We start from the raw sequence: 57,671 nt of genomic DNA, 5'->3' as shown, positions 1-57,671 counted from the left end.
TATCCTCTTCCTCTGGCGTCTGGCAAGCGTTGTTCAAGGCTGTTTCCGTTTCCTGCGTCGCGGATCATGCCACCCTGTGCGGGTTGGCCGGTCTTGATACCTTGGGATGGGCGTGCGGTCTACTCGTTAAAGCCGACTTCATCAATCAGACGGATCGCCGCCCCACGATTGGCCGCAACCGTATTGAGCGGCAAATCATCATGAACGAACGTGCCCCAGGCCCGAACCCTTTCGGACCAGGCGACCCCCGGTTTGACCGGATATTCGAAATTGATATCGGCATACATGTGCTGGGCTTCGGCACTTGAAAGGAATTCCACCAGCTTGATGGCGTTTTCCTTGTTCGGCGCATATTTCATCAGCGCCACACCGGAAATATTCACATGCGTGCCGCGATCCCCCTGATTGGGGAAGACGATGCGCACCTGCTTGGCGGCATCGGCCTTGTTCGGATCATCCAGCATCTTGCCGTAATAGTATGAATTGCCGATCGCCACATCACAGACGCCCTGTGACACCGCCTCGATCTGGTCGGTATCCCCGCCTTGCGGCTTGCGCGCCAGATTGTCCTTAACCGCACTCAGCCAGGTTTTGGTCTCTTCTTCGCCATGGTGGGCAATCATCGAGGCGATCAGGGCAATGTTATAAACATGCATGGCCGAACGCACACAAATGCGCCCCTTCCATTTCGGATCAGCAAGCTCTTCATAGGTGGTGATGGCGTCCGGCTCCACCCGATCAAGCGAGGTATAAAGCACGCGTGCACGCGTGGTCATCCCGACCCAAAGCTTTTCTTCATCGCGGAACTGATCGGGGATATTGGCGTCCAGAACGGCACTTTCGATCGGCTGGGCGATGTCGGCATCGACTGCATCCTGAATGCGGCCGACATCAACGGTCAACAGCAGATCGGCCGGGGTATTGCGCCCTTCGTGCTTGATGCGCTCCACCAGTCCACTTTGCGAGAAAAGCGTATTGACGCGAATTCCTGTTTCCTCGGTGAAGCGTTTGAACATCGGTTCGATCAGAAAGGGCTGTCGAAGCGAATAGACATTAACTTCCTCTGCGGCATGGGCGGTGGGGAACATGGACAACCCCATCGCGGAAACAACAAGACCAAGAACGGTTTTGCGCAGAGAAATCATAAATGCCTCGTTTGGATCAGCTGCAGGTCGCACAGCAATTAGGAATGATTTGTATTTGCTGTGGCCGAAATTAAAGGGCCCGCCCCGCCTTTTGCAAGCAAGAAAACCACATAAGAGCCATACCCGAAGTCACGAATGCGCGACCGCATCCGGCCGGCGATGGCGTACCCAAACTGAAAAAAGGGGTGGCATTACACCACCCCTTTCAAAAAGCTCATCAAACTCAGTCGGTTTGACTATTCGTTATAACCGATCTCATCGACCATCTTGATCGCATCCGGGCTCAGGCGGGCAATCTCGGCCAGCGATACTTCATCGGCCTTGAAAGTGCCCCAGGACTTCACATTTTCGGCCCACTCGACGCCCGGTTTGACCGGATATTCGTAATTGACCTCAGCATAGATGCCCTGCGCAACATCACCGGCCAGGAATTCCATCAGCTTGATGGCGTTTTCGCGGTTCGGCGCATCGGCAATCAGGCTCATGCCCGAAATGTTCATCGACATGCCACGACCATCCTGATTCGGGAAGACAAGGTTCACGGCCTCGGCCCAAGGACGCTGTTCTTCATTGTCGAGCATCTTGCCGTAGTAATAGGTGTTGCCGATCGAAAGATCGCAAACGCCTTCCTTGATCGCCTTGACCTGTGCGCGGTCATTGCCCTGCGGCTTGCGCGCCAGATTATTCTTAAGACCCTGCAACCATTCCTTGGCTTTTTCCTCGCCATGAACGGCGATCATCGAGGCAAACAGCGCAACGTTATAAACATGCGTGCCGGAACGGGTGCAGATGCGCCCTTCCCATTTCGGGTCGGCAAGGTCTTCGTAAGACGTGATCTCGCCTTCTGCCACGCGCTCCTTGGAGGCATAGATCGCGCGACCACGCTGGGTCAGGGCAAACCAATGGCCTTCCGGATCGCGCAGATGGGCCGGGATATTGGAGGCCAAGGTATCGTTTGAAACCGCTTCGGTCACACCGGCGTCAACGGCCTGCTGGATACGACTGATATCGACGGTCATCAGGATATCGGCCGGGCTGTTCGCGCCTTCCTGCTTGATACGTTCAACCAAACCTTTTTCAGCAAAGATCACATTGACGTCGATGCCGGTTTCAGCGGTGAACTTTTCAAAAAGCGGTTCGACCAGAAATTCCTGACGCAGGGAATAGACATTAACTTCCTGTGCCATCGCGGTTGTCGCAGCCATCGCTGTTGCGCCGAATACCGCACCACCGACGAGTTTCTTGATATCCATTTGAACGATCCCTGTTGAATTTGACCCTGTTGGATTTGGGTACACGTTGAAACGTACTGACGTTGCAACTCACTTGCATATTCAATGCAATTAAGATCAACTCGCATTTAATTCAACACAAATTTGCTAGACAGGGTGTCAAAATGTGACGGACTTCACTTCTGATGTCATGCTTGGGCTCAACGTTGGGCCATATCAAAGCACATTAAACGACCCGCCACTCGATTGCTTCCAGGCATCGAGGAATTCCTGATAGGCGGGAATGTCGCCTGCCCGTTCTTCAAGCCAGCCCACGGTCAGATTGATCGCATGGTTATAGCCATCATGATCGGTCATCCCGGTATGAAGCGCATGGCGCAGATACAGCAAATAGGTATTCAGAACATCCGTCTCGCAATAGCGGCGAATGCCATCAATCTCGCCATTGTCAAACATGTCTGAAACCTTGCTGCCATCCACCCCGGTCTTGCCCGGCAGATCAAGGGCGGCACAGACCTCGTTCATCTTGGTGCGGGCCGAAGCCCCATAATCCGAAAGAACTTCGGCCAGATCACAATGCCAATGCGGCGCATAGCGTGCCGTATAGTTTTCCCACTTGTTTGACGCCTGATGCAGCCAGCGGGCCGACACCCCGTGCTTCATCGCGCGGTATTTCAAAACCGGCAGATCAAACCCGCGCCCATTGAAACTGACCAAGCGCGGATACAGCTTGCCGCAATAGGCAAAGAAGCCATTCACAAGGTCTTTTTCCTCGGATGCGAGCTCCCCGCCCGATCGCAGTTCTTCGATCTCATACATTTCAAGATCGCCGTCGCGCTGAATGGTCGCGCGCAGAAAACTGATCGCCACCACCTTGTGAAACGGCTGACGCGGGAAGCCATTACGCCCATTGGTGATTTCAAGATGATAGTCTTCCAGCATCTTGCGCCCGGTTTCCGGATCGGGTGCGGTTTCACCGGTCAATTGCGGCAAAACATCAATATCGGGCACGGTTTCGATATCAAAGACGAACAGGCTGGAATGCATCATGGCGGCCCTCAATTCAAAATGCCCGGTAATGTGTTTTGCCCAACATAACGACAAAGCCAGACAAATTAAACCAATCCCCGCGACAACCGTAAATCACACCACCTGACATCTCCTGCCATCTCTGTCAGGAGCATTGTGCAATGATTTCAACATCACGTCGACGTGACATCTCATACCGGGGGTTGCGCGCATTTGACAGCCAAGTCTAGAATTGCAGCACCTGTATCAGGGGCACGGTCATATTCAAGTCGGGACCAGAGGGATTCCCGACGATTGCGGACATCCCGCACCGACCATGCATTTGATGCGATTCCGGACCGCAACCACGAAGGGACAGAAGGATGAAAACCCTGCCTACCGGAGCCGCAATGCTTTTGGCCGCTGGCCTTGCATTTACTTCTCATTCAAGCGCAAACGCGCAAGATGCCACATGCGAGATTGATCGACCGGTGATGTTTGCCGGTCTCAATTACGACAGTGCGCTTTTCCATAACGCTGTTGCCCGCTTCATCATTGAAAAGGGCTATGGCTGTCAGACTGATGCCCTGCCCGGCGATGTCATCCCGCTTTTGACAGGCGCCGGCAAAGGGGACGTTGATATCGTCATGGAAATCTGGCGCGACAACGTTGCCGAAGCCTGGACCAAGGCCGAAGAAGCCGGCAATGTCAGCCAGATCGGGGTGAACTTCGATGACGCCGTCGAAGGCTGGTTCGTACCAAGCTATGTCATCGAAGGCGATGCCGAACGCGGCATTGAACCGATGGCGCCGGACCTGAAATCAGTCGATGATCTGGCGAAATACACCGAACTGTTCGAAGACCCGGAAGAACCCGGCAAGGGGCGTTTTTATAACTGCCCGTCGGGCTGGGTCTGTGAAAAGGTCAATTCGGCCAAGCTTGGTGCCTATGACCTTGATGACAGCTTCACCAACTTCCGCCCGGGCACCGGTGCGGCCCTTTCGGCTGCCATCGCATCGGCGCATAAACGCGGTAAACCGGCCCTTTATTACTATTGGGGTCCAACCTGGGTGATGGGTCTTTATGACAGCACGCGTCTTGAAGAACCGGCTTATGACAAGTCGATCTTTGATGCGCTGAAAACAGAAGAAAACCCGACCAAGGCAACCGCCTACCCGCAAAGCACAATCACGATTGGTGTGAACAACGACTTCAAAGCCGCTGCACCAACCCTGATCACCTTCCTGACCAACTACGAAACCAGCAACGCGCTGGTCTCGGAAATGCTGGCCTACATGCAGGAAAATGACGAAAAGCCCGATGGGGCAGCGATGCATTTCCTGAAATCCAAGCCGGACGTCTGGAAAGCTTGGGTGCCAGCGGATGTTGCAGCACGTGTTGAAAGCGCGATGTAAGTAACACCACCAATAAATCACTCGAATACCCCACAGGAGAAATCCTGTGGGGTGTTTTGTTTAGCAAGAAAAATACGACGATAATTGAATAAACTAGGTCGGCCGGGATCCATCCTCAAAAGCCGCCAACTGGCAGTGTGTAAGGCGCTTGAAGCGCCATGCGGCCCATAGGCGATAAACAAGATTTGCGATCTGCCGAATAACAGGCAGAGCAATAACCGCTGCCAAAACACGCCATCTGTCTAGCTGACGCCAGATCAAAATGAACGCATCAGCACCTGCATGCCATCGCCCATCTGAATCTAGGGCACGCATTTGCTTTAGCCCTTCGACAAGTGAGATGCCGTGCTTTTCAAGATCGCCTGCGTGTTCCGTGACGTCGCGCCATTCGAAAACGCCTTTTGGTGCGATATTGCGGTAGTAATTGATTTCGCGCGAACACAAACCGCATTTTCCATCAAAGAACACAGTGATCATCGCAACCTCTCAGGAAAACAATATTGTCTATGATTTACGGCTTTGGCTGGCCTCTGGATTATCAATCACATTAACAGGCTACCAAAAGAAGTCAGGAGATGTCAGTCATAGTTCGATTTACTGTCGCGCGGTCCACGTGATCTTGTTAGGCTCTTACGCTCATTGATTTTTTGAGCAGATCGGGCCAATTGCGCCATGTTTCCAGAACAGTTGAATGTGCCTTTGGGCAAGTGGGTCAATCAGTTTGTTGATTGGCTGGTGGTCAATTACGGCGCGGCGTTTGAGGCCTTTGCCGACAGTTTGCTGACCGTTCTGGTGGCACTCGAGCAGGTCTTGCGTGGTGCACCCTGGTGGGTGGTCTTGATCGCCATTGCCGCGATCACCTGGCATGCCAGCAAGAACTGGAAGCTGGTTGTCGGGCTGGTCATCGCCATGTTTGCCATTGGCATGCTGGGTCTTTGGGACAAGGCAATGCAAACCCTTGCCCTGATGATTGTCGCGACATCGCTATCGGTTCTGATTGGCATTCCGGTCGGCATTGCCATGGCAATGTCCAATCGTTTGCGGGCCGTCATGTTGCCGATCCTTGATACCATGCAGACCATGCCGAGTTTCGTCTATCTGATCCCTGCCCTGATGTTGTTTGGATTGGGCAAGGTTCCGGCCATTCTGGCGACGGTGATCTATGCCGCCCCGCCCGTCATGCGCCTGACCGATCTTGGTATCCGGCTTGTTGATCAGGAAGTGCTTGAAGCGTCGCGATCCTTTGGCGCCAGCCGCAAGCAGATCCTGTTTGGTGTGCAGTTGCCGCTCGCACTTCCCAACATCATGGCCGGGATCAACCAGACGACGATGATGTCAATTTCGATGGTCGTCATTGCCTCGATGATTGGCGCACGCGGATTGGGGGAACAGGTCCTGATGGGTATTCAGCGTCTGGACGTTGGTGCGGGGATGGAAGCCGGGGTTGCGATTGTGCTTCTGGCCGTGGTGTTTGACCGGATCGGTCAGGCCTATGGCAAGCGATCACAACGATCGCACGATGCGGAGGACGCGTGATGAGTTACATCGAGATCCGCAATATTTTCAAAATCTTCGGGCCTGATCCGCAATCCGCACTTGAACTGGTAAAGGGCGGTGCAGACAAGGATGAAATCCTTGCCAAAACCGGTCATACGGTTGGTCTTCACGATGTCTCCCTGTCGATTGAACAAGGGGAAACCTTCGTCGTCATGGGCTTGTCTGGATCGGGGAAATCAACGCTTATTCGCCATCTTAATCGCCTGATTGATCCGACAGCGGGCGAAGTATCATTTGGTGGCGAAGATATCCTTGCGATGGATATTCCGACCCTGAATGCCTTTCGCCGCAAGCGGCTTGGCATGGTGTTTCAGCGCTTTGGCCTGCTTCCCCATCGCAACGTGATGGATAACGTTGCCTATGGGCTCGAAATCCAGGGTACTGCGCGCAAGGAACGCGAAGCCGCCGCATCTAAATGGATCGAACGTGTGGGTCTGGCGGGGTATGAGGCCAAATATCCTGATCAACTATCGGGCGGCATGCAGCAACGTGTCGGCCTTGCCCGGGCACTTGCCACCGATCCGGAAGTCTTGCTGATGGATGAGGCTTTCTCCGCCCTTGATCCATTGATACGGTCTGACATGCAGGATGAGCTGATGAAGCTTCAGGCGGAGCTTCACAAGACCATCGTGTTCATTACCCATGATCTGGACGAGGCGCTTAAGATCGGCGACCGGATCGCGATCCTGAAAGACGGCAAGCTTGTGCAGGCCGGACGGCCGGAAGAGATCGTGCTTAAGCCCGCAGATGACTATGTCCAGGCCTTTACGCGCGATGTGAACAGATCACGCGTCTTGCGCGCAAAGTCGATTATGGAGCCGATCACGTCTGGAGAAAGCCAAGCGGTAAATGAAGACTGGCCGAGCATTGCGGCAAATGCACGTCTTGCCGATATCCTGCCTGTTGCGCTTGCCAATGGCACGTCAATGACGGTGCGTGATGCCAAAGACACTGCGATTGGGACACTGTCGCCAAAGCAGATTGTCGAAGCACTGGAAGGGTAAACCAAGGCGCATTACCAAACCTTAGCCACCAATAATCTGGCAGCGCCGGAAATAGCGCAGTTCAGATTGCTCTGCCGCGTCGGCGGTTGATTGGTGAATGATGCGATAAAGGCCGCTGTCGCCTGCACGATTATGTTCGGTGGCAATGATCAGCCACAAAAAACCATTTTCATCAGCGCGTGCGCGATCTGTCGGCGATGGCAGGGCCTTGCCATTGGGATGGGAATGAAAACATCCCACAACGCGCTCCCGCTTTTGCCGCGCAGTACGATGCGCATCAATCAGGGTTTGCGGATCAATTTCAAACGTGGTTAGCGGATCTTCCGCGACGTTGCGCGCAAACACAACACGATCGATCCGGTTCGGGGTATCGATGGCCGCAATCAGAAGTCCACAGGCTTCCTCCGGCCATCTAACAGCGGCAAAATCGCGTATTTCTTCATGCAGGGCTTTGCCAAGCGCGATGTGGGTCTGATCATCGCCACCTGACGAGTTGTTGTTTGCGATCCCCTGCCCGTTTGCCATCGCTGCACACGCCCTTGTGGTTTCAGACTACTGCGCGTCCTGTTGTAAAAGGATACGGCCAAGGACCTTCTTTTCGCTTAAGGAAACGATAACAAGACGTGCTCTATCCCCGTTCCGACCTTCGATATGGAGCGTTGCCTGCGCACCATCGACAGAATAGCCAACAAGACGTTCACCTTCTTCAAGGTCGATAACGACATCACCGAACGTGCCAAGAGCACCTTGCGCGGCCGCATTATCGCCACCTGCAAATGGCACGGACGGCGTCACCGTTGGTGCATTTTGCTCGACACTTGTGTCTGGGGCGTTCTTTTCAAGCGACAGGCCATAGACGACAAGTCCGATACCCACCACGATCAGAATGCCCATGAACGCGACCAGAGCCTTAACTACACGCATCGTATTTCCAACTGACAAAGTTTGATGAAACCTGCATGCTCGCCACAAGCGCGATCATACGTACCCTGTTTCAAGGCCATAGCGACAAGCACGATCAATTGCAAGGCAACAACGCCAAATGAAGCAAGTTGTCGCAATTCGTTGCAATCGCCGGACAAAGCGCTAAAAGCGGCGAACACATGCATCATTACAGTCACCAAATCAAACCATGCCAATAGCAAACGATGTCTGAAAACCTGACCTATACCGCGACAGACCAGGACGAAGGTGCCCGCCTTGATAAGGTGTTGGCGACCGCCTGGCCCAATCAGTCACGTTCGCGGATCAAGGCCTTGATCGAAGACGGTCAGCTTTGCGTCAATGGCACGCCTGCAGCCAAGATGTCTGCCAAGGTCAAGGCTGGTGATGTTTTTGATCTGAGTGTTCCCGAACCGGAAATGGCCGAACCCACACCCGAAGACATCAAACTTGATGTGCTTTTTGAAGATGAAGACCTGCTCGTGATCAACAAGCCCGCCGGCATGGTTGTTCATCCTGCGGCCGGCAATGAAAGTGGAACGCTTGTGAATGCGCTTCTGGCCCACTGCGGGGACAGTCTTTCGGGTATTGGCGGGGTTAAACGCCCGGGGATCGTGCACAGGCTGGACAAGGACACAAGCGGTGCAATGGTGGTCGCCAAGAACGATGCCGCCCATCGCGCCCTTTCAAACCTGTTTGCCGAGGACAAGGAAAACATTGAGCGTGCCTACCTTGCGGTCGTGTGGGGTGTTCCCCGCCCCCGTTCAGGTGATATCGAAGGCAATATTGGCCGCAGCCCGCGCAATCGGAAAAAGATGGCAGTGGTCAAAAAAGGGGGAAAATATGCCCTCACACACTACAAGACTCTGCAAACTCGCGACGACTCGTTGGCGTCCCTTGTTGAATGCCGCCTTGCAACCGGACGGACGCATCAAATTCGTGTTCATATGAACCATATTGGGCACGCACTTGTATGTGATCCGGTTTACAGCCGAAACAGACCAGCTGGTAAACTCAACCTAGAAGCGCAACAGATTTTGAACGCATTCAACAAACAGGCGCTGCATGCCCGAACGTTAGGATTTCTGCACCCTCGCACCGGTGCCTATATATCCACAGAGGCACCTATACCTAGTGACCTTTTGGCACTGATGAAGGCCCTAGAACTATACCTTTGAATAGTTGATACTAGCCTTACTGTCTAATTTTCCATTGACGGTTTCTAATACTCCCGTATAAGCTCCTAAAAAGTGCAAGGGGTAAAATGCACTTTTCGAAAGCAATACGGGAGGCTTTGATGAAGCAAGGAAACGCTCTTCCAACTATCTCTCAAGATGGTCTCACGGCATACCTTCAACGTATACGCCGCTACCCGATGCTTACCCCGGAACAGGAGACGACCTATGCCTGTAATTTCCGGGACAAGGATTGCGATAAATCTGCTGAAAAACTGATTACCAGCCACTTGCGCCTGGTCGCCAAGATCGCGATGAGTTACCGCGGTTATGGCCTTCCGATCAATGAACTCATTTCCGAGGGCAATGTCGGCCTGCTGCAGTCGGTAAAACGCTTCGACCCGGACAAGGGCTTCCGCCTTGCGACATATGCAATGTGGTGGATCCGTGCCGCCATCCAGGAATACATCCTGCATTCATGGTCGCTTGTAAAAATGGGTACGACTGCGGCACAGAAAAAGCTGTTCTTCAACCTGCGCAAACTCAAAAGCCAGATGCAGGCAATTGATGAAGGCGACCTTCAACCTGAACAGGTCGAACTGATCGCAACCAAACTCAATGTGTCCGAAGATGACGTTGTGATGATGAACCGCCGCCTGGCCGGACCGGATCACTCACTGAATGCGCCGGTCCGTATTGAGGGTGACGGTGAATGGGTCGACTGGATCGAAAGCGATGACGAAGATCAGGAAACCCTTTATGGCAAACGCGAAGAATTCCTGCAGCGCATGAGCATGCTCAAAAACGCGATGTCGCATCTCAATGATCGTGAACGCGATATTCTGACGCAGCGCCGCCTGCTTGAAAGCCCGGTTACACTTGAAAACCTGAGCCTTGCCTATGGCATCTCACGCGAGCGCATCCGCCAAATCGAAGTACGCGCCTTTGAAAAGGTCCGCAAATCGATCCATACGGACCTGCCCCACTAATACTGCCTGCTTTGCGTCCCTTCTGAAACAACTTGCGGCGGACAATGTCCGCCGCTTTCTTTTTTGAATGGGCTTTTTCCATCAGGTCACGCAGAGATCAGTTCCCGGACCGATCCACTTCCTTGATCAGACTATCGCCCCAGGTTTTGATAAGTCCGCGCTGCTTCTTGCGCAATTCACTGACACGACGCTGGGCTGCTAGGTTCAGAACATTGGCAACAATTGGCGGCATGGCGAGGTATAGAAGCCAACCAAGGCCTGCTGCCCCATACATGATCGACAGCGCCAGCGGCTGGAAAACGGCCTGCGTTGCGCCGCCAACCGTTTGCGATGGCTGCATCCAGACTTCCAGAATGTAGGGCGCAACCCCTGAAAAGTTCAGACCGAAGACACACCGCGCCATTGTCCTGCCCGCGCTGCGATCAAAGATAAAGGCCACAAGTGACGGTAAAAGCCCGACCGTCAACGTGATAAATGTGGGAAGTGCGACCATGAACAGCAGCACGGCGGATGCAATAACCGACAAGCCGGAAAATGCGCTGCGACCGCCTTTTTTTGTGCCTGCTCGTTTACCCTTTGCCATGGCGATCCCTTAAAAGATATGCATCAAGAACAGCGCGGACACTGTCAGTAGTGCGATCATGGTAGACGCGAAAGCAGCCGCCTGTTGCCCGACCTTTTCGGCCAGCTCCATACGGGCCGGCCCCGACGATTCAAGATCAAACACTTCGCTTTCCGCTTCGGAATATTCCGCGACGGCTTCGACAAACTCTGACTGATCCTTGCGACGTTCTTGTTCGTCATTGATCAGGTTATACAGTTCGACAAGATTGCCGCGTTTGGCCAGTTTGGGAATCTCGGTCTCGACCCGTTCACGACGTGCCTTGCTATGGAACACCTTGATCGCCGGTTCCATCAAACGCGCAACCCAATGCGACAGGTTCTGCAAATTGTCCGGTCCATGACGCCATTGTACAATCGCCAGCATGCTGATGATTGCGCGGCTATATTCGACCTCGTCAGATGGGTTTTGCATCGCCAACAACTGCCCCTCAACATCGTCCTCCAGTCGGGCGGCAATGAAGGCGGCGATATGACGATCCACCGGCCAGCTTTCTTCGGATGCGGTTTCGGCTGCCTTTTCAAGGGCTGGCAGCAGATCTGCGATCTCGACGACATATTCCTCTTCGACCAGCGGGCTCAGGCAATGCTGGTTGCGCACGGTCGCATAGAGGCAGCGCTCATACCCGTAACCGGCACTTTGCTGCTGAATGTAATAGCGCAGGTTCTTGTAGAGCTGCTGTTGCCTCTGGACTTCGGGGCTGTATCCCATCTGACGGCCAAACCAGAAAGATGGAATATCGCGCACGATCACGTCTGCAAAACGTTGTGGCCCCTTTCCATGTTGGACATCATAGGACAGCATGAAACCAAGCCCATCGACCATCGACGAAAAACCCTTGAACCGGATCGGGCCAGCCGGATCCAGAATCAGGATGGACCGCGCAACCAACACGTCCTCTGCCGACCGTTTATCCGTCCCGGCCCACTGCAGTTGTCGCATGGCATCCGATAACGCCTTGGCGCGATCATTATCGCCAAGGCCACGCCGCAACCAGACTTCGACAGTGCTGTCGCGCAACGGGCCAAGCGCGGTTACCCAATTCTTGGCGATCCCCTGCGCCAATGAGCGCACGGTATAATAATCTCGACCAGCCAGGTTTTGAGACCGTGCTGCCCGCTTTTCCGTATTGGCCTGAACCGGCTTGGTCCGTCTTCCGTCCAGCCAGGCGTTCAATTCGGCCAAGCCCCAGCGTTCTTCGGGGTCATCACACAACAGGCCACGAACAGGTTCAATCAGAACAAGCGGCAGCTTTTCGTGTGATGCGATCGCCTGAAACGACCCTTTGGCCAGTTTAAGTTCGATAATTTCCTGGTCATTCAGCTTTTTGAGTGGCTGGCGACCGATGCCAAGCTCGGCCAAAGTCATGCCAAGCGCATAGAAATCGTCGGTCGCATTGCCTGAACCACGACCGGCAGGATCAGCGCTCATACGTGCTGTGGTCTCATAAACCGCTGGCTGATCATAACCGGGCGGGCCACTGGCACAATCGCCAAGCACGACCTTTTCACGCATGGGATCGGCAAAGAACAGGTTATCGGCGCGAATATTGCGGTGTGCCAGCCCCTTCTCGCTGAATGCCTGCATGGCATTCATCAGCGGCTCGACCACAACCGTGGCAATATCATGCTCATCGATGGCGAGTTTCTTGTGTTCGCGCGCAACGACCTTTCCGCCTGCCGGCTTTTCATAGAAAAGCACCATCGTCTTGCGACCAATTGGCGGCCAGTAGGCGGTTTCATAATCGATAAGGTCAATCTGACCGGCCATATGCATACCGGCCAGGAAGGTCAGATGGTCATGGCGGGTCGGAAGAACCGGATCGGTTACCAGCGCAAAGGCGCTGCCCTCTTCGCGGCGGAGATTGTCAGCCGAATAGGCCTTGCAATGGCCCATATCGAATTCGGGCATCCGCAAATCCAGAAAGACGCGAAAATTGCCGATCTCGACACTTTTGCCGCCTGCATTGATTGCGACACCATCAAGTTCTGGGGATTCTTCGGGTTCCTCAGGCGCAGGTGCACCGCCGCCCGGTGCATCCATCACCGGCCCTGTCGCAGCACCATTCGAAACGTCCTGTTCCTGATCTTCTGCTTGCTCTGCCATGGTCCCGATATTTCTTTACAGGTTATCATTCCCTGAGTGACGCACTTACTTGGGCCAAAAGTCTTCCTGACCTAACCCTCAGAACGCTATCCTCAAAAGGTTGATAAAACGATACTTGTGATCCCCCCTGTCGGCAAGCTGTTATCCCGCGGCCGCAGTCACGGATGAACAGTAAGACCCGCAACTGCAAACAAAAAAGCCACCAGTCATAAACTGGTGGCTTTTGGAGTTCGTAAATTCAGGCAATCAGGCGCTGAACGGGTCGTGCACCAGAATGGTGTCATCGCGCTCCGGGCTGGTTGACAGAAGCGCAACCGGTGCTTCAATCAGCTCTTCGATGCGACGAACATATTTGATCGCTGTTGCCGGAAGGTCGGCCCAGCTACGCGCGCCCATGGTCGTTTCCGACCAGCCGTCAATGGTTTCGTAAACCGGCTTGGCTTTTGCCTGCAGACGCTGGTTGGCCGGCAGATGATCATAGATTTTGCCATCAATATCGTAACCGGTGCAGATCTTGATTTCATCAAAGCCATCAAGAACATCCAGCTTGGTAAGCGCAATACCGGTGATGCCGTTGACCTTGACCGACTGACGGACAAGGGCCGCATCAAACCAGCCACAACGACGCTTACGACCGGTGACAACACCGAACTCGTGACCGCGCTGACCAAGACGTTCGCCGTCTTCATCAAACAGTTCGGACGGGAACGGACCTTCACCAACACGGGTGGTGTATGCCTTGGTGATACCCAGAACATAACCAACACCCGACGGCCCCATACCGGAACCGGCAGCAGCCTGACCGGAAACAGTGTTCGACGACGTCACAAACGGATACGTGCCGTGATCAACGTCAAGCATCGTGCCCTGTGCGCCTTCGAACAGGATGCGTTTGCCCGCTTCCTTGAACTGATTAAGCGACTTCCAGACAGTGTCGGAGAACGGCAGGATTTTCGGCGCGATTTCCTTAAGCTGCGCAAGCAGTTCCGCACCATCAACTTCCGGCTGGCCCAGGCCACGCAGAAGCGCGTTATGGTGCGTCAGAAGGTTTTCGACCTTGGCTTCAAGCAGATCAGTGTCTGCAAGATCACCTACGCGGATCGCACGGCGGCCAACGCGGTCTTCATATGCCGGGCCAATGCCACGACCGGTGGTGCCGATCTTGTTGTCGCCCGAAGCAGCAGCTTCGCGTGCACGATCAAGATTGCCATGCAGCGGCAGGATCAGGCAGGCATTTTCCGCCAGACGCAGGTTTTCCGGGGTGATATCCACGCCCTGCTCTTTCAGGCGGCCGATTTCAGCAAGCAACGCCCACGGATCAACAACAACGCCGTTGCCGATCACCGAAAGTTTGTTTTCACGGACGATACCTGACGGCAGCAGGCTCAGCTTATAGGTGGTTCCGTCGATCACCAAAGTATGACCGGCGTTGTGACCACCCTGGAAACGCACAACAACGTCTGCCCGTTCGGACAGCCAGTCGACGATCTTGCCTTTACCTTCGTCCCCCCACTGGGAACCGATCACGGCAACATTGGTCATCGCAAAACTCCTTGCGCGATAAAAAGTTCGTTCGATTAGGCGTTCAGCGGCACAACCTGGCCACCGATATAAATATGATTGCAGCCCATGCCTTGCGCTTCAATGCGTGCGGCGGCTTCGGTTTTGGCCTCGGCCGCACCTTCAAGGGCGGCAACGGTGTAATGGCCTTCTGCACGCAATTTGCGCGCTTCACGCTGTGGCGTACCAAGCGGCAGATAGACACGATCAATCGGCTCTGCATCTGGAAGACCGCGCAGAATGCTGTCCATATAAAGCGACATACCCGTTGCAGCTTCGCCCGAGGCCCCCCCGGCACGATAACGGCCACCGCGCCCGATTTCACCGCGGACGTTACGCGCAAACAGTGTGAAGCTGACGCCGGTCTGATAGCGGAAACCAGCCATCTCGACCGGATCAATGGTAAGGGCAGCATCAAGCCCGGACGCCAGAACGCGTTCTGCGACATCGATCAGACGATAAAGTTCCTCAGACGCACCAAGCGGCAGTTCTAGTTTTTTGAGTTTCGGCAAAGCTGACTGTGCCGGGCCAGCGGCCTCAAGCAAGGCAACCAGTACGCCTGTAACTTTGCCATCAGCAGCACGAAGGGCTGCGACATCACGACGTTCAAGCGCCTCGGTCAATACTTCACGGTCATCGCGCGACACACCAAATGCATCAAAAAGACGCACCGGCAGTGTTGGCAAATTAAGGTCAACCGAGACATCCGCCAAACCGATGCTTTCCAAAGCTTCGAGTGCAAGCAGAACAATCTCGGTATCAGCAGCAGCACTCGACACACCGATCAACTCGGCACCGACCTGTGCAAACTGGCGTTCCGGGCGCAGATGCGATCCCTTGATCCGCAAGACATCGCCGGAATAGGAAAGACGCAGAGGACGCGGCGCATCGACCAGACGGGTTGCTGCAATGCGTCCGACCTGGGGTGTCATATCGGAACGAACGCCCATCATGCGGCGGGACTCAGGGTCCATCAAACGGAACGTCTGGGTCGACAATTCCGGTGCAGCACCTTCAAGCAGGCTTTCTTCGAACTCGACCAGTGGCGTTTTCACGCGGTCATAGCCTGCATGCGCCAGACTGGCCATCAGCTTTTCACGGATTTCAGCTTCTCGTGCAGCGGTTCCTGGCAGGACATCCTGCAGGCCGGCGGGCAAAAGAGCTTTCCTGGCAAGTTCGGTCATTTTGTGTGCTTTCCCGGACGAGGCGCGCAGATTTAAATTGATAACATCCCGAGCAACGCTCAGGGCTCACTATCCGGTAGCGGTTACTACCGCGTTGTGCCGGACAGAGCAACGGGGAAAAACCCTTTAACGCAAATAATACGTACGAATTATTTCCTAGCTGGCCGCAAATTCGGCTTTTACCACCGCATATGCCCAATCCAGCCAAGGCAGCAAAGCCTTGATATCGCTGGGCTCAACGGTTGCACCACCCCAAATACGCAGTCCCGGAGGTGCATCACGATACCCGTTGATATCAAGTGCGACATTTTCCGCTTCAAGAAGCTGCGAAATCTTTTTCGGCAGCAAAGCCTGCTGATCGGCAGAAAGACCAAGCGCCCATGGATCGACAATCTTGATACACATCGAGGTGTTTGAGCCGGTTGCCGGATCCTCGGCAAGGTCGGCCGCCCAGTCGCTGCTGGCAAGCCACGCATCAAGATGCGCCCGGCTTGCGCGGGTACGTTTCAAAAGCCCTTCAAGGCCACCAATCTCTTCGGCCCATTTCAAGGCATCAATGGCATCTTCGACAACCAACATCGATGGCGTGTTGATGGTTTCGCCGCGGAAAATGCCGTCAATCAGTTTGCCACCCTTGGTCATGCGGAAGATTTTCGGCATTGGCCATGATGGCGTATAGCTTTCAAGGCGTTCAACGGCACGCGGGCTCAGGATAATGATCCCGTGACCACCCTCGCCGCCCAGAACCTTCTGCCAGCTATAGGTCACGACATCGAGCTTGTCCCAAGGCAGTTCCATGGCAAAGATGGCCGAGGTCGCATCGCAAATGGTCAACCCCTTGCGGTCATCAGCAATCCAGTCGCCATTGGGCACGCGAACACCGGCCGTCGTGCCGTTCCAGGTAAAGACAACATCGCGAGCAAAATCAACCGATGCCAGATCCGGCAGTTTGCCATAATCGGCTTCAAGGGTGCGTACATCATCAAGCTTGAGCTGCTTGATCACATCGGTGACCCAGGTCGCCCCGAAGCTCTCCCACGCCAGCATATCAACACCACGTGCGCCCAGCATCGACCACAGCGCCATCTCAACGGCACCGGTATCGGATGCCGGAACCACACCCAACAGATAATCTTCTGGCAGGTTCAAAATTTCCCGCGAACGGTCAATCACCTCTTCAAGGCGCTGCTTGCCCAGCTTGGATCGATGTGAACGGCCAAGGATCTCCGTCTGCAATGCGTCTGCGGACCAACCCGGGCGTTTTTTGCACGGACCCGAAGAAAAATTCGGGCTGGTCGGACGAGTGATCGGCTTTGCAAGTACGGCAGTCTGGGCCATCTGTAAGTTCCTGAGAAAGAAGGATAACCAATGCAGGTTGGTCTAGAATATTCAAGCGACCCGATCCTATTGCCCCAAAGGCAAAAGTCAAACGCCTTCCACACAGACATGACAGCCATTTTTGCATGGCTGAAACGAACCGCCGCAAACATTCATTCTTTAGTTTATGCCCCTTAGAACGGGATGTCGTAATACCAAGGCGCAAACAGGCTGAACGCAATCCAAAGAATGATGATCAGCGGCGTCCCTGCCTTCAGGAAGTCGATAAACCGATAGTGGCCCGGCCCCATGACAAGAAGGTTGGTTTGATACCCCACCGGCGATGCAAACGAACAGTTGGCCGCCATCACCACCGCAATCGCGAACACATGTGGCTCCACGCCCAGTTGCTGGGCCATGCCAATTCCGATGGGCGTAAACAGAACCGCACAGGCATTGTTGGACAGAACGTTGGTAAAGCCCGCCACAATCAGGAAGAACAGTGACAGAATAACCGGTGCGGGTGCGCCGCGGGTTGCCGCCAGCAACTGATCAGCAACGAATTCCGCGCCGCCGGTCAACTGCAACGCATTGCCAAGCGCTAGTGCAGCGGCAACGAGCAAAACAATCTTGCGATCAATTGCACGCGATGCCTGACGCAAATTAAGCGCGCCGGATGCGATCATCAAACCGGCACCAATAAAGCTTGAAACCATGATCGGCACGACACCGGTCGCAGCAAGCGCAATCACGCCAAGGAAAATGGCTGCAGCCCGACGGGCGTGGAATGGACGGGGCAAGGTTCTGGTCGACCATTCCAGCAACACAACGTCGCGGATGGTACGAAGGGCCTCGACATCCTCTGATCGTCCCTGCACCAGCAAAACGTCCCCGGCCTCAAGCCGGATCTCGGTCATCTGGCTTCTGATCATGCGCGAACGACGCTGGATCCCAAGTACAAGGCACTTGTACTGATAGCGGAAACCGATCTGCTCAAGGTTAAAGCCAATCAGGCGCGAACCCGGCGGCAACATGACTTCGGCCAACAGCTGCGTGGATTTCTGCGGGGTTTCGTCACCGTCTGCACCAACGGCGGCGGCATCTGAATGCAACAATCCCGGGTCCTTTTGCAGGGCCTCGGTCAATGCCTTGCGGGTGGCGGCAACCACTAGAACGTCGCCCGCCTGAATTTCCATATCATCTTCAAACGGCGGCAGTTCAGCATGTTCGCGCCGCACGATCATCTGAACGGTGATATTGGGCAGGTTCTTGAAGAACCCGGCAACCGGCTTGGTGCCAATCATGTTGGCCGCTGGTCCAACGGTGATCTGGGCGATGAATTGCTTGCCGCTGCTATCGGGATTGGCAAGTTTGCTGCGCATGGATGCCAGCGCCGGAAGCAGGCGCGGCGCGATCAACAGGACATAGACAAAGCCGGTCAGTGCAAGCACGCTGCCAATCGTTGTGAATTCAAAGAATTCAAGACCCGGCATACCGAGTTCGATCAGGGAACTGGATACCAGAAGGTTGGTCGATGAACCGATAAGGGTCGTCATGCCACCGAGGATCGCGGCATAGGAAAGCGGGATCATCAATGCCGACGGGGAACGTTCAATACGCTCGGCGAGTGCCTGAATAATCGGGATAAAGATAACAACAACCGGCGTATTGTTCAGGAAGGCCGACAATACCATCACCACGAACAACCCGACGAAAATCGCGATCGAGGCATTCTTGCCGCCATGTTCGGTAATCAGACCAGCGATGTAACTGACACCCCCGGTCAGAACCATTCCCTGCCCGACAACCAGCAAGGACAACACCGTCAGCAAGGCCGGGTTGGCAAAGCCCGACATGACCGTGGCAGGCCCCATCAGGTTTTCACCATCCGCATCAAGCAGCGGGAAAAAATCGAAGAAAAGCAAAAGCGTTGCGATAAGGGCAATACTGGTCAGTTCGAGCGAGATGCGCTCCAACCCATACAGAACAAGCGATCCGGCAACGAGTGCAAGGACCACCCACATCTGCATCGGCGTTGCAGAACTGGCAACAACACTTTCGAGCACGATAAACTTTCCCCTGTAAAGCCTGCATTCTTGCGGTTATCGCGCACCTTTGCACCGGCGAGATATGTCCACAATCGTTTCATTTCGCCTTTTACTTAGACGAAAGCCCTATAGCGCGGTCAATAAAAAAACAAAGCAAATCAGTTCGAATGCGGATTAGTCGGTAGAATACCTCTGACAGAATGCGGGCCCCTTGAACAAGGAAAGGCGGGCAAATACCAGATTGCCCGCCCTTTTGAATTCATTGCCCGACACCGCCAGGCCAATCACGCCGGAACCGTGATTTCCCCTTTGAGGTACTGAACGGCTTCTCCCTTGAGATGCACACGGTCACCGTCGATTTTGCAGGCAACCACACCACCACGCGCGGACGCCTGATATCCGACAACATCGACCTGCCCCAGTTTTTCTGCCCAATAAGGCCCAACCACGCAGTGCATATAACCGGTGACCGGATCTTCATTGATGCCAAGTGCTGGCAGGAAGTAACGTGAAATCATATCAAGTCCGGTTTTATCGCCGGGTGCCGTAACAATCACACCGCGCCCCGCCAATTTGCCCAACGCCGACATATCCGGGCGCATATTTCGAACAATGGCAGCGTCATCATAGACAATCACAATATCCGTATCGCGGCTTACCACGCCGAATGTCTCGGCGGGCTTAACTCCGCCAAGGGCGACAAGCACCTCCTCGGAAACAGTTTCACGCTTGATCGGCTGTTTCGGGAAGTTCAGGACAATCGCACCACCTTCGCGTCGGGCGGTCAAAACGCCGCTTTGGCTTTGCAACTTGATCAGATCGCCCTCAAAACCAAACCGATTGAAAATCACAAATGCACTTGCAAGCGTCGCGTGGCCACACAGCGGCACCTCGACGGTCGGCGTAAACCAACGAATATGAAAATCGGCCTCATCACCGGCATTTGGTACGAAAAAGGCCGTTTCCGAGAGATTGTTTTCCATCGCGATTTTTTGCAGCACGTCATCAGGCAACCAGTCCGATAACGGCACAACCGCCGCCGGGTTGCCGGCAAACAAAACATCGGTGAAGGCGTCGATCTGATAGATCGGCAGGGTTTGGGTCGTCATCGTCTTATCCTGAACTCGGCATATGTATGATGTACAAGTCGATACATCGTGTGGGTTATTGATGATTTGGGTTCGCCTTTACAAGGCCGTTTGAATAGCTTGCTTGACGACCACAAGATCTTCATCGCGGGTCCTCCAGTTGCTGAATGCCGCGCGGAACCCGAAACGACCGCCATAAACCGTCGGTGTCAGGAAAACCTTGCCGGTCCCATTGATACGCTGGAGCAATGCCCGATTCTCTTCATCAGTTCCACGCGATGCGAACATTGTCACATTGAGTTTGGGCTCACACAGTAGTTCGAGCTTCTCATGGGTTCGAATCCACGCAGCCAGGTTTGCCGCCTGATCACAGTTTGCCCGGATGATGGATGCAATTCCGTCGCGACCATAGGCCGTCATCGCCACCCAAAGCGGCAACGCGCGGAAGCGTCTGGAGTTTTCGACGCCGCGATTGATATAGCTATTCCCGTCCGCCTTGGTATCGAGATACGGCGCGAAAGCCCGACAGCATGTCTCCAGCACCGAAATATGACGGGTCAGGAAAATCCCGCAATCATACGGGACATTGAGCCACTTATGCCCGTCTGATGTGATGGAGTCCGCGCGCGCTATTCCCCTAGTAAGGTGGGCACGACGATCATCCAGGGCAGCGAAAAAGCCAAACGCGGCATCGATATGAAGCCATGCGCCGAATTCACGACACAAATCGGCAATCGCATCAAGGTTATCGAAATCGGTCGCGTTCACCGTCCCGGCCGACGCAATAACGATCTTGGCGCGCGCGTCACTGGCCACAAGCTTGGCCTTGAGGTCGGCAATATCGGTTTCTTCCGATCCCGGCGTGGTTGCGACCTTGGTAAAGCTGTTACGACCAATGCCGGCAATCGACAAATCCTTGATCATGCTGGCGTGCGGACTCGCGGCAAAAATCTCAAGATCTGGCAGAACGCTTGCACCATCGGCATCGACATTCACACCAATCTGTTCACCACACCACTGGCGGGCCGCAACCAGGCCCAAAAGGTTTGATACCGTTGCACCGGTCGTCAAAACACCATCAAACGTATCTGACGGCACACCACCCAGTTCACACAACCAGTTGATGACCTGTTCTTCAACCGCGGCATTGACCGATCCTTCCGGTCCGGTGGCATTCTGATCAATTGCACTGACAAGCCAATCGCCGACAAGGGCGGCTGGCGTCGTGCCGCCGGTAACAAATCCAAGATAACGAGGACCAATTGATGCGGCGAGCAGCGGCAGAATTTCTTCCTTCGCTGCCCGCAACGCATCAAGCGCACCGCGTCCCTGCCCCGGCATGGGGCGCGAGGGGTCAAAGGCAGAGAAATCGCGGCAGGTTACATCCATGTTATCCGCACCCTGAATAAAGCTGTGCGCGACATCACCTGTTTCCACAAGAATGCGGCCAAGTTTTTCAAGGTCATCAAACATGAGATGACGTTCATCAACAGTGGGGCTGTCATCTGAACGATTTGAAATGCTGTTCATTTGTTTTCTCCTGAAAGGATGCGCGCAAAGTCGGCGCGATCAATGTTCGCCCCGGTCAACACAACGGCGACCTTCTTGCCGATATTGCTTTCGCGCTGTGCAATTGCAGCCGCCAGCGGCACGGCACCTGCCCCCTCGGCAATGGTGTGGCACGAACTGAAATAAAGGCGCATGGCATCCGCGATCTGTTCATCATCGACAGCAACAATGTCCGCAGCACCGCTTTTAATGATCTCAAACGCGCTGGGGTCCGGGCTACGACAGGCAACCCCGTCGGCGAATGTATTGGCCGTTGGTGTCTGGATGATTTCACCGGCCATGAATGACTGACGTATGGCATCCGCACCCGTTGCAACCACACCAATAATTTCGGTCTTAAGGCCCAGCGCATCACGCACCGTGATCATCGAACAAATCCCGGATCCCATGCCAACCGGCACATAGATACGATCCAGACCGGAAATAGCGTCAAAAAGCTCCAACCCATAGGACGCGACACCACGCACAAGTTCCCGATGGAACGGCGGGACCATTACAAGGTCTTCCTTGGTGGCAAGTGCCTTGGCGTATTCCGCTGCCTCCTGGAAGTCATGACCATGTTCAATCACCTCTGCCCCCCAGGCCCGCATGGCGGCGTTCTTTTCAACGGAATTGCCATGCGGGACAATAATGGTCGCAGGCATACCAAAACGGCTGGCCGCATGGGCAAGGCTTTGACCATGGTTGCCCCGTGTCGCCGAGATAATCCCGCGGTTCACATCAACCGACTTTCCGAGATAACGACAAAAGGTCAGTCCACCCCGGATTTTGAACGCACCAAGTCGGGTATGATTTTCGTGTTTCACATACAGGGACAATCCGGTCGCGCGATCAAGCAGCGGCCACTGAATTGTCGGCGTCGGCGCAACATATTGATGCACAAAATCCGCGGCCTCGCGCAACTCACCTGTATTAAACATTGTATTGTATCCCTGATAGATCAAAATCGTGACAATTTGCGTTTACAGCCGCTTCCCGCCGAACGGAGGCACAATGGGAGCAAAGTGCCTCCGTCAAACGCGGCGGTGGCGAGCCGCGCCGGGGGAAACCTTACAGGAACGGCTTTGACAGTTCCTGTTCGATATCTGATCGGGTCAGCCCGACATCCTTAAGCATATGATCATCAAGCCTTTGCAAAGCGTGACGATCGCGCGAATGCGCCTGCAGACGGGCAAGATATTCAGCCGCAGAGATCATCACACCAATGATCGCGGCACGCCAGGTCACAGGCTGCTTGGCCTGTTTAGAGGTGCTTACTGTGCGCTCAGTGACATTGATGCCAGGAATCTGGATTGTATCGTTACAATTTACCATTTCCATCTCCTTTCGGTGAATTGTCTCGATATTGTTTTGTCATTGACATTATTATTGTGTCAATTTAAACATTGTCACCATGACAATATGGTTCCCGAAACTTGATGAGGCTGGCGGTCCTGTTTATCGACAGATCGCGCAAGCCATCCGCAAAGCAGTCAAAGACGGCTCTCTGAAACCCGGAGACCGACTGCCCACCCACCGCGACCTCGCCTATCAACTTGGCGTCACGGTTGGCACAATTACCCGCTCCTACCGCGAGGCGGAAAGATTGGGGCTGGTGGCCGGTGAAGTTGGCCGTGGAACCTATGTGCTCGACAATATCCAGTCGGAACTTGATATGGCGGCCACCGCCCCGATTCCGATGGCATTTACCAACAACCTCACCCAGCTCGCACGATCTACCGGTACTGCGCCATCGACGAATTCCCAGTCAAACGAGACCGAAGATACCGGACCGATCAATTTCAGGATGAACTGCCCTCTCCCGCCAAGGGAAGGGCGCATTCGCGAGACCCTGATTGAGGTTGCGACCACCATGTCGACGGACGATATGGTGTCGTACAAATCGGAATATGGCGTTGCCCATCAGCGTGAAGCATTGGCTTTTTCCGCCGGAAGACTGGGGCTGGATGACAATCCGGAACGCGTTTTACCAACGGCTGGTGTTCAACATGGCATGACAGTCTCGCTGCTGGCGACAGTGCGCCCCGGCGATCTTGTCCTGTGCGAGGAACTCACCTATCCCAACCTGCGCAGCCTTGCCAATTTGTTGCAGTTCCGTCTGCGCGGTGTGGCCATGGACGACGACGGCATCATGCCTGACGCACTGGAAAACATGTGCCGCACACAAAGCCCGCGTGCGATTTATCTGATGCCGACGCTGCACAACCCGCTATGCAGCACCATGAGCCAGAAACGCCGCATCGAAATTGCGGAAATCCTGCGTAAATATGATCTGACATTGATCGAAGACGGCATTTACCACTTCCTTGATCCGGATGCCCCACCCCCGCTGTCTTGCTTTGCACCGGAACGCAGCATTTATCTTGATGGCGTATCAAAAAGCATCGGTGGTGGTTTGCGTGTCGGTTATATCCATGCACCGGGCGAAATGATCGGAAAACTTGCCAGTGCAATCCGGTCCACCTGCTGGATGGTTTCAACCATCAACCTTGAACTTGTCACACGCATGATCATGGATGGCAGCCTTGCCCAGTTCGAGACATGGCATCGTGAAGAAGCCGCCAAGCGCCTCGCGATCGTGCTTGGCACGCTCAAGGGTTATGATATCCGTTTCCACCCGACCAACTATCACATCTGGTTGGAAGTTCCCGAACATATCGACACCAGTGAACTGGTGATGGATGCGGCCAACAATGGTGTTCTTTTGACCGCGGCACAGCAATTCGCCGTTGGTCACGTGCCAAGGGGTATGCGGCTATGCTTCGGCGCAGAACGATCCCCCGAAAGATTGCGCCGCGGCGTGCAAATCGTCGACCGCCTGCTTCAGAGCAGTGATTTTGGCAATTCCGTCGTCATGTAACGCAAGGTTTTTCTTGTACATGATGACCGTGGAATTTTGAGGCGAAGTCACGGTTCTTACTGGCATTTCAATTATTTCCGCACGCAACGCTTGACCGCGTGATTGCGTTGCTTCCAAGATATGCTGCGGGGGCAAGAAGCCCCTGCTTGATACCTTGATCTTGGGCAGCAGAAAGTCAGCAGATGCCAGTTTCCCGCCTTGACGCAGATGATTGCGGTTTCCCGCATTTCCGTATTCGCAGCCCACACAAAGACCAACAGCCGAAAATATTTGATTTTTCATCGCATTACCGCGCGGCAGAGGCTCTTAAATTCGGACTTTCGATGTCCGAACCCGGTTTCAACATTTTTGTTCTTGGTCTCGATCGCGCTGGCCGCATGACGGCGACCCTTGATTACCTCAACAAAGCCATGGAAGAACGCGAAGCCCCCGATGACTGGGTCTATCTGAACAATTTTTCGCGCACCAATCGCCCGCGCCCCTATGCCCTTCCGGCTGGTCAGGGCCAAAAACTTTTGGCGGCGATGGAAACGCTGATCACGCATCTGCGCGAAGCTTTTGCCTCAGCCTTCAACGCCCCGGCCCACCTGACCGAAACCCAGACACAGACCGAAGAAGCGCGCGCACAACTTCGCGAAAAGTTTGATGCGTTGCGTGAATATGCCCGTGAACGCGGTCTGGATGTTCAGGAAAACGAAAAAGGCGTGATGATTGTCGCGCTGAACGAGGAAGGCGAACCGGTTTCACTCGACGAGATCCCAAAGGATCGCCGTAACGAGGCCGAAGACGCGTTTGAGGAAGTCGCCGAAGAAGCCCGCAAAACGCTGCTTTCCACCCGCGACCTCGAAGAACAGATCGCCGATACGCTTGATAGTTTGCGACGCGGAGCAGCAAAGGTTGTTCTGAAACCGCGCATCAAGAAACTGCGCGACAAATTCACAAGCCCCGGCCTCAAGGCATGGTTCGACGCGCTTGAAAAAGACATTCTCGACAATATCGACGCGTTCGAGGAAGCCAGCGACCAACCCGCCATCGAAAGCGGGGATGGCAAGATCCCGGAAACCGTCGATGATCGCTATGCCGTCAACCTGCTGATCGATCATTCGCGCGATAACCACCCCGATGTCGTGCTTGAACCGAGTCCAAGCTACGACAACCTGTTTGGGCAAATTCAGTACCGCCCGATGGGGGGCGGCATGCATCCGCATTTCAGCCTGATCAAGCCAGGCGCCCTTCATCGCGCCAATGGCGGCGTTCTTGTTTTGCGTGCGGAAAGCATTCTGGAACACGAAGAATGCTGGGGCTTTTTGAAGGCAGCCCTTCGTGACCGTGAAATCCGTATCGAGGAAACCCATAAGGGCGGCCCGCCGACCGCAGGCGCACCGGAACCGCGCCCGATCCCGCTTGATCTCAAGGTCGTTATCGTCGGCGCGCCGAAGTTTTATTACACCTTCTTCTCGCTGGATGTGGATTTCCGAAATCACTTCCGGGTCAAGGCCGATATTGATGCCGACATGCCAGCGGCTGGTCGCAACATTTCGATCTATACCGGGCTTCTGCGGGCATCCGCCCTGTCACGCTCCGGCATCCCGGTTGATAATGGTGCAATCCGCCAATTGCTTGGTCAAGCGGCGCGTTGGGCGGGTGAACGCGACAAGCTGACAGCCCAGATTGAACGGGTCGAAGATGTTGCGATCGAGGCCGGCGCACTTAGCAAGGCCGAAGGTCGCGAAACCATCCGTGCGGCGGATGTCCGGCGTGCGATCGAGGAGCGGCGCCATCGCAATTCACGCCTTGAAGACCGATCCCACGAACGGGTTCAAAGGCGCGAAATCCTGATCGACAGCTTTGGCAGCGTGGTTGGTCAGGTCAACGCACTGACGGTTCTCGATTACGGCGATCACGCCTTTGGCCTGCCAGCACGCGTGTCAGCCCGGTCCTATGTCGGTAGCCTCGGCGTTTTAAACATCGAACGTATGGTCGATATGTCCGGCCCATTGCAGCAAAAGTCTGTGATGATCATTGAAGGCTTCCTGAAATCACGCTTTGCGCAGGATTTTCCGCTTTCTTTTGCGTGTAACGTGACGTTTGAGCAGAACTATGGCGGGATCGAAGGGGATTCGGCGTCGATGGCGGAACTTTGCGCTATCATTTCCGCTGTCTCAAACATCCCGATGCGCCAGAATGTCGGCATTACGGGGTCGATGAACCAGTTTGGTCAGGCACAGCCGGTTGGCGGTATTTCGCACAAGATCGAAGGGTTCTATCGCATTTGCGCTGATCAGGGTTTTACCGGTGATCAGGGCGTGATTATTCCTTCGGCCAATGCGGAAAACGTTGTCCTGCGCGAAGAAGTCGTTCAGGCCATTCGCCAGGGCAAGTTCAACATCTGGACGGTGGAACACATCAATGATGCGATTGAGCTTCTGACCGGAATGGCAACAGGTGACCGGACAGATGGTCAATATGCGCCAGACACCGTCTATGGCAAAGCCATGGAACGCCTGCGCAACAATGATCTGATTTTGCGCGAACGCCATGCATATGGCCCGCGCACGGAGATGTAGGAATGGCGAAACCACCCCACGCATATCCAAACCCTGCGATACAGTTGTCGCAGGCGATTGGCTTTGCCGGAATGTGGGGTGGTTTTTCTTTATCGGGCACCTTTGCTGCGGCACTGATGGTCGCCATGATCTTTAATATCAGTGCAGTGGCACAATCGCTTGCCCCCGAAACAGGACCAACCGGGATCGATATCATCCCGACGGATTTGCCTGCCCGCGCATCAAGTTTGCGATCAGGCAATCAGCCTCTCAGCCTCCTCCCCGGAACAATTCCAACTGAAACCCGGCTTGAGGAAGAAATAGAAATTCCCTCTTTGGTAGATCAGTATCAACGGACGATCAATGGAAAGCCATTAGTCCGTTCGGTCCAACCCGTTCGTCAAGGGACATCACCCCCCACGGAAACTCGGATTACCCCGGCGGCTTCGCCAACTTCGCCTGCGAACCAGACCACACAGCCCGCTGTGACCGTGCAACGCACGACGACGACGGCATCTGATCTTGTTGAAACAGCAACGCCTGTTCCGGCAGTCAGCGGTGGTGGTTTCCGGATCCAGCTTGGCGCCTTTCGCGATACATTTACCGCTGAAACATATTGGGCGAGCTTTAGCATCCGCTATCCGGAACTGGCTAAATCGCACGACAAGAAAATCGTATCCGCCGATCTTGGCAGTCAGGGCATATACCATCGCCTGCAGCTTGCAGGATTTGAAGACTCGGAGTCTGCGCAAAAACAATGCCGCCAGCTCAAAGCTGACGGCACGGATTGTTTTGCAACTGCGCGCTAGACAAGGGCTCAGTCAGCGGGCGCAAGCAGGACAATCTTGTCAACGATCAGGGTTGTTGCCTCGGTACAGGTTGTCATCAGTGCCAGATGGCCGGTGATGCGCACCTTGTCGCCCGGGCGCAGCCTGCTTGCCTTGTTGGCGAGTGCATATAGCGTCCCGTCTTCGGCACGGAACGTAACGCATTCCTGCCCCTGATCGGTGATTTCACCACCAACCGTAAAGTTTTCTTTTTGCAGGAACGAACACCCTGCCAACGCCAGAGCCACACCCGCAACAGCGATTTTTCGCGCCAATCCGGCCCCAAAAAGGTACTTCATCCGTCGTGCTCCTTTGCGTGATCGACAGTGCTTCGTCACAAATACGCTTCATGTGCGTTAATGTTCTTGTAACGCCATGAAAGATAGAATGGTTCCACCCCTTTTAAGGGTTTCGGTATCCAATGTCATTGAGAACAAGACGCCCAATGGAAAAGTCGCAGATAGATTTGTTGATAGAGCTTGCTGCTGATTTTCAGCATCAGACGGCAATCAACAATCGCGCGACCGAAGAAACAGACGAAAGCGAACAACGTAGTGCGCTTTCGACATTGGTTGATCTTGCCCGTGACATGCAAACCCGCCTTGATCAGCAGCAAAACCGGATCAGACAGCTCGAACTCATGGTCGAAACCGATGAGTTGACCGGGCTTTATAACCGTCGCGGCTTTATGAAGCGCACCCGGGAGGCAATCTCGCGCGCGTCACGAACCGACGAACGCGGCATTCTGGTCATTGCGGATCTTGATGGTTTCAAACAAATCAATGACATGCACGGGCATGCTGCGGGGGACGCCGTCCTTCGACACTTTGGCCAGAACCTGCGCACGCACACCCGGTCTGATGATTTTGTTGCCCGCTTTGGCGGCGACGAATTTGCCATCCTGATGACCGGCAGTGATCCTGCCGCAGCGGCAAAACGGATTGTGCAGCTTCAGAACGCAACCGAGCGATTCCCGCTGATATGGCAGGGTAAGGCACTGTCGATCAGGGCAAGCTTCGGTCACGCATCCTTTGGCGCAAAATGCGATATCGCCGATTTGATCCGCGAAGCAGATGAAGCCATGTATGATCAGAAGCACAGCCGCCGCGAGGCAACCGAGCCCCGCAAAGCCGATCATAACGCAGCCTGATATCCGATGAGACAGGATAGGCTGTCGACTTTCCCCTAACCTTCCTCGTCGATTATATACTCTGCTGCGCGCAGACCGGTCATGAACGCGCCATGGGTTGTACCGGCATAGTCAAAGATCGTGTGTTCACCAGCCAAGATCAGTCGATCTGAAATCGGCTCTCCGAGACCGTCGAAATCAGATTTTCGGTTACCTGGACGCGGAAAAGCATATGCGCCAAGTGTGAATGGATCGGTGGCCCAGTGGGTTGCCAGAACGTCAATCGGTTCTGTCACGTCATCTTCCCAGACAGTGCGCAGCACATCGAGTGCATCTTCAGCCATCTCCGCATCGGTCATACGATCAGCGGTCAGCGCATAATCCCCGACACTTAGCCCCAGCAAGATGTTCTCATCTGAAAACGTTCGGTAACTCAGCCAATAGTTCCACCGCCCTTTCGGCTCGGTTGTGATGCCGAAATACTGGGTTTCGATATCCCAGAACGGTTCCTCGAACTTCAGTGCGAGTTTGGTCACACTGCCAAAGCCGAGATTTGCAATGGAATCGCGATAGCTGCCGGGAAGTTCGGGCGTAAACTGGATATTGTTGGCTTTCAGAACACCTAATGGAACCGAACAAATGCAATAGTCGGCATCGAAAGTTCCCTGATCGGTGGTGATCACCAGTCCCTCATCGGCACTGTAATCAATTGCCGAAACCACATGAGAAAGCTTGATATCAAGCCCCTCTTTCAGAGGTTTTAAAATCTCGTCATAGCCGGATGTGACGACGACATCCGCACCGTCGAATGCCTCATCCCAGTTAAATAGGGGCGCTGACAATTTTTCGATCGCCCCACCCTTCGAAAATTCGGTAAAGGCAGAAAACGCCCACATGATCCCCGGATCATCAAGATACGCCGGACGATAGTCCTTGATCGCTTGCAAAAGACTGCGCGGGTCATTCACCTCATAGGTGCCGTCGATGTGTTCAAGAACCCCTTCCCAGGCATCGACAATTCTCTCGACCTCATCCTCATCATATTCATAGCCGTTGATGTCAAAGAACACTGCGTTCTCATCGTCGGTGACGGCATATTGGGCATTAACCGCATCAGCAAGTTGCTTGGTCGGGTTGTCCGATGACGGACCGTGGATCCATCCGGCACCGACTTCAAACGGTGCGCCCATAGACCAGTCTGTCAAAAGGCGACCACCGGTATGGTCCTTTGCCTCAAGCACGGTCACTGTGGCCCCGTGTTTACGCAACAAATTCGCCGCACCGAGCCCGGCAATACCTGCACCGACTACAACCACAGAAACATTTTCCAGCGCATGGGCACTTTTGACGGCAAATTTTGATGCAAAAGCGACAGCCCCGCTTGCCATCAGGACAGACTTCATAAATCGGCGGCGGTTGATGTTTCGGCTTAACACAGCGACCTCACTAAGCTGATGATGCAGTTTCCCGGACAGAAGGTGGAAGGCGCAGATAACTGCCCAATTCAGAGTTGATAGAACAATCAAAAAAACATCAAGTCTCAATGTCTGCGATGTCATTGAGGTGAAAGTCAGCGTCCCTAAACTTTCGCTTAGAATTGATCGACACTCAGCCCCTTGCGACGTGTCAGAAATCGATCTTTTGAAGCCGGAATGTTTTTTTTGCCATATCAAGTGCAAATCCTTCATATCCTTTGTAAGATCGCTATTTATGAGAGACAGGCAAAGCTGCGGCTTAGAAAAACAAACAGGCGGCTTACGATGACGGGTCGAAAATGACAGACAGCACCGGCCACTCGGCGGAAACGAATGACCAAGACCTTCTGGCAGCCATGGCATTCTGCTGGGCTGACATGCTTCTTGAAGTCGATGAGAACGGCTATATTCTGTTTGTCGCAGGCGCGACCGAGAGTCTTCTGGGATGCACGCCAGACCGTCTGATCGGCGAAGCCTTCGAGAAAATTGTTGTTAAGTCCGAACGTCCTTTGCTGCGTGCCTATCTTCACGGCGGCACGGGACTGAAGCGCCTTGAAGAGCTTGATCTTGATTTCCAGCTTTGCGAGTCTGATGGCAAACCGGTTCAGGAAGCTGTGCCGCTGTCACTCAGCGGCTATATGATCGCCGATCCTTCAAGCCGCTATTACATCGCAGCGCGCCATCGCGCCATTCGTCCTCGCGCCAGATCGGGCATTGATCGCATCATTTTGCAAAATGCCGTCATTCGCCAGAACATGAACGCCGAAACCAGCCAGACCGGTTCGGTTGGTGACCTTTCAAGCATGAACTACCACAACGAAGCCTTGGTGGTGCTCGAAAACCTGGCGGCTTCGCGCTCCCAGGCGGAAACGGCCGCAACCAATGAATTAGCCCGTCTGATCGGAATTGGCGCAAAGCAATTCAATGCTAGTGTGGTTAAGGATCAGGAACAGTCACGGCGACCACAAAAAATTCATCCGGTTGACGAACCGATGATCGAACTCGAACGCCGTATCGTGGCCTATGCCAGTGCGCTCCGCGCTGATCTTGAGGAAATCGATAAAACAACCTCGGCCGAGAGTATCAGAGGATTGATGTCGTTGACCAACACCTCGGGCGTTAACGGCAAAAATACCAAAAAATCCAAAACAGCAGACCTGTTTGGCAATGACTATGAAAGTGCTCGGAACATTCATCATTTCGATACCGAGAATGCCGAAAGTGACCGGGATACCAACCTGACACGGGCGGTTGCCTATGCACTCAACCGGATGCAACGCAAGGCACAGAATGACGTCACCGCCGCCCGCCTTTCGGCAAGCCTGCCGCACCTGATCAACGAAACACTGAAGTCCGTACGTGCCTTCCGCGAGATCGTGGAAAATGGGTCATTTGCTGTTGCATTGCAGCCGATTGTCCATCTTGGCAATCGGGAAATGCATCATTTCGAAGCGTTGGCGCGCTTTAACATCGGCGACAGCACGTTGGCCGTTGACCAGATCATTCATTTCGCCGAAGGAACCGGACTGATTACCGAGTTTGATCTGGCAATGTGCAGCAAGGTTCTTGATCACCTGCGCGACAATCCTGACAGCATCCCCTATCCGGTTGCCGTCAATCTTTCTGGCCACTCGCTAGAACAGGCCGGTTTCATGCCAGCCCTTATCGAATTGCTTGGCGACTATGACATCCCCTCGGAACAAGTCCTTTTCGAAGTGACCGAAACGTCGCGTATTCGTGGATTGACCGATGTGAATAACGGGTTGCAGATGCTGCGCGCCCGTGGCCATGCCATCTGTCTTGATGACTTTGGTGCCGGGGCCGCCAACTTCGAATATCTGAGCGCGCTTGATGTCGACATTATCAAGTTTGATGGCGGAGCAATGAGAACTGCGCTTGCCAATCCCAAAGGGCGGGCATTTCTTAAGGCAACCGCCCTGCTCTGTCGCGATCTTGGTATTCATACGATCGCCGAAATGATCCATGATCAGGCCAGTTACGAACTGGTATGTGATCTGGGTATCGACTATGGTCAAGGCTATCATCTGGGGCCGCCAATCACGATTGGCAGCGAAGACGATTATCACAAGACCAATCTCGCCAGTTCAAATAGCAGTGCCGACACCGACGATCAGAACGCGTCGACCACAACAGGAGGACGCGCATGACTTCCCGTCATCCGGTGGATCCGCAAAACCAGAACACAAATTTTGCAGACGATCTGACAAACTACGATGCCGACGTGTTTACCCTTGACCCCAAAGTCATGGCCGAGGCCGAGGCCCCCGTCATCGTGATGGACGCAAAGGGTGTGCCGCTATTTGCCAACAAAAATGCTGTCGGTTTTGCCAATGGCATTCGTGACGGCCTGTTCCCTGAAATCTATCAACTGATCCGACGCGCCCTGACCACACCGGGCGGTGTGGTTGAACTGATGACCTTTGAAGTCCAGCGCGGTACCGCAACACTTGAGCTGACCGCCCTTCCGACCACAAAGAACGAGGTCATGATCCTGCCGCGGGATGTCAGCATGGACCGGAACTTGCGTGAAGCCCTGATCGACTCACGCCAGCGCTATCGCGATATTGTCGAAGTTTCCTCCGCCTTTGCCTGGGAAACGGATGAAACAGGCAAGTTTATCTTTGTCTCTCCGCGCGGGGCACTTGGATACCGTGCCGATGACATCGTCGGACGTTTCCCGGGGAAATTCCTGCTTGATACTGCTGATCAGGACAGCGAACACGTATTTCGCAGCCAGAAGGCCGTGCGTGATGTCCCGGTTTGGTTCCGGCGTTCGAACGGACGCGATGCATGTCTTTCGGTTTCATCGACGCCCGTCTATTCGCGCGAAGGGGTCTGGATCGGCACACGTGGTCTTGCCCACGACATTACCGAACAACGCCGCCGCGAAAGCGAAGTCGCAACCGCCCGAAATCGTGATCGTCTGATGACCTATATCGTGCGCACCATGCGTGATGAAATTGACCCGCTTATGGTCCTTAAGGGCGCATCCGAAGCCAGCACGCGTGCATTGGCCTGTTCCCATTGCGTTATCTTCAAACGCAACGATGAAACCGGCGACCTTGAACTGGCGGCCGGCGATGCAGACAAGACGGCCAACGAGATCGCCCATCAGGCGCTTCATCAGATGCAAAAAACGAATGAAACGTTTGATGCCCATGTCGGTAACTACCGGCTCATTGGCCTTAGTTGCCATTATCATCAGCGCAACAATGGCGCTGTGATCTTTATGTTTGATGCGGATCACCCGGAACCAACCGACGGCGAACGGGCCATCATGACCGAGGTAGCCGATCAGGTCGGTATCGCGATTGAACAGGCCATCCAGCATGAACGCATTCTGACGCTTTCGCGTACCGATGGCATGACCGGGCTTCTGAACCGTCGCGCGTTCTTTGAGGAACTCAAACGTCGCCATAGTCGCCTACGCCGTGAAAATGCGCCTGCGGCATTGATGTATGTCGATATGGACAACTTCAAACTGGTCAATGATATCCATGGCCATCAGGCTGGCGACGACGCCATTCTTACGTTAACGCAAGTGTTACTTGATAATGTGCGCCCATCTGATCTTGTAGCCCGCCTTGGCGGCGATGAATTTGTTCTGTGGTTGGAAGGAGCCGATATTCCAGCCGCGTCGGCACGCGCCAAGACCTTGATGAAGGAAAGTGCCGTTCTTGGAAAATATTCCGGGGATGCCGAACATCCGCTGGGCATTTCCGTAGGTATTGCGGTTCATGAACCTGATTCAAAAGAAACGCTTGAACAACTTGTGCAACGCGCAGATCAGACCATGTATCAGGTCAAGAAACTTGGCAAAGGCCGTTTTGGTATCGCTGCCGCGCCGGGGTCAAAAGACCCGGCAAAAATCGAAGTTTAGGAGGAATGCCCGATGAAGGGATTTTTGCAGCGGGTATTTACCAAGCGAAGCGAAACGCCAATCACCTATGACGAAGCCAAGGAAATGGCGGCAAGCCCGGATGCAGATGTTCGCGGCAAACTGGCACAACGCCATGATACACGGCCCGAAATCCTGTATTTCCTCGCCACTGACCACGATTCTTCCGTACGTCGTCACATTGCAGCCAACCAGGCAACGCCGGTTCAGGCCGATGTCCTTCTGACCGATGACAGCGATGACAGTGTCCGTGGCAGTCTTGCCGAGAAGATCGCGCATCTCTCTGCCGGCCTGACCGCCCATGAAACTGATAAACTGCGCCGCATGACCTACGAGGCGCTCGACAAGCTTGTACGTGACCAGGCTGTTCACGTCCGCCAAGTGATCTCTGAAACCCTCAAAGACATTGCCGACGCCCCACAGCCAATCATTCAGCAGCTTGCACGCGACGCCGAAAGCGTCGTTTCTGGCCCGGTCTTGCAATATTCGCCGGTCCTGACCGAAGAAGATCTGCTTGAAATCATTGAAGGCAGCTCTGGTCGTGGTGCGCTCAGCTTTGTGTCACGTCGTAGAAACGTTGGTGAAAAGCTTGCCGATGCCATTGCTGCAAGCAGCGACAAGGATGCGATTTCCCATCTGCTTGGCAACAAGTCTGCACAGATCCGCGAAGAGACGCTTGATCAACTGATTGATCGCGCGCCGGACTACCCAGAATGGCACGAACCCCTTGTCAAACGCCCAACCCTGACACCGACTGCGGCTGGAAAACTGGCGCGCTTTGTCGCCGAAAACCTGATCAGTGTTCTGGAACGCCGCAAAGACCTGAAAAAGGACCAGCTTGATGCGGTCCGCGAAGTCGTTCAGCGCCGTATCGCATCTGGCGAATTCGAAAAGCGCGACGACGTTGCGACCGATGCGAAAAAGATCAAGGCTGACAAGGAAAAAGCCAAACCGTCAGACAAGGCAGAACCAAAGTCTGACAAAAAAGGCGTGGTCGCAGAAGACGGTGACGAAGAAGAAGGCGAACCTGCCTTTGAAAAGGCACTGGCCATGCATGCCAAGAAAAAGCTGACCGATCAGGAAGTAGCAAAGGCATTGGCAGCAAACGATGTCAAATTCGCCCGCGCATCGCTGGCAGTTCTGGCCGGAATTTCGCCCGACGCCGTATCAAAGGTGCTGAACACCCATTCGGCAAAGGGTGTTGTGTCGCTTGCATGGAAGGCCGGTCTTCCGGCCGATCTTGCTGTGAAAATTCAGGTCAAGCTTGGTCACGTCCCGCCGAGCCAGACACTTAATCCCCGCAGCGGAAATCAATATCCGCTGAGCGAGGATGACATGAATTGGCAGCTTGAATTCTTTACCGGCATGGCGACCAGCGGCGCACGCTAGGGTCCGCCGCTATCGGTCATTCCTCCTGCTTGACCTATTTCAGGTTCGCCGCGCGTTCCATGCTGATATGGGCGATACCATCTTCGTCATATTCGTCGCCAAATTGCACGAAGCCGAGGCTTTCGTAGAAACCTCGAAGATATAGCTGCCCGTTAAGGTAGATCGGTTTGCCTGCAAACTTCTTTTCACAAACCTCAATTGCACGGCGCATCACTTCGCGGCCGATGCCCTGCCCGCGCAAACGATCGCTGGTAACAACGCGGCCAATTGCGGGACGTTCACCTTGTTCTGCATGGTCGGGATCAATACCCGGTGCCACAATCCGTGCCGCAGCCAGAACATCGTCCCCCTCATAGGCAACGATGTGCCTGCATCGCGGGTCAAGCCCGTCTATGTCGGGAAATATGCAGGTCTGCTCGATAATAAAAATCTGCTGGCGAAGCTTTAAAAGACTGTGCACGTGGCGCGCGGACAGATCATCAAAATCACAATCCAGCCAAGTCAGATTAGGTGGGGTTGGCGACATTCAGGGAACTTTCATCGTGTGGGGCGCTTTAAAACCCGGTCTCAGGTACCGGATTTTTCAATGTGATAGATAAAAACATCTTCGTCCTGTTCAGACGATATCAGTCGATTACCGGTCATCTCGCAAAAGGCTTTCATATCGGCGACAGAACCGGGATCGGTCGCAAGGACTTGCAGAATTCCGCCATCCTTGACGTCACGCAGTGCTTTTTTTGCCTTCAGAACGGGCATCGGGCACATCAGCCCGCGCGCGTCGAGAATTGCATCATGGGGACCACTTGAAGATGTCGACATAAGAAACCTTATAAAAAATACGAAACCGGTCCGATATAGCGGCAATTGGCGATTGTTGCATTTGCACAATATGTTAGACTGAACCACAACAATCAATCAAACGCTGTTAGCCCGCCCGCGATGCAAATCTATCTCCCGATTGCCGAGATATCGGTAAATATATTTCTGATCTTGGGACTGGGCGGCGGGGTCGGCTTCTTGTCGGGTCTTTTTGGCGTTGGCGGCGGCTTCCTTATTACGCCGCTTTTGATTTTCTATGGTATTCCCCCGGCCGTATCCGTGGCAACTGCTGCAAACCAAATCGTCGCATCTTCTGTATCGGGTGTGTTCGCCCACTGGAAGCGCGGCAATGTCGACCTTAAAATGGGTCTGGTTCTTCTGGCAGGCGGTATTGTCGGGTCGACCGTCGGTGTCTGGGTGTTTGCCTGGTTGCGGTCACTTGGTCAGATCGATCTGGTCATTTCGCTCTGTTACGTGATCTTCCTTGGTATCATTGGCGGCATGATGCTGTTTGAAGCCACGCGCGCCATTTTCCGTACCCGGCGTCGCGGCGGCCAAATCCGCCGATCCAAAAAACATCAACACAGCTTTATCCACGGCCTGCCCTTGAAGATGCGGTTTTATCGCTCCGGGCTTTATATCAGCGCCCTGTTGCCGCTTGCCGTTGGTTTCTTTGTCGGCATGCTGACCGCATTGATGGGTGTTGGTGGTGGCTTTGTGATGGTGCCGGCCATGATCTATCTGTTGGGCATGCCGACCGGCGTTGTCATTGGCACATCGCTGTTTCAGATCATCTTTGTCACGGCCAACGTCACCTTCCTGCAATCAGTGCAAACCCAGACGGTTGATGTCGCCCTTGCCATCCTGTTGCTGATTGGCGGCGTAATCGGCGCACAGTTTGGTGCGCAGTTTGGCTCCCGCCTCAAGGCCGAGCATCTTCGTGCCCTGCTGGGCCTTTTGGTTTTGTCGGTCTGCCTAAAGCTTCTGTTTGATCTGGTGATTACGCCAAGCGACCTTTATTCCGTCATGCCGGGGGATCTGTGATGCCAGTACCCTTAGCCATTCGGGTCGCATTTATGATTACCTTGGCGCTGCCGCTTTTGACCATCGGGGCTGGCCCCAAAAAGGCATCGGCTGATCCGCTGGTTGTCGATTTATCCAACCATCTTGTCGCCATCACCACCGGCTTTACCGGCACCAATGTACTGTTGTTTGGCGCGGTCGAGGAAGAAGGTGACGTCGTTGTTACCGTTCGCGGCCCGGACCAAGACATGGTGGTCCGAAAAAAAGAGCGTAAAGTCGGCATTTGGGTCAACAGCGAAAGCGCGCGCTATAAGAACGTGCCAGCCTATTATGCCAGCGCATCAAACCGCCCGATGGACATCATCGCATCCCCGGAAGTCTTGCTCGATTACCGCATTGGACTTCAAAATCAGCGCTTTATAGGCGAAAGCAAGCTGAGCGATGATGATCAGAAAGTCTATCGCGAGGCGCTGGTGCGCAATATGCAAGGTGCGGGTCTGTTTGGGGAACGTCCGGCCAAAATCAGTTTTCTGTCCAATCAGCTGTTTCGAACTGATATCCATTTTCCGGCCAATACCCCGACGGGAACCTATACCATCAACGTGTATCTGATCCGGGATGGCCGTGTTGCCAGCGTCAAAACCACACCACTGGTTGTTTCAAAAACCGGCATCAGTGCCGAGGTTTATGAGTTCGCCCATCGTTACTCGGCACTTTATGGCATTATTGCCGTGATCATCGCCGTGGTTGCGGGCTGGATTGCCAGTGTCGTATTCCGCAAACGCTAACAGCGTGCGGGCCTGCTCACCATCAAAACGCGCATTAGCAGTCCTTGCGACTTCGCAGTCGCAGCATTACCTCAATCAATAACGCAACGCATAAATCTTTGTCGCTATTACCAAAAATCACTTGGAAACCGGCATTGAGTTGCGGCACAATTTGACTGTCCGCTCGTAACAACAGTCCCACATCTGTTCAGTGCCGCAGCGGTTGAGTGCAACTGTTCAGAGAACCCATATGCCTTCTTTTGATGCCGATCAGGAACTTCGTGCGACTTCGAACAGGACATTTCTTGTTGTCGTTGATGACAGCGATGAAATGACCAAGGCATTGCGTTATGCCTGCCGTCGCGCACAACATACCGGCGGTCGTGTCGCCCTTCTGAGCGTCATTGAACCGGCCGAGTTCCAGCACTGGATGGCGGTTGGCGATCTGATGAAGGAAGAAGCCCGTGACGAGGCAGAATCGCGTGTGAACGAGCTTGCGGCCTATGTGCATGAACAAACCGGCAGCATGCCGCTTTTGTTCATCCGCGAAGGACGTCTCAAGGACGAATTGCTGAACCTTCTTGACGAAGAGGAACAGATTTCCATTCTGGTCCTTGCCGCAGGCACAACAAGTGAAGGCCCCGGCCCGCTGATCACGGCATTGACCAAAAGCGATACCGTCGGTCAGTTGCGCCTGCCATTGACCATTGTGCCAGCGGCCCTTTCCGAAGCCGACATTGACGCGTTGAGCTAACCTCACCCCGTCGTCGACGTCCTAGCTTTTGACAGGACCACGTCCGAAAATCCGGCGCAACAACGCGCCCCAAAGCGCAAAACTGCCTGCCGGTTTTGATGCGTTATCGATCCCGGTTGTGTAAAGCACACGGATCAGCGCATCGCGTACTTCACCGGCGGGTTCCGGCGTGAAGTCGAGTGTCAGAACAAGCTGTTTCTGATCATTCACAAAGACGCGCGCCAGTTTGGCGTCCAGCGGCGGTAGTTCTTCGACATCGAGCTTGATCAATGCCCCCTTCTGGAACCTGTCGCGATCAATGCCCGTTGCGGGGCACATCGCACGCGCGCCGCCCAATGACATATCGGTGATCGTCATATCAAGCGGGTCATCGTCACTGTTGGCCGTAATCTTTGCCCGCAAGCTGGTCGGGAACCGTTCCTGTTGGCGCTGCACCGGACTTTCAAAGCAAATCAGTATCGCAACAAGCAATGTCAGCGAATTGATCGCAGCCCATAATCCCCCAACAAGCAGAAAGTCGGCGTTATCGATGATCCTGATGTCTGTGTTGATGTTGTAAAAGAACCCGCCAATCGTCAAAACGAACAGCACGCCCAGAATGATTGCCTCGGTCCTGGAGTTCCCCGCCCCGGACTGGGATCCCTTGGGTGTCACCTTGAACGGGCGCCCGAATGGCCGGATCAAAGATGACACAACAATTGGAAACAGCCTGAGGGATACCAGCACCGCCGGCCCTTCATTGACGATGGGATAGGCTTGCCTGCCATTGTGCCACATCGCCGTTGCCCAGCCGCCGATCAAAACCGGCAATTGCCAATAGAAAATTTCCCAACTTCGCGCATTTTCAAGCGGTTGCAGGCCAAACCAGAAATAAAAAATCGGGATCATGATCACCAGCAAGCGCGCCGGGATATGAAACACCCAATAGATCGGAAACAGCAAAATCCGCTGCCAAAGCGAAAGCCCCGGCCCCAACGGCCCCGCCTTTAAAAACAATGTCTGGATACCGCCTTGACACCAGCGTTCGCGCTGGGTGTGAAACGCAAGAAGGCTTTCAGCCGCAAGACCGATGGACAGTTTTTCATTGAGGTAACGGGTGCGATAGCCTTCGCGCAGCATCTCAAGCGAGGTCAGAATATCTTCAGTAATGGACGCGGTTGGCACACCGCCGATGGCATCCAGCGCCTTGCGCCGCATGACCATGCAGGATCCGCAACAAAACATTGAGTCCCATGCATCGACGGATGGCGCAATATGATCAAAGAACAGCCGTTGCTCATCCGGCCACCGATCGGCAATCCAAAGATTGCGCTGCATCGGGTCCTTGTTGAAGAAGTGCTGTGGCGTCTGGACGATACCAATTGTCGGGTCTTCGAAAAATCCGACCACGCGTTTCAGGAAGTGGCGATAGGCCACGAAATCTGCATCAAAAATACAAACCAGGTCACCACTGGAATGTGCCAGCCCGTTATTAACATTACCGGCCTTGGCATGGGTTCCGTCCTTCCGCGTAAGGTACTTGGCCCCCTTTTCCTCACAGAATTCACGCAACCAGTCCCGCTTACCATCATCAAGCACCCAGACAGTCTTGTTCGGGTAATCAATCGCCAACGCGCCGACAATGCTGCGTTCAAGCACATCAAGCGGTTCGTTGTAACTCGGAATGAAGACATCGACACTTGGCCAACTTTCGACCGGTCGGGCGGACAATCTGGCATAGGCCTGATCGGCTTCGGCACTGCGATTGACAATTTTGCAGTGAATAAGCGACTGACGCAGCATGTCACACAGAAACACGATTTCGATCGCGAACAGGAAAACAATCCACCAGCCCTGAAACGTGGTGAGGTCGGCTGGCAAAACTGTTTCGGTGATCCGCCACGGCAAATACCGCGCAATCAGCGCGCTCAGGAAAAACACAACCAGCCAACGCGCCCATAACCGGTCACGACGCAGAAACGGTGACGCCAGCATCATGATACCGACAACAAGTGCCAGCGGTGCGAATTGCGCCATCGCGTTCATTATGACGGGTCGCTCTCGCCAAACCAGCTATGAAGTCGGCTTGGAATGCTGACTTCGGCGCGACGACCGACATTACAGAAGGTCTCCGGGCGATCTTCAAAGCCGGAATCGGGAATATTGACGACCAGAAGAACTTCATCCTTCTTAAGCAACGGCGGTAAGGCTGCATATTCAAGTTCCGGCGATACCGCACGGGTCCCGATCACGCCGCTGATGACCCCTTCAAACGTTTCGGGTGATCCTTGCAGGCGAACCGAAACAACCGCCCCAATTTCCATCCGATCAGACAAGCTTTCATCGACCGGCACCTCGATGCGAATGTCTGAACAATCCAGAATTTTTGCCAAGTCATTGTTTTTGGTAACCGTCGCAAGTTCGGTTGCCATGCGCCGCCATATCAACCCGTCAATCGGGCTGCGCACCAGCATGGATTCGCGACGCCCCGCGCGCGCGCTTTCATCACGCAACTGCTTTTCAAGTGATGCCATGCGCCCGTTGGTTTCGGTCAGTTGCACATTCAAATCGGCAATCGCAAGAACGACTTCGTCCAGGCGCTGCTGGGAATATGGCACATCATTTTGCCCGTCCCCGACAAAGACACCTTTTTCAAGTGCCCCGGATTCCTTGCGATAACGTTCTTCATCGGCGCGTGCGCGCTCTACCTCTTGCTGAGCCTGTTCAAGCAGGCTTTCGGCTTCTTCCACGCGCGCCTTGGCGACATGGCCATCAGCAAACAGGGTTTTCTGCCGTGCAAGGCTCAGATCACGCTCCTTGACGACCGACATCCAGCCTTTCTGGCGGGCCGCTGCCTCAAGCATTTTGTAATGCAGGCTTTCCATTGAGCCGGTCACCATTTCACGGACGCGCTCGCCCAGTTCGCGGCGCAGGCCATTCAGGGTCGACAGCTTTTCGACCAACGCCGTTTTTCGCGACCGCAGCAGTTGATATTCACCATCAAGCTGGGCAAGCAGCGCCTGGGGTTCGGTGTCATCGGTTATTCTTGTCACAACCGACCCGGCAGAAACGGGCTCTCCGACATCGGGGATTGCGCGAACAAGCTGACCACTGATCGGGGCCTGAATGGTCACCAATTTGGCATTCACAACGCCGTTCGGGCGAATATCAGAAACGGTAAGTGGTGCGAGTTGCCAGATCGCAATAACGACAATAGCCAAGGCGACAGTCAGACGGACAATCTGCCCCTTGGAAAAACGCAAGGCCATAGAACTACCTCAACCGGGTCTGGCATCACTGCCATATACAAACATCACCTTAGAATTTGTGAGTCGATTGGGTAGTTTCAAGGTTATCTATCGGAAATTAAATCACTTTATCGGCTGGCAGTGCGATTGATCGGTCAAGAAACTGCATATAGGCATCAAAGGATGATTTCTGGCCAAACAGAATGTGTGACCGGCTCTTGATGGCGTGCGAAACGACTGAACGACGGCGTTTATCGGTCGCGAGCGTCAGGGCCGTATCAACGAAATCGGCCGAATGATAGGCAACGCAATCAAAGACCGATATCTGACGATAACAGGTATGGCTGCGACGGGATCGCGCCGCATTCCCCGGCAAGGTAACAAGCGGCACACCAAGCCCAAGACAATCAAAGGCCAGCATCGCATCATTCCACGCCGGACTTTCAAGCACGACATCTACAGCACACAGAAGCGACAACAAATCGGACCGGTTGCGCACATTCACAAACCGCATCCGCCCCGCAACATCCGCGTGATTAATGGCAAACCGTCGTCCCCATGCTGCATCCCAGCTATCGCGTTCTGGCGCAATCAACAGAAGTTCTGCGGTTTCATCCAGCCTCAAGATTTCGGCAATCAACGGATCAAACTCGGCCGTCAGAACATCAAGCGGCTGCGGGCACAAATAGGTGTTGCGGTCCTGCGCCAAGCGCCAGCGCCGCTGCAACTCCGTTGTCGACATCTCGACAGGTTCTGGCGGGGTCGCATTCACAAACAAGCCCGGAAGGCGCACCAGCTTCTCGCTGAACCGCTTTTCACCGCCGGCTGTTTCCCAATCCTCGGCGATCAGATGGTAATCAATGTTGGAAAGACCACTGGTCGCGGCAATCCCGCCACCTGAAATCTGAAGCGGTGCCAAGCGCCAGCTTGCCAGCAACATCGTATAGGCATCGGCCTGCGGGTCGACATAATGCAGAACATCAAGACCAAGCCCTGCAATCACCCGTGCCGAATGCAACGGATCAAGCGGCAATGGCACGACAAGATCGGCATGTTCGTCAATACGGGCGGTAATGTCGTCCTCTCCCGTCGGCGGACGGATGATTGTCACATCAAACCGGTCGCGATCAATCGCCTCGGCAAGGCCTTCGATCCAACGTCCGACGCCATTATCACACATATTGGCCGAAACGATGCCGATCCGGATTTTCCCACCGAGCCGTGTGGCAGACGCACTGACCTCCGGCACGTCATAACCTGACACCAGACGTTCCCAGTAATGGCCAACCGCGCGTAACTGTTTGTCACCTTCCGGGCGCAATGCGGCGCGCCAGACCGGTGGAAAGCGGGTCAGAACAATGGGGTCGATCCGGTCAGAACCAACAAATTCAAGATCCGGCTCAAGTGCGTCTTCATCAAGCGTATCATCAAGAAGATCACGCACAACTTCATCATTCTGGGCGGCAAGATCGGTCGGCACAGGGGCAAACAACAAACGGCGTGCTGTGCGGAACAGCGCGGTATTCTCGCCCGCGGCAATTTTGCGATCTATCCCGCTTTGCAGGACCGATTGCGCAGAGCCTGTGTCGCCTTCTTCGGCCAGTTCGACGGCAAGACGGAAAACCGCGTCATCACCGCCACCGGCCCCGATGGCCGCGCCAAACTGTTCAACGGCCTCGCCATGACGGCCAACAAGGCTAAGCGCCTCGCCCATCATCAACAGTAATTGAGGATCTTCCGGACTGTGGGCCAATAGCGGCTCAAGCGCACCAATCGCCTCAAGCCCCTGCCCGACACGCAAATTAAGCAAAGCAAGCGTCCTGCGCGCCTTGGCGTCATCCGGATCAAGAGCCAGAACCTGCCGAAGGCAATGTTGCGCACCAGCAAACTGACCCAGTTGGAAAAGCGCATCGCCATAGGCGGTCAATGCGCGCGGGTGTCCGGGTTCAAGCGATAGAGCACGGCGCAACGGTTCGCTTGCAGAAACTGTGCGGCCCTGATCCAATCGGATTTGGCCGATCAGAACCAATGCATTGACGATGTCGTCGCGCATCTTAAGCGCGGTCAAACAGGACTTTTCAGCGCCTTCGATATCGCCCATTGCATATTGGCAGGCGGCATAATTGGCATGAATTTCGGCGACATCCGGGGCCAGTTCCAGCGCACGTTCATAATTTTCCCGCGCATCTTCAAGTTCATCAAGCTGGCGATAGGTATTGGCGATATTGCAATAAAGTGCCGGAGCATCCGGGCACAAACGAATGGCCCGCTTGAACGCGCCAACGGCGTCACGCAATTTGCCGATGGCCTTAAGGGCCTGCGCATGGTCATGCTGAATTTCTGCACTATTGGCATCGGCAATGGCGGCACGGCCCATACGCTCTGCGGCCAGTGATTGATTACCATGGCGCATTGCAACGAGACCGGCCAGATGCATTGCCTCTGCGGCCTGTGGGAATGATCGGATCATTCGCTGACAGGATTCTTCTGCCTCTGCGTATCGGCCTGCCTCATACAGGTTCAATGCAGAACGGTAGATGTCGGCAAAATCAGACAAGGAATACCTATTACCCAAGAGAAAGCAGATTTCGTCCCACCATAAGGTCCAACCGTTAACAAACCACGTCCTTGATGGAATTTTTCAAAACAATTCATGACGGCGAAGTCATCGCTGCTCTAACTGATTGTAAGAACAGATTTTTCTGAGAAATCAGGAAAACTTCCCCAGATACGGCATTGAAAAACAAAGAAACCCTCCGGAATTAACTCCGGAGGGCTTCGGTACAAAATATCGAATGCAGGTCGTTGGGCGTACTCAACCAGCGTGGCTGTAGTATCGACCAAACCGGTTTGCCAGAAAATCTTCCAGCCTGACTTCTTCTTGTCGCACATAACCGGTTGTCGGCAATTTACCGGTCAGAACCATATCCATCACGGCACACAATCCGGCCGATGTCGTAATCTGGATCGCAGACCAGTCCATATCGCCAACGCGCGTGCCATGGACCTTGCGAATAAAGCTCTCTTCACAAAGCTCTCCGCGCCGCGTGCCGACGGCATCGGCAAAGATCACGATCACGTCCTGCTTGGTGACTGGCAGGGCATTTTCGAAGATTTCCTTCATCATCCCGGGACGTTCGCCAAGTCTGAGGTCCTCGATCAGGATTTTAAGAATTTCCTGATGCCCCGGATATCGCACCGTCTTGTAGTCAAGGTTATCAACCTTGCCTTCAAGCATGTCACACAGCGCGCCCACGCCACCCGATGTATTGAAGGCCTCATACTCCGTACCGTCAATAGTAAAGCGCTCATAACCTTCGAGGGGCAGCACTTCGACCCGCTTGCCATTCAGGATCGCTTCACACGGGTTCAGATACTCGTTGATCAGCCCGTCGGTCGACCAGGTCAGGTTATATTTCAAACGGTTGGTCGGGTTTTGCGGCAAAGCCCCGACGCGCAAACGAAGCTTGTTTACGTGATCGAACCGCTTGAACAAGTCATGAGCCGCGATGGAAATAAATCCGGGCGCCAGACCACATTGCGGGACAAAGGCGCATTGCGCACCCTTGGAAATTTCGCGAATGGCGCGGGTGGTTTCGACATCTTCGGTAACGTCAAAATAAGATGCCCCAACCGCGCGTGCGACACGGGCAATCGCCACATTCAAGAAGAACGGGCATGTCGACAGGATCGCATCATGCCCTTTGGCAACATCGGTGAGTGCAGCCTCATCTGTGACATCTACTTTTACCAACGTCGCTGCGTTGTCTTCGGCACAAATTTCCAGCATTTCGCCACTGGCATCGGCCAGCGTCACCGCATAATCGCCACTTTCATTGAGCATCACCGCAGCAATTCGACCAATTTTCCCGGCGCCGAGGATCAAAATCTTTTTCATTTTCTCTAACTCCCGAACAAGCAGACACCTTCACCGTCGATGTCGCACCTGCCCTGATCATGTTTTTGTTTTTACCGTCATAATGTTCCGCCGCTGGACGAACGCTTTCAACCCGGCAATACTGTTAAAACACAATAAAACCCCGTCATTTTAATGGGTAAAACCGATGAAACGTCAGATTGATGAAGTTGACCGCCAACTGATCGCACGCCTGCAGGAAAATGCCCGCATTCCCACCGCTGCCTTGGCGCGTGAAGTCGGCCTGTCACGCAGTGCCGTTCAAGAAAGGTTGGAGCGCCTTGAAAAGGCTGAAGTTATCAAAGGTTACACCGTTCAGCTTGGTGATGTGGCAAAGCCCGTCTTGCTGGCAGAAGTCATGATACAGCTTGAACAAAAACAGTCGGCAGGCGTCGTTGGCGCGCTTCAGAAAGTCCCGCACTGCATTCGGTGCCTTGCGGTTTCCGGCGAATATGACCTGATTGCCGAGGTTGCCGCAAACACGCCCGAGGAACTTGACGGCGTGCTTGACCGGATCGGGGAAATGTCAGGGATAAAACGCACATCAAGCTCAATCATCCTTTCAACAAAGTTCGATCGCCGCTAAGATCGGCGCGGGGTTGGGGAAAACCTCTTTTCTGGAAGAAAACCGATTGAAATCAAAACGCAGATATTCAGTCCTTTCTGTACTACTTGCCGGTTTTATCGCCACCAGTGTCTTTGGCGTCGGACTATCCCTTTATGTCGGTCTTGGAACGGCCTATGAAAACACCCGCAATCTGTGGGTGATGCTGGCTGATATTGACCTGACATCGGTGCAGCGCACCATGCATGAACGCATGGAGGAGGTCGAACAACGTTCTGACTGGGTCGCAGAACAGGTTGCCAGTGGCGCACTTGATCCAAGTTTTCAGTATGGCTGGACCAGCACGATGCGCGCCCTTGCAGCCGCAGACATGGGTGTTATGGCCTATGGGCTTGTGACCGGCGAACGTGAATTTATCGGCTTTAATCCCGAAGACATGAGCGACATCCGAAGAACCCTGCCCGAAGACGACATGCTGTTTTCCGAGCTTGCGCATATCCGCGGTCCTATCAGCAACCGCACGGGCTATCCCCGTTGGGATCCCTATTTTGACCGCACTGTTCTGACAAGCTGGGTACCGCTGTTTTATGACGGGCAGTATCAGGGAACGTTTATTCAGTATCTTTCGCTGTCCAATCTGTCTGAAAGCCTCATCCGCGGGCGCGAAGATTTGCCCGGTACGCCCTTTGTCCTGATTGGCGGCAATCGGGTCATGGCCCATCCGGGATTGCGCAACTGGGGGGAAAAAACAACAACCGAGCTGGTTAATGGCGACAACATCGCGCGCAGCCCGATTCCCCTGCCCACCATTCATGACATTGGCGACCCTGTTCTTGCCAATATCGGAAAATCCGAAAGCATCCGGCTTGATCCCGATGACGAACGCCACAACAGCGGTATTCGCCTTTCGGGGCTTGAGTACAATGACCGCTATCACCTAATCGTCACGCGCCAGGTTCAAACCGCGCCAATTTCACCGGTCGTAATCGGCATGTATTTTGACCAGGAATTGTTTGACGATGAGTGGGATCGACTGGTTCTGGCCTCTGTTCTTGGCGGTGCCGTCTTTATCCTGTCTGTGATCGTTGCCATTGTCCTGTCGCGACACTTCACCAAGCCGATCCGCCGGTTTGCCAGTGCTGCGCGCGCCTTTGAAGACGAAGACATCGCATCCATCGATGTTCCGCAACTCAAGGGCAGCCGCATTCGTGAATATGACGATGCCGCGCGATCATTCAATCATATGATGATGGCGGTACATGATCGTGAACGCATTACAAGCCTGTTTGGTAAGTTCGTGCCGCAATCGATTGCCAAAAAGCTGTTGGCATCGGGCAATGATTCCGGCGTTCTGCCGCCGCAAACCTCCGAAGCCACCGTGCTCTTTGTCGATATCGTCGGCTTTACATCGATGTGCGAAAGCCTTGATCCGAAACAGATCATTGCGATGCTTAATGACTATTTCGACTGTGCGACGCAGATCATCGAACGCCATGGCGGCATAATCACCCAGTTTCAGGGCGATGCGATCCTTGCGGTCTATAACGTGTTTGATGACTTAAAGAACCACGCAGATGCCGCTGTCGATAGCGCGATTGCGCTGCAAAGCGAAGTTGAAAAGCGCAAGTTCGAGGGCCTTGAGTTAAAGGTTCGCTGTGGTGTGAATACCGGCCCGATGGTTGCCGGGAATGTCGGTGCCAAAGCCCGTCTGTCATTCACCGTCCACGGGGATGCCGTCAATACGGCGTCTCGCCTTGAACAGGAAAACAAGGTTCTGGGAACACAAATCCTGATCTCGGAGACAACCCGTAACCTGCTGGCCGATCCTGATCGCGTCGCCAAGGCAGGTGACGTGCTTTTGCGCGGACGTCATACCACAACAGAGCTGTTTACAACCCGGCCCGACAAATAAAGAAAGGGGGCATTTGCTGCCCCCTTCATCATTCCAGGAATACAAACAACAAAACGCCGCATTGGATAAACCGATGCGGCGTTTTGTAAAACCTTAGAACAAGGTACCGGGAATTAACCCTGGCGCGCCTTGAAACGCGGGTTCTTTTTATTGATCACGTATACGCGGCCACGGCGGCGCACGATACGGCAGCCTTTTTCCCGCAGCTTCGCGGATTTCAATGAGTTCCGGATCTTCATAATCTTAAACCTTAGAAACTTGGCCCCTTCGAGGAAGCCGGAAAATAGAAGTACGACATGCCCCTGTCAACACCTAAAACAGGTTGCGGCGACAGAAAGTGGAACAAATCCCCTCTGCGTCGCCAGCAGCAGTCTCGGCTCAGGATCTTAAACCTGAGCACTCAGTTGATCGTTGCGTAGAACCGATAAAAGGCCAGGCTGCCATTTTCAAGCATTTTTACGCGATTCATCCACATTTCCATCTCTGGCTCCAGATAATCCATGATATCGGGGTCCAGACCGGCTTTCTGGATGTCTGAAAGCATCGTCATCCACGCCAGTTTGATATGCTTCAGATGCGTTTCCGACTCATCCTTGGCAATACGGATATCGAATTTCAGCTGACCAAGACGGGATTTGTACTCCTGTGCTGTCCACGGAAACAGCTCTTCGCCTTCAAGCTTGGCCCAGTTTGCCAACTCATTTTCATCAAGATCACGCGTCAAAACATAATCCGTAACCAAAAGCTGCCCGTGATCGCGCAGCGTTTCGGCCAAAGCTTTGAGAAAGGTTTCCTTTTCCGGGATCTTATAAAGCTCGCCATAGGAATAAACGACGTTGAAATAGCCCTTGCGAAGCTCTGGCTGAAGCGGGTCAAGCGTTTGAACCGGGACTCTCTTTTGAACACCGGCCTGAACAGATCGTTCCATGCCCAGAAGTGCAAGCTCGCCGTCCGGCTCAAGTGCCGTCACCCAAACGCCAAGACGGTCTGCCAGCAAGCGGGCCACACCACCAAGCTTTGCTCCGATCTCAAGACAACTGAGTGTTTCATCAAGTGCCAGCGGCTTGGCGAGCTCAAGGGCGTATTCATGACCGCCCGGCATCATGATCCCATGATCAAACAGTTTGTCATAAAGCCGGATACGATCTGGCGGCCAGCGACCGATTTCGTCATCAAGGGCAAGTTCACTCAGCTCCGGCTCGACCGGACGGGCAAGCCAGACACGCATCTTGCGCAACCAGTCGGTATAGGCATCGATTTCAAGCTGCAGAAGGTAGTATTCAACAGGATCGTCGTACCCTTCCCACTTCGCGCGCATTCGCGTCCCGAAATCAAGGTGATGTCCCGGCGGCATTTCGAATTCGGGTGCCTCGCCTTGGGCGACGCCAACGGAACCTCCGCCCTTTTCGGGCGCATCACCATCCGCATCAGACTTGCGTTGCCAAAATTTCAGTTTCAAGGCGTTTACCTGTTTGTTCGCATCGCGTGCACTTGCGATTCCTGAAAATATGGCAATTAGCCAAAAGTGACAACGTGTTAAGATTTCCAGCATATGATTGCACCGCGAAATACAATCGATAAAATTGTCGTTTGCTGGATTACTGCGCTGACAAGCATGCCTGACAGGAATTTTCATTCATCATGAACACCGATAACCTCGGCATTTATTATCGCATGCTGAACATTGCGCCGGGAGCGAGCGCAAAGGAAATCAAACTGGCCTATCGTAAGCTGGCCTTTGAATTTCATCCGGACCGCAACACAGACCCGGACTCCGAGGACAGGTTCAAGGACATTACCGAAGCCTATGAAATCCTGATAGGCGAACGTAAACCGCCCAAGCAATCTGGCAATGCGCCCTCGGGAGCCCAAAAGTCCGGTACCGCCAGCAACGCGACATCGACCGCTTATGGCCCGAACGCAGCGGGTCCGCAAAATGCGAACCGCCAGAAACAGGGCTTTGCCGGCGCAGGGCGCAAACAGGAAAAAGCCAAGGAAACTGCCGAGGAAAAGTTTGCCCGCGCCAATCAGGCCTACCGCGAACAGCAGGCCAAGGCCAATGCGCGCAAAAGCAACATTCATCCCGGTGCGCGCCGCCACAAAGGTAAAAAGACCGAACCCAACGCACAAGGCTTCATCCAGTGCGCGGTCACCGGCGTGGTATCGGCCCAACCGCGTCAGGTTGAATTCAAGGTCGTGCGCGGTTTTCTGAATTCCTGCAATATTGAAACCATCACCGCCAACCTTGCCCCCAAGGGCGCAAAGCGCATGGCGCTTAAGGCAAGTTTCAAGACGTGGCTGCGCGGGTTTTGGGGCTGGAAGAGCTTTTTACCGGCCTGGAAGGCGATTGTTGGCAATATGCGCGGCGGCACTTTCCCGCCGGAAGGCAACGCCAAAATGCTGTTTAGCCAGGCCAATGCCTTTGAACGGTCTGGCAACAAGCCGCTTGCGCGCGCTGTTCTGATGCAGGCACTTGATTTCATCGGTTCAAACCGCTCTGCCCTTGCCGAACAGGTGCGCGCAACCCAGCGCCGTCTTGATGACGGACAACCGGCACGGCGCGTTCGTGACGAGTGGAAGCGTGCGGGCATGTTCGATGCCCTGCTCCATCTTAGTCCGCTATTTTTGCTAATCTTTGCCGCCCTGATTGCCTTTGGCCCCGGCCAGGGCTTTGTCACCCGTGACATCCCTGAGCTGGTCGCCCGCCAAGGCACGGAAATCACCCGTCAGGTCAAGGACCTGATTGGCGAAGAACGCGAACCCTATTATGTCGACCGCGAACTTCTGAACCTTCGCGATGGCCCAAGTGTCAATGACACCATCATTCGCCGCCTGACGCGCTTTGAAACCGTCTATGTCGCAGGCGACAGTCAGGGATTCTGGATCGAAATCGAAACCAGCATCGGTGAAAACGGCTTTGTGAACCTTGACGCACTGGTCCCGGGAAATGGTTCTGATGCCCGTGATGCATGGTGTGCTGAAAACAAATGCGACTGACCGGTTTCCCGATCAGTCGCATCAACTTCATCAAATCCGATAAAGGCCTTATCCCTTGGCCGGGATCGCCTTTAGCGCAGCCAGAAGATAATCCCAGAAGCGCGCAACGCTTGGCACATGGACGCATTCATCCGGGCTGTGCGCGCGTTTGATGGTCGGACCGAACGATACCATGTCCCAGTGCGGGTATTTCGATCCCAGTACGCCGCATTCAAGACCGGCGTGAATGACGCGAATTTCCGGTTCCTTGCCAAACATGTCCTTATGAACCGCCTTCATCAGGCTGACCACTTCGCTGTTAGCATCGGGCTTCCAGCCCGGATAGGCATCGCCCCAGGCAACAGATGCGCCGATATTCTCAAATACCGCTGTTGCGACCTCACGCATGGCATCGCGCGCAGAATTGATCGAGCTACGTGCTGACAGCGTCACATTGGCTTTGCCTTCGCCAAGCTTGACGATGGCAAGATTGATCGAGGTTTCGACAACGCCTTCAACCGAGGTGCTCATGGCCTGAACACCGTTCGGCGCACCGACACAGGCATTGTTAAACGCCTTGGAGTCTTTTGCGCTCATTGCCTTTGCCGGGACATCTGCATTGGTTGCGGCAATGGCAAATTTCGGTTCAATCGCGCCGATTTCATCTTTGATGTCGCTGGCAAAAGCATTCAATGCCGCATCGAAATCAGAAACCTTGCCTTCCGGCAGAACGATGGTCGCAAACGACTCACGCGGGATGGCGTTGCGGGCGGTCCCGGCATTGATTTTAACAATGCGCGCATCAAAATCACGGATCGCGGTGCGCAGGAAACGCGCCATCAGCTTGTTGGCATTGCCAAGACCAAGAATGATGTCGATGCCGGAATGGCCACCTTTCAAACCGGTCAGCGCGATATCACGGGCCACCTGACCTGCGCCAACGGCTTCTTCGGTGTAGTCATAGCTTGCGACCAGATCACCGCCGCCAGCACAGCCAACACAAAGCTCATACTCGTCTTCGGTATCAAGGTTGAGAAGGATCTCACCCTTAAGGCGGCCGGGCTCCAGGTTCATCGCACCGGTCAGGCCGCGTTCTTCGTCAACGGTGAACAGAAGTTCAAGCGGACCGTGTTCAAGACCGTCTTCGGTCATGAAGCCCATCATTGCCGCCGCACCGATGCCGTTATCGGCACCAAGTGTGGTGTTATCGGCAGTAATCCATTCCCCATCCATGACCATGCGGATCGGGTCGGTGTCAAAATTGTGGGTCGATCCGGAATTGGCCTGGGTCACCATGTCGACATGGGACTGCAAGATCACCATTTTGCGGTCTTCAAAGCCGGCAGTCGCCGGAACGGACACAACAAGGTTGCCACCGCTGTCGCGGAAATGCGCAAGCCCCTTGTCATCGGCCATCTTTTCCAGAAGCTTTAAAACAGCTTCTTCTTTATTGGACGGACGCGGTGTATCGCAAAGTTTCTGGAAATTGTCCCAGATTGCGACAGGCGCAATTTTACGGATCTCGTTCACGGTGGCGCTCCTGGCAAATTTTCGTCTACGGGTTCTCACTTACCCAGACCTGTTGATTACCTTATTGCCGCGCGAATTTAAAGCGTGCCAAGGACGTTTTCGACCAAGCCACATACAAATTCGAAAAAACCGCATTCCACGCGCAATTTACGCACGCAAAGCGGAAAAATGCGCAATATGATTTTAAGTTAGTCGACACCAACGACCTGACTGCGGCGCTGCAACAGCATGACATCGCGCCATTGTCCGGCCAACGGCCCATAGCCCATGCGCCCCAGCCCACGCTTGCGGCCGACGATCTCGAAGCCCAATGCCTTATGCAGGACGAGGCTTACTTCATTTTCCGGAAAAATACCGGCTTCAAGCGACCAGATACCATTTTCCTCGCTGGCAGCAATCAAGGCTGAAAGCAGCGCTTTGCCAATACCCTTCCCATGGTGATCGGGGTCAACATAGACCGATATCTCGGCAATCCCGCGATAGACACAGCGATTTGAAACGCCAGATAACCCGGCCCAGCCAATGACGATGTCATTGTCGTCGCAGGCAACCAGCCGGCATTCCGGCAAATGTCCCTGATCCCAGTCTTCCCAGGTTCCCGGATTTTCCTGAAACGTGGCATGGCCCGATTTGATGGCCTGCCCATAGATTTCAACAACACGATCAGCATCAGAAACGGTCATGGAACGAACACGCATTACGGCCTCGCACAGAAACTGCCACGGAACTACCAAATAGCTGCGGCATCGAATGTCAGGAAAACATTATGGAAGGCGATGATAATCGATGATCTGGTAATCAGCTATCTTGTTCTTGCCCGGCGAAGCGAAAGACAAGTTGATCACGTCCGGCATCCTTTGCGGCGTACATTGCTTCGTCTGCGACCTTCATCGCTTCTGATAGTTCGATGAATTTTTGCCGGCCCTCGCCGCCGACGGTTGCGCCGAAGCTGGCCGTGACGTTGACATATTCCGTACCGGACTTGTCGATTGGCACCCTGATTTCGCGGATCATATTCGACAAACGCTCGCCAATGCGCTTGGTGACCGCAGCCGTCGCAGATGGCAGCAATACCGCAAATTCCTCCCCCCCCAGACGAACGACAAGATCGTCGTCACGCAACGCCTGACGCAAGGTATCGGCAACCCTTTCAAGAACCCGGTCGCCCACCGCATGCCCGTGGGTGTCATTCACATCCTTGAAGTAATCAAGATCTAGAACGATCAACCCGAACAGCCAGCTTTTATCCTTGAGATGGCGAATTTCGCGCAATCTGCTGACCGCGCTTTCAAAACCGCGACGGTTAAGCGCACGGGTCAACGCATCGGTTGATGCCAAGGTGTCTAGCATCTGCTCCTTGCGTTTGTGATCGGTAATGTCAGTCGCCGACACCATGACGCCGCCATCATCCATCATGTTCATGCGGATGTCAGCCAGACGGCCCGATGGTGTTTGCATTTCGTCGATATTGGCATGGCCATGCCCGTTTCGCATCATCTCGGCACAACATTCATGCAGTGCCGAAATATCAAATACCGGTTCGGCTCCATCCGTTGTTTCTCCGCCGAAAAGACGGGAAAACTCGTGATTGAAATGAATAACCTCAAGCTTGTCATCAAGCATCGCGACAGCCGACGGCACCATCCGGATGACTTCGGTTACCGCCTGTTCAAGGCTTGCTTTGGCCCGGACAAGTTGCTGATGCATTTCGACTTCATCGCGGACATCATGGGCAGTCGTCAGGATCGCCGGCTTGCCGTCATACCAAAGAATGCGTTCATCGGTCAGGTCACGCCAGACCGAGCTGCCATCATCGAGAATATCGCGCACACGGTGCCGGTCGCCGCGTCTTTCGCCGCTCAGAATTGCCGCGACATGGCGAATTGCGCGCGGACGATTTTCGTCGGGGATAAAGCGGAGGATATTCGGGTTTTCCATAAAGGCGCTGACGTCCTTTGCCCCCATCAGGCGGGCAAAGCTTTCATTAACGTACAATGCAGTCATGTTGCGATGGACCATGACACCAATAAAAGACCGACCCAGCATATGGTCGACCTGCATCGCAGTCGTACCATTATCAATCATCTGTGCCGTGGTCAGGACCGCATTACCGCCTTCCCATTCGACGGTCTCGTCACTGATTTCCATCCAGACCGGCGTTCCATCCGTCCGGATGTTGTAGACTTTCTTCCAGCCGTGGAAACCGCTGCTTTTCTGGAAACTGTTGGAAAGCTTGTCCGCCTCGTGATGGAAACTTGGCGGAATATACTGGCGCATGTCCGGGTCGCTCATAAAGTCCGAGACATCGCGACGGCCCAGCATTTTCGCATAGGCATCGTTGACATACACAGCTTCGAGATCCTTGTGTACAACAACGCCTACGCGTGACCGCCCATACAGACGTGCGATTTCTGTTGGTTCGAACCGCATCAACGTCCTGTATCCCCCGACACATCTAACCCCTGAATGAAAGCACAGTTATCTAAGACTTGTTTCTCTGCGCACCATATTCAAAAGATTACATCAGTTTTGATGCAATTGAAACCGACGGATGCCACCCTCGCACCAGCAAATATGGTCACGATGAGAAACATCATGGTATCAAATAACAGTAGATCAGCCCGAATATATAAGAACTACAAAATATTAAGAGCAACGATAAATCAACTGAATAGATCGACAATGTCACATTTTCCGGGAGAAACGCCGTGACAGAAATGAAATTTAAAATAATTGCCAAAAATCGAAGCTGGGACGGTTACTGCAAGATTGATGTCTATCAGCTGCAACATGACCGATTTGATGGTTGTCAAAGCCCCGTCCTGCAACGCGAAGTCCTGGAACGTGGCCACGCTGTTGCCGTCCTGCCCTATGATCCGGTCCGCGATGAAGTTGTGCTGATTGAACAATTCCGCCCCGGCGCGATTTCTGTCAACGACAGCGACCCAACAATGCCGGTCTGGCTGACCGAAATCGTTGCAGGCATCATAGAAGACGGCGAAACGGCCGAAGATGTTGCACGCCGTGAAACGTTCGAAGAAGCTGGATGCGAACTTATCGGATCGCCCGAACTGATTTCGCATTATTACGTCACACCGGGCTGTTCGACTGAAACGGTCCACCTGTTTTACGGTCAGGTCGATACCACCAATGTTGGCGGGCTGCATGGTGTCGCCGAGGAAGGTGAAGATATCCGGGTCTTCACAGTATCGGCCGAAGAATGCTTTGCCATGTTGCAGAATGGACAACTCTGCAATGCAATGACGACCATCGCCGTTCAGTGGCTGATGCTAAACCGCGACCGACTTCGGCAGAATTCAGAGGCTTGAGGATGCCGAAGTGATTAATCAGAAAAACAGTAATCACACAAACTTTACGTTATATTTTTTAATCTGCCTTGACTTTTGTGTGCAAAAAGACCAATCAACTATCAAACACATTTGAAATCACCATGTTTGGAGTCTGTCATGGACATTCGCAATGGCACCATCGAAGCCATTGGCCGCACCCCGCTTGTGAAGCTTAAAAAGGTTTCCGAGCTGACGGGCTGCACCATTCTTGGCAAGGCGGAATACGCAAACCCGGGCGGGTCGGTCAAGGACCGCGCAGCCCTTGCCATTATTCGCGACGCTGAGGCGCGCGGTCTTCTGAAACCGGGCGGCGTCATCGTCGAAGGTACGGCTGGCAACACCGGCATCGGTCTTGCTGTTGTCGGCAATGCGCTGGGCTATCGCACCGTGATCGTTATCCCGGAAACCCAAAGCCAGGAAAAGAAAGACCTGCTGCGGCTTCTCGGTGCGGATCTGCGCGAAGTTCCGGCTGTCCCCTATCGCGATCAGAACAACTATGTGCATGTGTCGCGCCGTCTGGCCGAGGAGCTTGCAAAGTCCGAACCGAATGGCGCCATCTGGGCCAACCAGTTTGACAACGTTGCCAACCGTCGGGGTCACATCGACACCACCGCACCCGAAATTTGGGAACAGACCGATGGCAAGGTGGATGGCTTTATCTGTGCGGTTGGTACCGGCGGGACACTTGCCGGTGTTTCGATGGCGCTTAAGGATCGTAACAAAAAC

49 protein-coding genes (1 of these 49 only partly in view) are annotated in these 57,671 nt (G+C 54.1%); 20 read left to right on the top strand and 29 right to left on the bottom strand.

The genetic code is table 11. From position 1 onward, the window contains the following. Positions 1-119: 119 nt before the first annotated feature. The 3 genes from WBY09_RS09755 to WBY09_RS09745 all read right to left on the bottom strand — a co-directional run bounded on the left by WBY09_RS09755 (position 120) and on the right by WBY09_RS09745 (position 3,427). Positions 120-1,145, bottom strand: coding sequence for a Fe(3+) ABC transporter substrate-binding protein (locus WBY09_RS09755; RefSeq protein ID WP_197147604.1), 1,026 nt, complete (start codon positions 1,143-1,145; stop codon positions 120-122). Positions 1,146-1,381: 236 nt separating this feature from the next. Continuing rightward, entirely contained in the window at positions 1,382-2,398 is a 1,017-nt protein-coding gene (locus tag WBY09_RS09750) for a Fe(3+) ABC transporter substrate-binding protein (RefSeq protein ID WP_197147605.1), read from the bottom strand. A 195-nt stretch (positions 2,399-2,593) separates the two neighbouring features. Continuing rightward, the gene (locus tag WBY09_RS09745) at positions 2,594-3,427 is read right to left on the bottom strand and encodes a 3'-5' exonuclease (protein WP_197147606.1); all 834 of its coding nucleotides are present in this window, start codon (positions 3,425-3,427) and stop codon (positions 2,594-2,596) included. 341 nt (positions 3,428-3,768) lie between these two features. Between WBY09_RS09745 and WBY09_RS09740 the strand changes: the two genes are divergently transcribed. Further along, positions 3,769-4,800, top strand: coding sequence for an ABC transporter substrate-binding protein (locus WBY09_RS09740; RefSeq protein WP_197147607.1), 1,032 nt, complete (start codon positions 3,769-3,771; stop codon positions 4,798-4,800). Positions 4,801-4,893: 93 nt separating this feature from the next. Here the strand turns inward: WBY09_RS09740 and WBY09_RS09735 are convergent, their stop codons facing one another. Then, positions 4,894-5,277, bottom strand: coding sequence for a thiol-disulfide oxidoreductase DCC family protein (locus tag WBY09_RS09735; RefSeq protein WP_197147608.1), 384 nt, complete (start codon positions 5,275-5,277; stop codon positions 4,894-4,896). A 195-nt stretch (positions 5,278-5,472) separates the two neighbouring features. Here WBY09_RS09735 and WBY09_RS09730 point away from each other — a divergent pair, with 195 nt between their 5' ends. Further along, on the top strand, positions 5,473-6,336 hold the full coding sequence (locus WBY09_RS09730) for an ABC transporter permease (RefSeq protein WP_064780883.1): 864 nt from the start codon (positions 5,473-5,475) through the stop codon (positions 6,334-6,336). Beyond that, entirely contained in the window at positions 6,336-7,361 is a 1,026-nt protein-coding gene (locus WBY09_RS09725; protein WP_197147609.1) for a quaternary amine ABC transporter ATP-binding protein, read from the top strand. The genes WBY09_RS09730 and WBY09_RS09725 overlap by 1 nt, the downstream gene beginning before the upstream one ends. Before the next feature lie 21 nt (positions 7,362-7,382). Here WBY09_RS09725 and WBY09_RS09720 read toward each other — a convergent pair whose 3' ends face one another. After that, positions 7,383-7,886: a Mov34/MPN/PAD-1 family protein gene (locus tag WBY09_RS09720; RefSeq protein WP_197147610.1), complete on the bottom strand. Its 504-nt coding sequence runs from the start codon at positions 7,884-7,886 to the stop codon at positions 7,383-7,385. A 27-nt stretch (positions 7,887-7,913) separates the two neighbouring features. Beyond that, on the bottom strand, positions 7,914-8,285 hold the full coding sequence (locus WBY09_RS09715) for a hypothetical protein (RefSeq protein ID WP_197147611.1): 372 nt from the start codon (positions 8,283-8,285) through the stop codon (positions 7,914-7,916). Positions 8,286-8,509: 224 nt separating this feature from the next. Here WBY09_RS09715 and WBY09_RS09710 point away from each other — a divergent pair, with 224 nt between their 5' ends. Both WBY09_RS09710 and rpoH read left to right on the top strand, forming a co-directional pair. Then, the gene (locus tag WBY09_RS09710) at positions 8,510-9,481 is read left to right on the top strand and encodes an RluA family pseudouridine synthase (protein WP_287445361.1); all 972 of its coding nucleotides are present in this window, start codon (positions 8,510-8,512) and stop codon (positions 9,479-9,481) included. Positions 9,482-9,600: 119 nt separating this feature from the next. Then, positions 9,601-10,467: an RNA polymerase sigma factor RpoH gene (gene rpoH, locus WBY09_RS09705; protein ID WP_336232622.1), complete on the top strand. Its 867-nt coding sequence runs from the start codon at positions 9,601-9,603 to the stop codon at positions 10,465-10,467. Between the two features lie 97 nt (positions 10,468-10,564). Here the strand turns inward: rpoH and WBY09_RS09700 are convergent, their stop codons facing one another. The 10 genes from WBY09_RS09700 to WBY09_RS09655 all read right to left on the bottom strand — a co-directional run bounded on the left by WBY09_RS09700 (position 10,565) and on the right by WBY09_RS09655 (position 23,275). Next, complete coding sequence (locus tag WBY09_RS09700; RefSeq protein ID WP_063089899.1) at positions 10,565-11,050, bottom strand: hypothetical protein; 486 nt, start codon at positions 11,048-11,050, stop codon at positions 10,565-10,567. Between the two features lie 9 nt (positions 11,051-11,059). Then, complete coding sequence (locus WBY09_RS09695; RefSeq protein WP_064780871.1) at positions 11,060-13,195, bottom strand: protein kinase family protein; 2,136 nt, start codon at positions 13,193-13,195, stop codon at positions 11,060-11,062. A gap of 246 nt (positions 13,196-13,441) precedes the next feature. Continuing rightward, positions 13,442-14,737 carry an adenylosuccinate synthase gene (locus WBY09_RS09690; protein ID WP_063089905.1) on the bottom strand — a complete coding sequence of 432 codons (1,296 nt, stop codon included), beginning with the start codon at positions 14,735-14,737 and terminating at the stop codon, positions 13,442-13,444. 35 nt (positions 14,738-14,772) lie between these two features. Next, complete coding sequence (locus WBY09_RS09685) at positions 14,773-15,939, bottom strand: ATP phosphoribosyltransferase regulatory subunit (RefSeq protein ID WP_336232620.1); 1,167 nt, start codon at positions 15,937-15,939, stop codon at positions 14,773-14,775. Positions 15,940-16,095: 156 nt separating this feature from the next. Next, a complete protein-coding gene (locus WBY09_RS09680; RefSeq protein WP_336232619.1) occupies positions 16,096-17,277 on the bottom strand; it encodes a phosphoserine transaminase in 1,182 nt (393 codons plus the stop codon). Between the two features lie 173 nt (positions 17,278-17,450). Further along, positions 17,451-19,322, bottom strand: coding sequence for an SLC13 family permease (locus WBY09_RS09675; RefSeq protein WP_008890832.1), 1,872 nt, complete (start codon positions 19,320-19,322; stop codon positions 17,451-17,453). A gap of 266 nt (positions 19,323-19,588) precedes the next feature. Further along, a complete protein-coding gene (locus tag WBY09_RS09670; RefSeq protein WP_336232618.1) occupies positions 19,589-20,413 on the bottom strand; it encodes a PhzF family phenazine biosynthesis protein in 825 nt (274 codons plus the stop codon). Between the two features lie 78 nt (positions 20,414-20,491). Beyond that, complete coding sequence (locus tag WBY09_RS09665) at positions 20,492-21,922, bottom strand: pyridoxal phosphate-dependent decarboxylase family protein (RefSeq protein ID WP_336232617.1); 1,431 nt, start codon at positions 21,920-21,922, stop codon at positions 20,492-20,494. Next, on the bottom strand, positions 21,919-22,881 hold the full coding sequence (locus WBY09_RS09660) for a threonine dehydratase (RefSeq protein WP_197145052.1): 963 nt from the start codon (positions 22,879-22,881) through the stop codon (positions 21,919-21,921). Before WBY09_RS09660 ends, WBY09_RS09665 begins: the two co-directional genes overlap by 4 nt. A gap of 130 nt (positions 22,882-23,011) precedes the next feature. Continuing rightward, positions 23,012-23,275 carry a DUF1127 domain-containing protein gene (locus WBY09_RS09655; protein WP_197145053.1) on the bottom strand — a complete coding sequence of 88 codons (264 nt, stop codon included), beginning with the start codon at positions 23,273-23,275 and terminating at the stop codon, positions 23,012-23,014. 79 nt (positions 23,276-23,354) lie between these two features. Between WBY09_RS09655 and WBY09_RS09650 the strand changes: the two genes are divergently transcribed. The 3 genes from WBY09_RS09650 (at position 23,355) to WBY09_RS09640 (ending at position 28,176) form a co-directional block, all read left to right on the top strand. Further along, positions 23,355-24,821 (top strand): aminotransferase-like domain-containing protein, encoded by a 1,467-nt coding sequence (locus WBY09_RS09650; RefSeq protein ID WP_336232616.1) that lies wholly within the window; start codon positions 23,355-23,357, stop codon positions 24,819-24,821. Between the two features lie 182 nt (positions 24,822-25,003). After that, positions 25,004-27,388 carry an ATP-binding protein gene (locus tag WBY09_RS09645; protein WP_336232615.1) on the top strand — a complete coding sequence of 795 codons (2,385 nt, stop codon included), beginning with the start codon at positions 25,004-25,006 and terminating at the stop codon, positions 27,386-27,388. Between the two features lie 2 nt (positions 27,389-27,390). Next, complete coding sequence (locus WBY09_RS09640) at positions 27,391-28,176, top strand: SPOR domain-containing protein (RefSeq protein ID WP_336232614.1); 786 nt, start codon at positions 27,391-27,393, stop codon at positions 28,174-28,176. Between the two features lie 8 nt (positions 28,177-28,184). On the opposite strand, the gene WBY09_RS09635 is transcribed toward WBY09_RS09640, so the two are convergent. Further along, complete coding sequence (locus tag WBY09_RS09635) at positions 28,185-28,493, bottom strand: DUF5818 domain-containing protein (RefSeq protein ID WP_008890840.1); 309 nt, start codon at positions 28,491-28,493, stop codon at positions 28,185-28,187. A gap of 146 nt (positions 28,494-28,639) precedes the next feature. Between WBY09_RS09635 and WBY09_RS09630 the strand changes: the two genes are divergently transcribed. Further along, complete coding sequence (locus WBY09_RS09630; protein WP_008890841.1) at positions 28,640-29,344, top strand: GGDEF domain-containing protein; 705 nt, start codon at positions 28,640-28,642, stop codon at positions 29,342-29,344. Between the two features lie 35 nt (positions 29,345-29,379). Here WBY09_RS09630 and WBY09_RS09625 read toward each other — a convergent pair whose 3' ends face one another. Continuing rightward, positions 29,380-30,711, bottom strand: a complete 1,332-nt coding sequence (locus WBY09_RS09625; protein WP_336232612.1) for a flavin monoamine oxidase family protein — start codon at positions 30,709-30,711, stop codon at positions 29,380-29,382. Between the two features lie 386 nt (positions 30,712-31,097). Between WBY09_RS09625 and WBY09_RS09620 the strand changes: the two genes are divergently transcribed. From WBY09_RS09620 to WBY09_RS09610, 3 genes are read left to right on the top strand one after another with little or no spacing between them, the layout of a single operon-like run. Then, positions 31,098-32,966, top strand: coding sequence for an EAL domain-containing protein (locus tag WBY09_RS09620; RefSeq protein WP_336232611.1), 1,869 nt, complete (start codon positions 31,098-31,100; stop codon positions 32,964-32,966). Further along, the gene (locus WBY09_RS09615) at positions 32,963-34,699 is read left to right on the top strand and encodes a sensor domain-containing diguanylate cyclase (protein ID WP_063089930.1); all 1,737 of its coding nucleotides are present in this window, start codon (positions 32,963-32,965) and stop codon (positions 34,697-34,699) included. The genes WBY09_RS09620 and WBY09_RS09615 overlap by 4 nt, the downstream gene beginning before the upstream one ends. A 12-nt stretch (positions 34,700-34,711) precedes the next feature. Further along, entirely contained in the window at positions 34,712-36,106 is a 1,395-nt protein-coding gene (locus WBY09_RS09610; protein WP_063089931.1) for a DUF2336 domain-containing protein, read from the top strand. 34 nt (positions 36,107-36,140) lie between these two features. On the opposite strand, the gene WBY09_RS09605 is transcribed toward WBY09_RS09610, so the two are convergent. Both WBY09_RS09605 and WBY09_RS09600 read right to left on the bottom strand, forming a co-directional pair. Beyond that, entirely contained in the window at positions 36,141-36,632 is a 492-nt protein-coding gene (locus tag WBY09_RS09605; protein ID WP_286792151.1) for a GNAT family N-acetyltransferase, read from the bottom strand. A gap of 41 nt (positions 36,633-36,673) precedes the next feature. Next, on the bottom strand, positions 36,674-36,925 hold the full coding sequence (locus WBY09_RS09600; protein WP_063089936.1) for a sulfurtransferase TusA family protein: 252 nt from the start codon (positions 36,923-36,925) through the stop codon (positions 36,674-36,676). Between the two features lie 120 nt (positions 36,926-37,045). Between WBY09_RS09600 and WBY09_RS09595 the strand changes: the two genes are divergently transcribed. The 3 genes from WBY09_RS09595 to WBY09_RS09585 all read left to right on the top strand — a co-directional run bounded on the left by WBY09_RS09595 (position 37,046) and on the right by WBY09_RS09585 (position 39,469). After that, complete coding sequence (locus WBY09_RS09595) at positions 37,046-37,969, top strand: sulfite exporter TauE/SafE family protein (RefSeq protein ID WP_008890848.1); 924 nt, start codon at positions 37,046-37,048, stop codon at positions 37,967-37,969. Beyond that, positions 37,969-38,736 carry a TIGR02186 family protein gene (locus tag WBY09_RS09590; protein WP_197145060.1) on the top strand — a complete coding sequence of 256 codons (768 nt, stop codon included), beginning with the start codon at positions 37,969-37,971 and terminating at the stop codon, positions 38,734-38,736. Before WBY09_RS09595 ends, WBY09_RS09590 begins: the two co-directional genes overlap by 1 nt. 229 nt (positions 38,737-38,965) lie before the next feature. Continuing rightward, positions 38,966-39,469: a universal stress protein gene (locus WBY09_RS09585; protein ID WP_008890850.1), complete on the top strand. Its 504-nt coding sequence runs from the start codon at positions 38,966-38,968 to the stop codon at positions 39,467-39,469. Positions 39,470-39,490: 21 nt separating this feature from the next. Here WBY09_RS09585 and WBY09_RS09580 read toward each other — a convergent pair whose 3' ends face one another. From WBY09_RS09580 to WBY09_RS09565, 4 genes are all read right to left on the bottom strand, one after another. Next, complete coding sequence (locus WBY09_RS09580; protein ID WP_336232609.1) at positions 39,491-41,485, bottom strand: glycosyltransferase; 1,995 nt, start codon at positions 41,483-41,485, stop codon at positions 39,491-39,493. An 8-nt stretch (positions 41,486-41,493) separates the two neighbouring features. Beyond that, a complete protein-coding gene (locus WBY09_RS09575) occupies positions 41,494-42,717 on the bottom strand; it encodes an HlyD family secretion protein (RefSeq protein ID WP_197145062.1) in 1,224 nt (407 codons plus the stop codon). 97 nt (positions 42,718-42,814) lie between these two features. Beyond that, complete coding sequence (locus WBY09_RS09570; protein ID WP_286792236.1) at positions 42,815-45,220, bottom strand: tetratricopeptide repeat protein; 2,406 nt, start codon at positions 45,218-45,220, stop codon at positions 42,815-42,817. 291 nt (positions 45,221-45,511) lie between these two features. Further along, entirely contained in the window at positions 45,512-46,618 is a 1,107-nt protein-coding gene (locus WBY09_RS09565) for a saccharopine dehydrogenase family protein (RefSeq protein WP_286792235.1), read from the bottom strand. A 142-nt stretch (positions 46,619-46,760) separates the two neighbouring features. On the opposite strand from WBY09_RS09565, the gene WBY09_RS09560 reads away from it, so the two are divergent. Beyond that, positions 46,761-47,198, top strand: a complete 438-nt coding sequence (locus tag WBY09_RS09560) for an Lrp/AsnC family transcriptional regulator (RefSeq protein ID WP_120224880.1) — start codon at positions 46,761-46,763, stop codon at positions 47,196-47,198. A 46-nt stretch (positions 47,199-47,244) separates the two neighbouring features. Further along, positions 47,245-49,089, top strand: a complete 1,845-nt coding sequence (locus WBY09_RS09555) for an adenylate/guanylate cyclase domain-containing protein (protein WP_336232608.1) — start codon at positions 47,245-47,247, stop codon at positions 49,087-49,089. A 113-nt stretch (positions 49,090-49,202) separates the two neighbouring features. Here WBY09_RS09555 and ykgO read toward each other — a convergent pair whose 3' ends face one another. Together ykgO and WBY09_RS09545 are read right to left on the bottom strand one after the other, a co-directional pair. After that, on the bottom strand, positions 49,203-49,328 hold the full coding sequence (ykgO, locus tag WBY09_RS09550; RefSeq protein ID WP_007090004.1) for a type B 50S ribosomal protein L36: 126 nt from the start codon (positions 49,326-49,328) through the stop codon (positions 49,203-49,205). Positions 49,329-49,489: 161 nt separating this feature from the next. Then, entirely contained in the window at positions 49,490-50,548 is a 1,059-nt protein-coding gene (locus WBY09_RS09545; protein ID WP_336232607.1) for a methyltransferase domain-containing protein, read from the bottom strand. Between the two features lie 182 nt (positions 50,549-50,730). Between WBY09_RS09545 and WBY09_RS09540 the strand changes: the two genes are divergently transcribed. After that, positions 50,731-52,086 carry a DnaJ domain-containing protein gene (locus WBY09_RS09540; RefSeq protein WP_336232606.1) on the top strand — a complete coding sequence of 452 codons (1,356 nt, stop codon included), beginning with the start codon at positions 50,731-50,733 and terminating at the stop codon, positions 52,084-52,086. Between the two features lie 48 nt (positions 52,087-52,134). Here WBY09_RS09540 and WBY09_RS09535 read toward each other — a convergent pair whose 3' ends face one another. The 3 genes from WBY09_RS09535 to WBY09_RS09525 form a co-directional block, all read right to left on the bottom strand. After that, on the bottom strand, positions 52,135-53,595 hold the full coding sequence (locus tag WBY09_RS09535; RefSeq protein ID WP_336232605.1) for an aminoacyl-histidine dipeptidase: 1,461 nt from the start codon (positions 53,593-53,595) through the stop codon (positions 52,135-52,137). A gap of 188 nt (positions 53,596-53,783) precedes the next feature. Next, a complete protein-coding gene (locus tag WBY09_RS09530) occupies positions 53,784-54,293 on the bottom strand; it encodes a GNAT family N-acetyltransferase (RefSeq protein ID WP_336232604.1) in 510 nt (169 codons plus the stop codon). A gap of 100 nt (positions 54,294-54,393) precedes the next feature. After that, complete coding sequence (locus WBY09_RS09525) at positions 54,394-56,025, bottom strand: sensor domain-containing diguanylate cyclase (RefSeq protein WP_336232602.1); 1,632 nt, start codon at positions 56,023-56,025, stop codon at positions 54,394-54,396. Positions 56,026-56,312: 287 nt separating this feature from the next. Here WBY09_RS09525 and WBY09_RS09520 point away from each other — a divergent pair, with 287 nt between their 5' ends. After that, the gene (locus WBY09_RS09520) at positions 56,313-56,924 is read left to right on the top strand and encodes an NUDIX domain-containing protein (RefSeq protein ID WP_197147686.1); all 612 of its coding nucleotides are present in this window, start codon (positions 56,313-56,315) and stop codon (positions 56,922-56,924) included. Positions 56,925-57,062: 138 nt separating this feature from the next. Then, positions 57,063-57,671, top strand: partial view of a cysteine synthase A gene (locus tag WBY09_RS09515; protein ID WP_197145070.1) — the 5' portion only. It continues 390 nt past the right edge of the window; only the first 609 of its 999 coding nucleotides appear in the window; the start codon lies at positions 57,063-57,065; the stop codon falls past the right edge of the window.

The organism is Thalassospira sp. CH_XMU1458 (genome assembly GCF_037027205.1).
GTDB classification, from domain to species: domain Bacteria; phylum Pseudomonadota; class Alphaproteobacteria; order Rhodospirillales; family Thalassospiraceae; genus Thalassospira; species Thalassospira tepidiphila.
The sequence above is the reverse complement of the archived record's forward strand: the minus strand, read 5'-3'. Positions and strand labels throughout refer to the sequence as shown.

What these genes read in the sequence shown, in the direction of transcription:
- WBY09_RS09690 (WP_063089905.1), bottom strand. Translation starts at nt 14,737, where the DNA reads ATGACCAATGTTGCCGTGATCGGTTCCCAGTGGGGGGACGAAGGTAAA.
- WBY09_RS09560 (WP_120224880.1), top strand. Translation starts at nt 46,761, where the DNA reads ATGAAACGTCAGATTGATGAAGTTGACCGCCAACTGATCGCACGCCTG.
- WBY09_RS09745 (WP_197147606.1), bottom strand. Translation starts at nt 3,427, where the DNA reads ATGATGCATTCCAGCCTGTTCGTCTTTGATATCGAAACCGTGCCCGAT.
- WBY09_RS09680 (WP_336232619.1), bottom strand. Translation starts at nt 17,277, where the DNA reads ATGGCCCAGACTGCCGTACTTGCAAAGCCGATCACTCGTCCGACCAGC.
- WBY09_RS09525 (WP_336232602.1), bottom strand. Translation starts at nt 56,025, where the DNA reads ATGCGGTTCGAACCAACAGAAATCGCACGTCTGTATGGGCGGTCACGC.
- WBY09_RS09530 (WP_336232604.1), bottom strand. Translation starts at nt 54,293, where the DNA reads ATGCGTGTTCGTTCCATGACCGTTTCTGATGCTGATCGTGTTGTTGAA.
- WBY09_RS09575 (WP_197145062.1), bottom strand. Translation starts at nt 42,717, where the DNA reads ATGGCCTTGCGTTTTTCCAAGGGGCAGATTGTCCGTCTGACTGTCGCC.
- WBY09_RS09620 (WP_336232611.1), top strand. Translation starts at nt 31,098, where the DNA reads ATGACAGACAGCACCGGCCACTCGGCGGAAACGAATGACCAAGACCTT.
- WBY09_RS09720 (WP_197147610.1), bottom strand. Translation starts at nt 7,886, where the DNA reads ATGGCAAACGGGCAGGGGATCGCAAACAACAACTCGTCAGGTGGCGAT.
- WBY09_RS09625 (WP_336232612.1), bottom strand. Translation starts at nt 30,711, where the DNA reads ATGGCAAGCGGGGCTGTCGCTTTTGCATCAAAATTTGCCGTCAAAAGT.
- WBY09_RS09700 (WP_063089899.1), bottom strand. Translation starts at nt 11,050, where the DNA reads ATGGCAAAGGGTAAACGAGCAGGCACAAAAAAAGGCGGTCGCAGCGCA.
- WBY09_RS09640 (WP_336232614.1), top strand. Translation starts at nt 27,391, where the DNA reads ATGGCGAAACCACCCCACGCATATCCAAACCCTGCGATACAGTTGTCG.
- WBY09_RS09615 (WP_063089930.1), top strand. Translation starts at nt 32,963, where the DNA reads ATGACTTCCCGTCATCCGGTGGATCCGCAAAACCAGAACACAAATTTT.
- WBY09_RS09585 (WP_008890850.1), top strand. Translation starts at nt 38,966, where the DNA reads ATGCCTTCTTTTGATGCCGATCAGGAACTTCGTGCGACTTCGAACAGG.
- WBY09_RS09665 (WP_336232617.1), bottom strand. Translation starts at nt 21,922, where the DNA reads ATGAACAGCATTTCAAATCGTTCAGATGACAGCCCCACTGTTGATGAA.
- WBY09_RS09715 (WP_197147611.1), bottom strand. Translation starts at nt 8,285, where the DNA reads ATGCGTGTAGTTAAGGCTCTGGTCGCGTTCATGGGCATTCTGATCGTG.
- WBY09_RS09600 (WP_063089936.1), bottom strand. Translation starts at nt 36,925, where the DNA reads ATGTCGACATCTTCAAGTGGTCCCCATGATGCAATTCTCGACGCGCGC.
- WBY09_RS09750 (WP_197147605.1), bottom strand. Translation starts at nt 2,398, where the DNA reads ATGGATATCAAGAAACTCGTCGGTGGTGCGGTATTCGGCGCAACAGCG.
- WBY09_RS09725 (WP_197147609.1), top strand. Translation starts at nt 6,336, where the DNA reads ATGAGTTACATCGAGATCCGCAATATTTTCAAAATCTTCGGGCCTGAT.
- WBY09_RS09580 (WP_336232609.1), bottom strand. Translation starts at nt 41,485, where the DNA reads ATGGCGCAATTCGCACCGCTGGCACTTGTTGTCGGTATCATGATGCTG.
- WBY09_RS09755 (WP_197147604.1), bottom strand. Translation starts at nt 1,145, where the DNA reads ATGATTTCTCTGCGCAAAACCGTTCTTGGTCTTGTTGTTTCCGCGATG.
- WBY09_RS09655 (WP_197145053.1), bottom strand. Translation starts at nt 23,275, where the DNA reads ATGGTAAATTGTAACGATACAATCCAGATTCCTGGCATCAATGTCACT.
- WBY09_RS09730 (WP_064780883.1), top strand. Translation starts at nt 5,473, where the DNA reads ATGTTTCCAGAACAGTTGAATGTGCCTTTGGGCAAGTGGGTCAATCAG.
- WBY09_RS09595 (WP_008890848.1), top strand. Translation starts at nt 37,046, where the DNA reads ATGCAAATCTATCTCCCGATTGCCGAGATATCGGTAAATATATTTCTG.
- WBY09_RS09520 (WP_197147686.1), top strand. Translation starts at nt 56,313, where the DNA reads ATGAAATTTAAAATAATTGCCAAAAATCGAAGCTGGGACGGTTACTGC.
- WBY09_RS09590 (WP_197145060.1), top strand. Translation starts at nt 37,969, where the DNA reads ATGCCAGTACCCTTAGCCATTCGGGTCGCATTTATGATTACCTTGGCG.
- ykgO (WP_007090004.1), bottom strand. Translation starts at nt 49,328, where the DNA reads ATGAAGATCCGGAACTCATTGAAATCCGCGAAGCTGCGGGAAAAAGGC.
- WBY09_RS09670 (WP_336232618.1), bottom strand. Translation starts at nt 20,413, where the DNA reads ATGACGACCCAAACCCTGCCGATCTATCAGATCGACGCCTTCACCGAT.
- WBY09_RS09605 (WP_286792151.1), bottom strand. Translation starts at nt 36,632, where the DNA reads ATGTCGCCAACCCCACCTAATCTGACTTGGCTGGATTGTGATTTTGAT.
- WBY09_RS09740 (WP_197147607.1), top strand. Translation starts at nt 3,769, where the DNA reads ATGAAAACCCTGCCTACCGGAGCCGCAATGCTTTTGGCCGCTGGCCTT.
- WBY09_RS09645 (WP_336232615.1), top strand. Translation starts at nt 25,004, where the DNA reads ATGCCAGTTTCCCGCCTTGACGCAGATGATTGCGGTTTCCCGCATTTC.
- WBY09_RS09735 (WP_197147608.1), bottom strand. Translation starts at nt 5,277, where the DNA reads ATGATCACTGTGTTCTTTGATGGAAAATGCGGTTTGTGTTCGCGCGAA.
- WBY09_RS09660 (WP_197145052.1), bottom strand. Translation starts at nt 22,881, where the DNA reads ATGTTTAATACAGGTGAGTTGCGCGAGGCCGCGGATTTTGTGCATCAA.
- WBY09_RS09695 (WP_064780871.1), bottom strand. Translation starts at nt 13,195, where the DNA reads ATGGCAGAGCAAGCAGAAGATCAGGAACAGGACGTTTCGAATGGTGCT.
- rpoH (WP_336232622.1), top strand. Translation starts at nt 9,601, where the DNA reads ATGAAGCAAGGAAACGCTCTTCCAACTATCTCTCAAGATGGTCTCACG.
- WBY09_RS09650 (WP_336232616.1), top strand. Translation starts at nt 23,355, where the DNA reads ATGACAATATGGTTCCCGAAACTTGATGAGGCTGGCGGTCCTGTTTAT.
- WBY09_RS09635 (WP_008890840.1), bottom strand. Translation starts at nt 28,493, where the DNA reads ATGAAGTACCTTTTTGGGGCCGGATTGGCGCGAAAAATCGCTGTTGCG.
- WBY09_RS09710 (WP_287445361.1), top strand. Translation starts at nt 8,510, where the DNA reads ATGTCTGAAAACCTGACCTATACCGCGACAGACCAGGACGAAGGTGCC.
- WBY09_RS09630 (WP_008890841.1), top strand. Translation starts at nt 28,640, where the DNA reads ATGGAAAAGTCGCAGATAGATTTGTTGATAGAGCTTGCTGCTGATTTT.
- WBY09_RS09610 (WP_063089931.1), top strand. Translation starts at nt 34,712, where the DNA reads ATGAAGGGATTTTTGCAGCGGGTATTTACCAAGCGAAGCGAAACGCCA.
- WBY09_RS09540 (WP_336232606.1), top strand. Translation starts at nt 50,731, where the DNA reads ATGAACACCGATAACCTCGGCATTTATTATCGCATGCTGAACATTGCG.
- WBY09_RS09685 (WP_336232620.1), bottom strand. Translation starts at nt 15,939, where the DNA reads ATGACCGAACTTGCCAGGAAAGCTCTTTTGCCCGCCGGCCTGCAGGAT.